Genomic DNA, 57,671 nt, shown 5'->3' with positions numbered 1-57,671 from the left:
AAGCGGGGTGAGGCCGTCAAAATGGGCCCCGTAGCCGACCGAGGTCGGTACGGCAAGGACCGGACGTTTCACAAGCCCGCAGACGACGCTTGGAAGTGCTCCTTCCATGCCGGCTACAGTAATAACGACAGATGCTTCCTGGAGAACGTCCCGATAGGAAAGCAGCCGATCAATGCCGGCTACCCCTACATCGTGAATGGTTTCGGTCTCACACCCGAGCCATTTGGCCGTCCATTCTGCTTCTTCAGCAACCGGCAGGTCTGATGTACCGGCAGATACAATCATAACTTTTCCTTTGTGTACGACAGCAGGTTCCCCGTAAATGAGAAGACGCGATGCTTCTTTATACGTACCTTCGGGATGAATGGCAAGCACTTCCCCGGCTTTTTCGGGAGACATCCGTGTAGCCATCGCCCGGCCGTGGGCCTGCAGCAGCTTTTCTATAATCGCGGCTGTCTGAACGGCCGTTTTGCTTTCCCCGTAAATGATTTCCGGATAGCCGTTCCGGGTTTCCCTGTCGTAATCGACTTTGGTATGGCCAAGATCTTCAAATGTCATCAAGCAGTCTCCTTTATATCTTTAGTCAATGGAAACAGGAGAAGATAAGGATAATGATTTATTCATGCTCCCGCTTTTGTAACCGGCAAGGTCCATTGTGACGAACTTGAATCCCAGCGATTCCAGCTTTTCGGAAATGCTGCCGTGCAGGGAGGCAAGCTTTGGCATATCGTCAGGTGTTACTTCGATACGGGCTATTTCGTCATGCGAGCGGACCCGGACCTGAGCCATGCCGAGTTCACGAATGTACTGTTCGGCCGCATCCACCCGGTTCAGCTTTTCGATCGTAATGGTCTCTTCGTAGGCAATCCGGGAAGCCAGGCAGGCATAGGACGGCTTGTTCCAGTTCGGGAGGCCCATATCCTTCGAAAGCTCCCGGATTTCGCTTTTGTATAAGTCCGCTTCCTGAAGCGGGCCGCGGACGCCGTGCTCTTTGGCTGCAATAATACCGGGCCGGTGCTCGCCCATATCATCGGCGATCAGGCCGAAGACAATGTTTTTATAGTGGCGTGTTTCCAGCAGCGGCTTCAGGTTTTCAAACAGGTTGTCCCGGCAGAGGTAGCAGCGGCTGCTTGTGTTTTCCACATAGCCTGGGATGTTCAGCTCAGACGTGGAAATAATCTCATGGGCTGCGTCCAGATGGGCGGCAAGCTCTTTCGTATCAGCCAGTTCCCGGTCCGGAAACGTTTCCGAATCGGCGGTGACCGCAAGCACATTGTCGCGTCCGAGCGTCCGGTTGGCCACGTGCAGCAGAAAGGTGCTGTCGATACCGCCGGAAAAAGCGACCACGACGCTTTTCATTTCCAGAAGAATGGATTCAAGCGTTTCCAACTTTTTTTCAATCATGTATGGATCTCTCCTTTAGTTAAAATAGAAGGTTACACGTACGGGATCGTTAACGGGCCGAGCGGGAGCACCGCGACACTCATGTCAGGTCCGTACTTCTGCTTTAAATCTGCAAGCGTCTGTTCAATGTCATTGCACGGATTAAGCATCGTCTGTTCAATCTGTTCGTTGCTCAGCTTGGAATGAACGTATACATCTGCCCATACTTGAATGACCGCCTGCTTTTGTACCTGCCACTGGTCAAACATTTTAAATTCCGGATCGTTGATCATGTCGAGCAGGCCCTGCGGACTGTCGGCCATACTGAAAATTTCCGCAAAGTTGCCATGGTCGGGGATGCCGTCCGAACATTCTGCTGCGACAATAATGGCTCCGCCTTCTTTTACTATTTTTTGGGCAGCGCTCATGCCTTTAACCGCCTGGTATAAATTCTGGTCAAGTGGATAGCCGGAGTTCGTGGTAATAACAACGTCAAAGCGCTCTTCGCACTGAATCATCGCATGTTCTTTTGTAAAAGCACAGCCTTTTTCGTGCGCCGCAAACAGCTCCCCCGCAAAGACGCCGGTAATATCTTTGTCCCCGTTGAGCGTGACGTTCAAAAGAAAGTCAGGCGGGCAGACGCGGTTAATTTCCCTCGTCATATTCTGAACCGGATTATCCTCCATATTGCCCCAGGTGGATTTAGGATCCCCGATCATCCGGGCGTTGTGGAAGGTCATAATGGTTTCAATCCCGGCTATTCCAGGCATAATGCCTTTAGGGCCGCCGGAGAAGCCGGCGAAAAAGTGCGGTTCAATAAATCCGGTATTAATACGGAAGTCTGCCTCTACGTATTCCTTGTTTAAATAAATATCACAGCCGAATGTGCTGAGTCCTAAGTTAACAAGCTCATCTTTTTCATGGCAGTGATTGTTAATGATCCGGATGTTATCAACGACCCACCGGCCAAGCATTCCGACAAGCTCTTCTTCTGTCTGGTCCCGGTGGGTGCCGGTGCCGTTGATAATAACAAACTGCTCATGGGGAATATGCGCCAGTTCCTCAATAAGAAGCGGAACGAGAATATGATTTGGTGTCGGCCGGGTAATGTCGCTGATTACAATAGCTACTTTGTCAGAGGCTTTGGCCATTGATTTCAGGGGCGGCGTGTCTATTGGGTCGCGCAGGGCATCCCGAACGCCTTGTTTCTGATCGTCCAAAGCCGGCAGGTGATTTGGTTCTATAATAAATGCATCATCCGGCACATTCACCTCAAGATGTTGTTTTCCATAAAGTAGAGAAGTCTGCATAGTAAATCCTCCTTCATTATCGTCTGAATAGTATAAGATAACGGTTACATATATAATAAAAAATAAAAATCCCTGTAGTATCTTCTATGATACCAACACGAGAGCGGAATAGTACAGGGAATATTGATCAGATGAGCAGATCACACAAAGAATAATAATAATCGTTGAAACATGCAACAAAATTTTGTATGATGAAAACACTTACAATAATAGTCATCAGATGACCATATCACTAAATATGCAGTGAGGGAGAGAAAGAAATGAAAGTATCTTTATTTATTACCTGTCTTGGTGATGTATTTTATCCCGGCGTAGGAAAAGATGTGGTGGAAATCCTGGAAAGAAACGGCTGTGAAGTGGACTTCCCGGATGCTCAGACGTGCTGTGGGCAGCCGGCATACAACAGCGGCTATCATAAAGAAGCAAAAAAAGCAGCGAAGCATATGATCAAAACCTTCGACGCAGCAGAATATGTAGTAGCCCCATCCGGCTCCTGCGCCGCTATGTTCCGGGAATACGAGCACCTGCTGGAAGACGATCCCGCCTGGAAGGAACGGGCCCGGGAACTGAGAGAAAAAACATACGAGTTTACCCAGTTCCTTGTCCGGGTGCTCAAGGTGGAAAGCACAGGAGCGGTTCTGCATGCCAATGCGACCTATCATTCTTCCTGTCACATGTCACGTCTTCTCCGGGAGACGGAAGCACCGTTCCGGCTGCTTTCCAATGTCGAAGGGCTGACGCTTCATGAACTTCCCAATAAAAGCGACTGCTGCGGATTTGGCGGCACATTTGCCGTGAAAATGGGAGCCATTTCCGAGCAGATGGTAGAAGAAAAAGTAGAACACGTAGAGGAAACAGGAGCAGAAATACTGATCGGCGCTGATTCCGGCTGTTTAATGAATATCGGCGGAAAGCTGCAGCGCGGCGGGAAACCGGTCAAAATTATGCATATCGCCCAGGTACTTAACAGCAAAGGATAAGAAAAAAATAAAGGAGGAATGCCTCATGCCGATGAAAATAGGTGAACGTTCTTTTGACAAACGAGTCCAGAAGGGAATCGACAACACATTTATGCGGGACGCTGTCAGTTCTGCGCAGGCTCGTTTTCAGTCCAACAAGGCAAAAGCGGAAGAGCAGCTCGGCCATTGGGAACAGTGGAGGGAGCTGTCCGAGGAAATTCGGGAGCATACGCTGGAAAACCTCGACTTTTATTTGGAGCAGCTGACTGAAAATGTAGTAAAAAACGGCGGCCACGTCTTTTTTGCCTCCACCGGAGAAGAAGCCAACGATTACGTGAAAAAGATTGCACAGGACAAGCAGGCTAAAAAAGTCATTAAAGCAAAATCAATGGTGACAGAAGAGATCAGTATGAACGAAGCGTTTGAAAGCGTGGGCTGTGAAGTGATTGAATCCGATCTCGGAGAATACATTCTCCAGCTCGACGATCATGATCCGCCTTCCCATATCGTGACGCCGGCACTTCATAAGAACAAAGAGCAGATTAGAGAAACGTTTGCCAATTTAAAAGGATACGATAAAACGTCCAAGCCGGAAGAACTGGCCCAGTTCGCGAGGGAACAGCTCCGCGAGGAGTTTTTGACCGCCGATATCGGCGTAACCGGCTGTAATTTCGCAGTAGCGGAATCAGGCAGTGTGGCTCTTGTTACCAATGAAGGAAATGCCCGGCTGTCGACAACCATCCCGAAAACCCATATCGCCGTAATGGGGATGGAGCGTATTGTACCGACCTGGGAAGAGCTGGAGGTTCTTGTAACAATGCTCTGCCGCAGCGCGGTCGGCCAGAAGCTGACCAGCTATGTGACTGGATTGAGCGGCCCGAGGGAAGAAGGAGACCTGGACGGTCCGGAAGAATTTCATTTAGTAATTGTGGATAACGGAAGATCCAATATCCTTGGCACCGCTTTTCAATCGGCTCTGCACTGTATCCGCTGTGCGGCCTGCATTAACGTCTGTCCGGTGTACCGCCATGTCGGCGGCCATTCCTATGGCTCCATTTATCCAGGGCCGATCGGCGCTGTGCTGACACCGCTCTTGGAAGGCTACGATGACCATAAAGATCTGCCTTATGCTTCGAGTCTTTGTGCCGCCTGTACAGACGCCTGTCCCGTGAAAATCCCGCTGCACGAGCTGTTGATTGAACACCGGAAAGTAATCACCGAACAGGAAAAAATGACGACACTGCCGGAACGATTCGCTATGAAAGGGTTCGGCATGCTTGCCAGTTCTCCGGCGCTTTTCCATATGGCAGAACAGGCCGCTCCGGCGATGATGTCCCCGTTCTCTAAAAATGGAAAAATAGAAAAGGGGCCGGGCCCGTTAAAAGACTGGACGAATGCCAGGGATTTCCCGGTACCGGAAAAAGAAACGTTTCGCAAATGGTTTAAAAACCGGGAGAAGGAGGAGTCGTAATGGCAAAAGGAACGGTACAGAACCAGGAGACTTTTCTTCAGAACATTGCAGACAAATTGGGCAGGGAACGCCGCTCTGCCGGGGTAACGCGTCCTGACTATAAACACAGCCCGCAATACGATATCCTTCGCGGGGCGACGACAAAAGAGATGGTGGACGTGTTAAAAGACCAGTGCCTTGCCATTCATACCGATGTAAAGGAAACGAATAAAGCCGGATTGGAAAAGGCACTCGAAGAAGTAATGGAAGAATATGAAGTGGATAAGGCCGTGGCCTGGGATGACCCCAGGTTTATAGAATACGGCCTGGAAACGTTCCTGCAGCGTCCTAATATGACGATCTGGGGAAGCGGACCGGATGAGGATAATATCCGTATCACCGAACAGGCAGAGGCAGGCATTACTTTTTCAGATTATACGCTGGCGGAATCCGGTACTGTCGTGTTAATGAACGGCGGAGGAAGAGGCCAGTCGGTCAGCCTGCTTCCAACGTATTATATTGCTATTATTCCCTATAGTACGATTGTACCGAGAATAACCCAGGCTGCCGGAGAAATTCACCGGCGTGTAGAAAATGGGGAACGCATCCCTTCCTGTATAAATTTCGTATCGGGACCAAGCAACAGCGCCGATATCGAAATGAATCTTGTCGTTGGCGTCCATGGACCGGTTCGTGCCTGCTATATATTGGTCGATGATATGTAGAACAGCATTTTTTCTGTGATATACTTTTGAGTAACCAACAGAAAAGGGAGTAAGGGCGGATGGCATTTAAGCAGATAGAAACGAAAAAAATATCGGAAATCGTACGGGCGCAGATTGAAGAAATGATCAAGCGCGGCGACGTGCAGCCCGGCGAAAAGCTGGATTCGGTAGTTCAGCTTGCCAGTCAGTTCCAGGTCAGCCGTTCAGCCGTCCGGGAGGCGCTGAGCGCGCTCCGGGCGGTCGGTATTGTAACAATTAAGCAGGGAGACGGCACGTTTGTAAATAAGTATGATTTCTCAGGCGTAGTCGATCCCATGAAAGCAGAGCGCATCATCTCCAAAAAAGAAATGATGGAACTGTTTGAAATTCGCAAGATCATAGAAGTAGGAGCGGCTGAGCTTGCCAGCCTGAATAGAAAAGAAGAACATCTGAAGTCGCTCGAAGCGGCATTGGATGGAATGAAGCGGGCTTCCGGCGGAGAGAATCTCGGCGAAAAAGCAGATATGGCCTTTCATCTGGCCCTTGCTTCCGGTACCGGTAATACGATTATGATAGATATGATGCACCAGCTCTCTGACACGCTTCAAAAAACAATGTTCGAAACCCGTAGAATCTGGCTGTATTCAGAGAAAAAAACATTACAGCGTCTCTATGAAGAGCATGAAAATATTTACGAGGCGGTCAAAAGCGGGGACGCGGCGGCGGCCCGCGAAAAAATGCTGGAGCATTTAACGAATGTAGAATCGACCATGATCCAGGGAATAAAAAAAGAATAAATTAAAGAGCAGGAGTTCTCAGTTGAGGCTCCTGTTTTTATTTAGTGAAATAATTACGTTTTAACGCTGATGGGAGTAGGGAAAAGGACCTGTAGTGAAGAGGTGAAAAGGGATTGTATACTGTATGGAAAGAAATGAAAAACAATGTTACCGCTGTGCTGCCGGTAACCATAGTGGTAATTATCCTGCAGCTGGTAGTATTATCGGTTGATTGGGCAGGAATGATTCAGTTCATGATTGGGGCGGCGATGGTAATCATAGGACTGGGTCTTTTTTTGGCAGGAGCAAAAATAGGCTTAATCCCGATCGGTGAAGACGTCGGAGCCATTCTGCCGGAGAAATTTTCACCGGTATGGATTGTGGTTTCCGGCTTTGTACTCGGGTTCGTTGTAACGGTGGCTGAGCCGGATGTAAGGATTTTAGCTACACAGATCGAAGATGCGGGAGCAGAATTTGTGTCCGAACCCATATTAATTGGAACGATTGCTTTAGGGGTTGGTTTTTTTGTGGCGCTTGCTTTTTTGCGTAAGCTGCTGCAGATTCCGCTGTTATACATGCTGATTCCAGCTTATATCACGGTATTTATCGTTTCGTTATTTGTACCGGAAGAGTTTATTGCAATCGCATTTGATGCCGGCGGAGTAACAACAGGACCAATTACCGTACCATTTATTATTGCGCTGAGCGTGGGTATTACTGCGGTAGCCCAGGGCGACAAAGAAGGAACAGCTTCAGACAGTTTCGGCCTGGTGGCGATGGCTTCTATAGGTCCAATTCTTTCTGTTCTGCTGTTAGGGGTATTTTTCTATGAATAAGAACATGTTGATTTTTGATGGGTTTCTGGAAGAAATAGTAACAGTATTAGGAGCATTGGCACCGCTGCTCGGTATTTTAATTTTATTTATGATTTTTCTACTAAAAACAGATTTCCAAAAAATAATTCGGGTAATGATAGGCATTTTATTAGCGGTGGTAGGCTTCAGTCTATTTCTGCAGGGCGTTTACATAGCCTTTCTCCCGGCAGGCCAGGACGTTGGTTCTGAAATGGCAGCGGGAGATTATAGATACTGGCTGATTCCAACAGGCTTTCTGCTTGGTTTTGTAGCTACTTCCGCGGAACCGGCTGTCCGAGTGCTGACGTATGAAGTAGAAGAGGAGACAGGTGGTTCCATACGTGGAAAAGTCCTCCTGCTTACGCTTTCTATTGGTGTCGGACTTCTTGTGGCAGTAGCCATGACGCAGATTCTGATAGGGTTTCCATTGTGGTGGATACTTCTGCCGGGATATATCCTTGCTTTAGGCCTCGCCTTTGTAACGGATAAACGCTTTGTATCGATTGCTTTTGATTCAGGAGGAGTTGCGACCGGACCGATGACCGTTACTTTTATTCTCGCCATGGCCATCAGCGTTGCCGGTGAACTGGGAGATGGAGAAAGTGCGGTAATGGAAGGATTTGGTTTAGTGGCGCTCGTTGCATTGGCTCCAATTCTGGCAGTTATTGTATTAGGTATCCTATTTAAACAAAAGAATGGACAGGAGGATAATGAAAATGAATCCAACTAATATGGAGCTTGTAACGGTGATTGTACCGAAAGGCAAAGCATCGAAGGTGATTAAAAGTGCCAAAAAAGCCGGTGCGGAAGGAGCGACCGTTTTTCACGGCAGAGGATCCGGCGTACATGAAGGCACAAAGAGACTCGGTATTAATATCGAGCCTGAAAAAGAAATTGTGCTTATCATCGTGCCTGAATCGATCCGCCGGGATGTGGTGGATTCGGTTACCGAGGCAGTGGATATGAATAAGAATGGTACAGGAATAGGATTTGTCGTGAACGTATCGGAGATGTTTGGGGTAAACCATAAAATTAAAGGCACGGAATAAAAAAGACGAACCCGATATAAACCGGGTTCGTCTTTTTTATTTAAGAAGCTTCAGCAATTTTGTCTTCTTTTTTCAATTTCTTGTTAGTAACAACAATTTGTTTGATGTACCAGGCCAGGACGAGAAGCGTCAGAGTGCCTCCAATCAGCATGGAAGTCTGGTAAGGCATGCCAAGCCCTTCAGGTGCGTAGAAAATGTAGGTGCAGACAACAGCGGTCATGAACATGGCCGGTATGCCGCAGATCCAGTGAAATTTCCCAGATTTAAGCAGGTACATGCAGGCTGTCCAGAGCATTACCGTAGCGACAAGCTGGTTTGTCCATCCTACGTATCTCCATAAAAAGGTGTAGTCGATCAGCGATAAAAAGATAGTAGGGATAACGACGGGAATCGTCAGCAGGATCAATGCCTTTCTGCCTTTTGTCTGGAAAAAGCGGCTTAATAACTCTGCAAGCATCATCCGCGAGGAGCGGAGTGCTGTGTCTCCTGTTGTAATCGGAAGAATGATCACTCCGAGTATGGCAAGAATACCGCCGAGTCCGCCAAGCAGAGAAATGGATATTTCGTTAACGGCCCCTGCAGGACCTCCGTTGGCAAGAGCCGCACCGAGTCCGTCGGTTCCGCCGAAGAAGGTCATACCGGCAGCCGCCCAGATAAGCGCAATAATCCCTTCGGCAATCATCGCACCGAAAAAAATCTTCCTGCCTTCTGATTCCTTTTTCATCGTTCTTGCAATAATCGGGCTCTGCGTACTGTGAAACCCGGAAATGGCGCCGCAGGAAATGGTAACCATAAGCAGCGGCCACAACGGCAGGTTATCCGGATGAAGATTGGAGAAGGTTAGATTCGGAATCGGCTGGCTGGAAAACACAAGAGCGGCGGCTATAGAAACGGCCATAAAGATAAGAATGCCGCCAAGTACAGGATAAATTTTTCCGATAATACGGTTAACCGGAAGCACAGAAGCAAAAAAGAAATAAACAAATATAATAGCAATCGCCATGCCGAATGTAAGCGGAGAAAGCTCAGCAATCAGCTGTGCGGGACCTGCAATAAAAGCAGCTGCTACTAAGATCATTAAACAGATGCTTACGATATTAATGCCCACCTGCATCGGTTTTCCGAGATACTTTCCGACGAGCGTTGGATACTGGGCGCCGTTATTCCGCATCGAAAGCATGCCTGAGAAATAGTCATGCACGGCTCCTGCGAAAATGCATCCGATTACAATCCAGATAAAGGCGACAGGGCCATACAGTGCGCCCAGCAGAGCCCCGAAAATCGGGCCGAGGCCGGCAATATTTAAAAGCTGGATTAAGCTGCCTTTCCACCAGCTGAGCGGTGCATAATCAGAATCACCGGGATTTTCGTAAGCCGGGGTCTGTTTATTATTATCGATCCCGAAGACTTTTTCGACAAATGAAGCATAAAAAATATACCCTGCGATAAGCAAGGCAATAGACACAAAGAATGTAATCATGACGACAAGCCTCCAGACAATAGAATGCACAATTCCTTTGCTTTGATAAAGGATAAAAGTGTTCGTCAAAAATTCTAACAACTTCCCTGTCTCGGCGCAAGGGTATTTTAACAAAAAAATTAGAAAATTCAGGAAAACGCTTCCTTTTTTATTTATAGAAATGCCTGAAACAGGTTTATATTGCTTTAGAATCGTGAATAAATAGTTAATTGGAAAGGCTGCCGGAGCAGACCTCAAGGAAGGAAGTTAAGCGATGGACAGTCTAGTGTTTACCATTATTTCCTGTCTTTTTTTTATGGGAGTTATTGCTGTTTATTCTTACATAAAAACTAAGAATCAGGTGAATAGTTCCGACGGTTATTTCCTGGCTGGACGAGGATTGACGGGAGGATTTATCGCAGGCTCTCTTTTATTAACTAATCTTTCGGCCGAGCAGCTGATCGGTCTGAACGGACAAGCATACAGCGCCAACATGTCCAATATGGCCTGGGAGGTAACGGCGGCATTTTCCGTAGTTATTCTTGCCCTGGTCCTGCTGCCAAGGTATTTAGGCGGGGCTTTCTCCACGCTTCCGGGTTTCCTGAGCAGCCGGTTTGACGACGGAGTCCGCCGCTACGTGGTCGTCTTATTTATGCTCGGGTACGGCTTTGTGACGATTCCTTCGGTGCTGTATTCAGGAGCAATTGCTGTGCTCCAGCTGTTTGATCTTCCTGGTTTAATGGGGATTTCCATTGAGCAGGCTGTATGGATTATGGTCTGGATGATTGGATTAATCGGGGCAGCCTATGCTATTTTTGGAGGATTAAAGGCTGTTGCCATTTCGGATACACTCAATGGCATTGGACTGCTTCTCGTTGGGTTGATCGTTCCTGTTATTGGATTAATCAGTCTCGGCAGCGGTAGTTTTTTTGATGGGATTTATACAATGACGACAACACATCCGGAAAAGCTGAACGCGATCGGCTCAAGTGATGATGCCATTCCGTTTGGGACGATCTTCACCGGGATGATATTTATGAATCTTTTTTATTGGGGGACCAATCAATACGTTATTCAAAGAACGCTTGGAGCCAAAAGCCTGGCAGAAGGGCAGAAAGGGGCGCTTTTAACCGGATTTTATAAGCTGTTGGTGCCCTTGATGATGATGATACCGGGCGTCATTGCCTTTCATTTGTACGGCGCACAGCTGGAGCCGATTGATTTAGCCTACCCGACGATTGTAGCGAACCTGCTGCCGGGCTTTCTTTCTGGCTTTTTCCTGGCGATGCTTCTTGGAGCGGTGTTTTCCAGTTTTAATTCTCTGTTAAACAGCGCCTCCACGATGTTTGCCTATGACATTTATAAAGCGGGTATTAATCCGCAGGCGACAGACACCCAGATGATCCGGGTAAGCAAATGGTTTGGAACCATACTGGCACTTGTTTCCTTTTTTGTCGCACCGATGCTCATGAATGCACCAGATGGGCTGTGGAATATCATAAGAGAATTCACCGGTTTTTTTAACATCCCTATTATTACGATTGTGCTTGTTGGCATATTTACGAAGAGGGTGCCTGCAATTGGCGCTAAAATTGTTATTATTTTTCATGTGATCGCGTATTATTTTCTTTTGTGGGGGCTGCCGACATTTTTTGGAGTGGTGGTTCCTCTCAATTTTGTTCATATATCTGCGATACTCTTTGTTATTGAAACAGGAATTATGCTGGCGGCGGGTTGGATTCGTCCGTTGGAAAAGGAACACGAATTCTATGCTAACGAAAAAGTGGATATGACTCCCTGGAAGTACAGCCTGCCTGTGACAATTATTCTTTTCAGTTTGGTTATACTAGCTTATCTTGTGTTTTCGCCGATTGGTGCAGCCTATGCAGGAGGCGTCGTATCCGGCTGGTTTTTCCCGGCGGTTGGGGGGCTGATGCTTGTAACAGTGGTTCTTTACGTGAAGGCTCTGCAGAGCTGGAGGGAAAAGTATGAAGACTTCGTCTATGTGACACACGAAAAGGCGGTCGAGCGGACGCTGGAACGTGAAAAAGAAGAGCGGTTAGGCTGACGGCTGTGATTAGGGCATCGTCAGCGCATTAGCAGCGGCAAGAAGAAAGCAGATGAAGAAAAAAAGGCTGATCTTCTTAAAAAAACGGGCTTCTTTATCCTGGCCGGCTTCTTTCATCCGGCTGGATCGAAATAAATAAGTCAGCGTGAAAAGCAGCGAAACAGAAACGGCAAGCGCCGTAAGGTCCTGTATGATCACAGCAATTAATGAAGCAGCTGCTGCGATGATCATGCCCAGCAGCCAAAGGGTTTCAAGTGATGGATTCATCGACTTTCCTCCTTTTTGAAAGTTTGTGTTTAGCATATCGGGATAGAGGGAATCTGTCTACTACGTGAATAGACTGGACAATTTCCTTTTCTTCGTGTATAATAAAAGATTCTCATATGCGAAGAAAAAATATATAATGTGAAAATATAAAGTTTTATAGATATTTGGCATTCAACCTAAGGTTTATGATAGAAACACCTTAATCACCTGGATCGGCTAAAGAGCCGTAAGAATGTAAGAGAAGGTAGGGCTTACATTGTTTAAGAAGTTTTACTGAACGATAATGGTGAATTTAACCGCGGCAGCACATTATATACAGCAAAGCAGTAATCAACAGCCTTACTGCTTGAGCAACTCTATTTTAAAATGGAAATTTTATTCTATTCGCAGCACAAAGGCGCCCCTACAGTGGATAACCACTCGGGGGCGCCTTTTCCAATGGAGCAAAGACAGGATATATAAATGTGCGGAAACGGCGCGTTTAATCAAGCCGTTTCCGCTTTTCATTGTCCAGCTGCAACGGCTGAACGCTTGGGGATTCTTCCCATTCCTCTTCGGAAGCAGGCTTCCTGCGAGAATGGTCCAGAACCCGGCGCGTTTAATCAAGCCGTTTCCGCTTTTTATTGTCCAGCTGCAACGGCTGAACGCTTGGGGATTCTTCCCATTCCTCTTCGGAAGCAGGCTTCCTGCGAGAATGGTCCAGAACCCGGCGCGTTTAATCAAGCCGTTTCCGCTTTTTATTGTCCAGCTGCAACGGCTGAACGCTTGGGGATTCTTCCCATTCCTCTTCGGAAGCAGGCTTCCTGCGAGAATGGTCCAGAACCCGGCGCGTTTAATCAAGCCGTTTCCGCTTTTATTTTAATAGTTAACGGATTCTTTTTCGGCTTCTGCGGCTGCCTGCAGAGCATCACGGTCTGTCAGGGACTGTTCGGATTCTTTGTCGAAAAAGTGTACTTTATTCATATCAATCGCGACTTTTAATCTGTCTCCAACGGATACATTGTCTCTGGAGTCGACGCGGGCGATAACTTCCTGGCCGCCCAGGTTGCTGTACAGGATCACGTCTGCTCCGTTCATTTCCGCTACTTCTACAGGAAGGTGGAACGTGGAATCCGGGAAGGAGTCCGTAAACAGAACTTCGGAATGAATGTCTTCCGGACGAATACCGAGTACAAGCTCTTTATCTATAAAGCCGCCCTGGCGGATTTTCTTCATGGTGCCTTCCGGAACCGTAAGAACCGTTTCGTCGATGTGGAATTTATTATCCACGAGCTTACCTTCAAGGAAGTTCATCGCAGGAGAGCCGATGAAGCCGGCAACAAACATATTCACCGGGTGATCGTACACGTGCTTTGGTGAACCGACCTGCTGGACAAAGCCGTCTTTCATAATAACGATACGGGTGGCCATCGTCATCGCTTCTGTCTGGTCGTGAGTTACATAAATGGTAGTGGACTGCAGGCGCTTATGAAGCTTGATGATTTCTGCTCTCATCTGTACCCGGAGCTTTGCATCGAGGTTGGAAAGCGGCTCATCCATCAAGAACACTTTCGGATCTCTTACAATGGCACGGCCCAGGGCAACACGCTGGCGCTGACCGCCTGATAACGCTTTTGGTTTTCTTTTTAAGTATTCCTGCAGCCCGAGAATGGATGCCGCGTTTTGAACGCGCTTATCGATTTCTTCTTTTTTGAATTTTTTAAGCTTCAGGCCGAATGCCATATTATCGTATACGCTCATGTGTGGATACAAGGCGTAGTTTTGGAATACCATCGCGATATCGCGGTCTTTCGGAGGCAGGTCGTTTACTTTTACGTCATCTATAACGAGGTCTCCCTCTGAAATGTCCTCAAGTCCGGCAATCATGCGGAGGGTAGTGGACTTTCCACAGCCGGAAGGACCGACAAATACAATAAATTCTTTATCCTCAATATTTAAATTAAAATCCGTTACGGCGTTTGAGTCGCCTCCGTCGTAGCTTTTATAGATATTTTTTAAGTCAATCGTAGCCATGTATATGTTCCCCTTTCGGTTATGTGTGATAGGTTTTATTGTAAGCGTTATCTTTTAGTAAATATACAGGCAACTTTCACAAAAATAAACATAAAGCCTTCGTCATTTTGACGAAGGCTCAACGGATAGCATCAGCGAACATGGTTTTGATAACGTAGTAATAGGCCGCTGCATTAGGGAAATAACGAACATCCACGCCGGTCATAGAAGTAAGTTTATCGATGCGGTACTGCAGCGTGTTGCGGTGAAGGTGCAGGGTCTTTGCAGTAAGACTTATGTTCATATTCGATAAGAAAAAATGATACAGCGTATAAATGGTTTCCGGATCGGCCTCCAACCGTGCAAATAAGTAAGTGGCTGCTATACGCTTGTAGGATTCAGACAATCCAGGAAAGACAAACATTAGATGTTCGGCCATTTTAAATCCCCGGTAGGAAGGAAAGAGGCGCTGATAGGCGGAAAATAAATGCGTTTCAAACTCGTACAGCTCGACCAGATTCTCCGTATAGTGGAGGTAGCGCCCTACATACAGCTTCATATCGGTAAGGAGGTCGCTTGTCATAATTTCTGCTAGTTCGACCGGGTGAAACCCGCTGTATTCAAACGGTTCCCGGCTCATAAGAATCACGAGGACCTGCCTGCTGCTGATTTCAAGGATAGTAAACGACTGCTGGAAATAGGAATCGACAATGATATGGATGTCCTGCCGGGACGATGCAATATCTTTTCCTTCTATATGTAGAAATTGAAAATAACTGAACGTTTCCAGATCTTTAGGGAGGCTGGTGCCGGCTCTTTTTAAATAAGATTCCCAGCTGTCTGCAGGAATATCCGGAGCTGCCGGTTCATCCGAAGCAAGAAAAAACTCCAGTATCTCAAGCTCCCGTCTTGTCAGGGAGCCGGGCTCTACCGCAACCCTGTCGCCGTCATCAAGCGTGAAAAATACATAGTCTCCTGCCTGCTCGTGGGGAATATCTGACGTGTGCTGAATGTTGGGAATGATAGATTTTAATTCTGCAAACATAATAGGACTCCTTTATATGTAATACCCTCAGTGTAGCGTATGCAGAAATAAAAGGAAAAGGGTGTCTTTGAAAAGGATGAAAGAAAAGACAAACTAAAATTTTAGTAAAATTTATTGAATTTTTACTAATGGTTCGCTATACTTAGCAAAAGAAGGTTCAAAAAGGAGCGATTACGATGAGTACAGACACTTTGGCAGTTTTTGAAAACTTATTCGGCCGCCGGGCGGAACGCAGTTTCTTTGCACCTGGACGAGTAAATGTTATTGGAGAACATACAGATTATAATGGAGGTTATGTGTTTCCTTGTGCCATTACCATTGGAACATATGTATACGCCGCTGCACGATCGGATGATACCTGTCGATTTTATTCAGGTAATTTTTTATCTGAAGGAATGATTACGTTTACATTAACAGATACTACCTATAAGAAGGAGCACAGCTGGGCTAACTATCCAAAAAGCATTATATCTATTCTGCAGAAGAATGGCTTTGGCCTTTCCCATGGGTATGATATTTATTTTATCGGCAATATACCAAATGGTGCCGGGTTATCATCTTCTGCTTCTATAGAACTCGCAGCCGCCCATTTATTTAATGAATGGGAAGAGTGGGGCCTTTCAATGAAACAGCTGGTACTCTACGCTCAGCAGGCGGAAAATGAGTATATTGGTGTGCAGAGCGGTATTATGGACCAATTTGCTATCGGGTTCGGTAAAAAAGGACACGCCATGCAGCTTGACTGCCAATCGCTGGAATATACGTATGCCCCGCTGCCGATCGATACACATACATTGCTTATTATGAATACAAATAAAGAAAGAACGCTTGCAGGTTCTGCTTATAATAAAAGGCGTAAAGAGTGTGAAGAAGCTCTTCGTATCCTGCAGAATCATATAAATATTCAAAGCCTGGGAGAAGTAACGTTAAACAAGTGGGAAGAACTGAAACAGACGATTGAAGAACCAACCTTGTTTAAACGGGCCGCGCATGTTATTTCAGAGAATGAACGGACAAAAAAAGCAGTAAGTGCCCTGCAGAATCAAGATTGGAAGTCTTTTGGAGAATTGCTGAATGCATCGCATGAGTCACTGAAAAATGATTATGAAGTAACCGGTGTAGAGCTGGATACGCTTGTGGAAGCAGCCTGGAAACAGCCTGGAGTAAATGGAGCCAGAATGACTGGAGCAGGATTTGGCGGATGCGCGATTGCTTTTGTAGAAAAAAAACATGTTGATGCGTTTATAAAAAATGTGGGAGATATGTATTTGGATAAAATCGGATACGACGCTTCTTTTTATCCGGCGGCTGCTGGAGATGGTGTCAAAGAGCTGAAAATGGAAGGGGTGCAGGGATGACAATTTTAGTTGCTGGAGGCGCCGGCTACATTGGCTCGCATGCCGTTCGTCAGCTGATAGACCGAGGGGAACGTGTTGTTGTACTTGATGCTTTGTTAACCGGTCATAAGGCGTCTATTCCGGAAAAAGCAGTTTTTTATGAAGGAGATCTTCGCAATCGTGAATTAGTTGAACGTGTGTTTACAGAAGAGGCCATTGACCACGTTATGATGTTTGCAGCTTTTTCGCTGGTAGGGGAATCGGTGGAAAAACCATTAGCTTACTACGATAACAATGTATACGGCACCCAAATACTGCTTGAAACAATGGCGGCCCACGGGGTCTCTTCTATTGTGTTCTCTTCCACTGCCGCTGTTTATGGCGAGCCGGCTCACATTCCGATAGAAGAAAGTGCAGACACGAGACCCGAAAGTCCTTATGGAGAAACAAAGCTGGCAATGGAAAAAATGATGAAATGGTGTGAAAAGGCGTATGGCATTCGATATGTGTCCCTGCGTTATTTTAATGTAGGCGGGGCCAGGGAGAACGGTGAAATTGGGGAGGATCACTATCCTGAAACGCATCTTATTCCCATCATTCTGCAGACAGCTTTAGGGCAGCGGGACCATATAACGATATTCGGTGAAGACTATCCAACCCCGGATGGTACATGTATTCGCGACTATGTTCATGTAGAGGATTTAATTGAAGCACATATTCTTGCTGTAGATTATCTAGACCGCGGCGAAAAGAGCGATGTGTTCAACCTCGGAAGCAGCGCTGGATTCAGTGTGAAACAGATGATAGAGGCAGCACGGGAAATAACCGGTTGTGCGATACCTGTTCGTACGGGTAAAAGAAGAGCGGGCGATCCGGCTCAACTGGTGGCTTCTTCAAGTAAAGCAAAAGACGTACTGGGGTGGAATCCGCAACGCACGACGATCGATAAAATTATCGAGGATGCATGGAACTGGCACCGTAATTCCCCCAATGGCTATCAGGAAAGGGTGGGAAAATGACTACGATAAACGAAGACGTTCATGCGTTGGTTCAAGCGGCAGTGAAAGCAGGCTTGATTGAAAATAGAGATGAACGCTATGCTCTTAACCAGGTTATGGACAAAATGCAGTTGTCCGCCGCTCCGGCACAAGAAAAAAAGACCGACGAGGCTGTCCCTGTATTGTTGAAGAAGCTGACTGAATATGCCGCATCTCAACACCTAATAGAAGACCTGTTGGATTTTCGTGAAAAATGGAAGGCAGATTTAATGAATATTTTTCTGCCAACCCCCTCCCAAATACAAAAAACATTTGAAGCTTTCTACGAAGAAGCTCCTGTAAAAGCAACGGATTATTTTTATCAGCTGAGCAAAGATTCCTATTATATTCCAATGGACCGTATTGAAAAAAACGTTCATTTTTTTCATGAAACGCTGTACGGCAAACTTGATATTACCATTAATCTCTCAAAACCTGAAAAGGATCCTAAAGATATTGAAGCTGAAAAACATGCCAAAGTGAAAAGTGCTTACCCGCAATGCCTGCTCTGCATGGAAAATGAAGGGTACGGCGGGCGCATAGGCCATCCGGCGCGGTCAAATCATCGATTAATAGAAATGTCTTTAGAAGGAGAAGCCTGGTATCTGCAGTATTCGCCTTATATATACTACAGTGAGCACTCGATACTATTAAGCGGTACGCATCGGGACATGGTTATAGGGCGTCCTGCTTTTCAAAGGTTGTTGGCTTTTGTAGAAAAATTCCCGCATTATTTTATGGGCTCCAATGCAGACCTTCCTATTGTAGGAGGATCGATTCTTTCCCATGATCACTACCAGGGTGGCCGATATTCTTTTGCTTTAGAAAGAGCAGAAAAAGATTTTTCTTTCAATCTGCCTGGATTTTCTGTAGAAGCCGAAACAGTAAAATGGCCAATGAGCGTGATTCGCCTGCGGTCAAGAAACATCGATTCTTTAGTGGAAGCATCTATGTATGTGCTGGAAACGTGGAAGACGTATAAAGACGAAACAAGAATGATCCTTCCCTTTACTGGAAATGTCCCGCATAATACAATTACACCAATTGCCAGGAAAAAGGACACAACGTATGAAATCGATTTAGTGCTCCGGAATAACAGGACAGATGACGTCCATCCGGATGGTATTTTTCACCCGCACCAGGATGTTCATCACATAAAAAAAGAAAACATCGGTCTGATCGAAGTAATGGGACTTGCGGTTCTTCCAAAACGTCTGATAGAAGAACTGGCTGAAATCAAACTGTTTATTCAGGGAGAAGTCAATACTGTTGCCGATAAGCACTTGAAATGGGCGGAAGAGTTAAAATGGCAGTACAAAGAAACGAACGAGCGGAACATAGAAGGTTATCTCCAAAACGCCGTTGGTGAAAAATTTCTTAAAGTGCTGCATGATGCCGGAGTATTTAAAAGAAATACTGATGGCCAGGAAGGGTTTCGCTCTTTCGTCCAGACAATGGACCGGTAGCTTTCAAGCACGGAAAGGATGACGCAGATATGACGACCATTAAGGACATCGCTGAAAAAGCAGGGGTGTCCATTGCTACTGTATCAAGAGTATTGAATTATGATGAAACTCTCTCTGTAGCAGAATCAACGAAAAAGCGGATTTTTCAGGCAGCTGAAGAGCTGAACTATAAGAAACACACCAAAAAGAAACCCCAGAACGGCTCGATTACTATTATTCACTGGTATACGGAAAAAGAAGAACTGGAGGACCTGTACTATATGTCCATCCGGCTCGGTATTGAAAATCGCTGCCAGGCCCTGCAGATAAACTACAATAAATACGTTTATGATGATTTTATTAAACAGGAGCATGACGGGATCAAGGCGATTGTTGCTGTTGGGAAGTTCAGTCCCGTTCAGGCGAAGAAGCTCGGAAGTTATACCGATGCTATCGTATTTGTAGATTCGAACCCTGCTGCGGAAACCCATGATGCCGTCATTGCCAATTTTAAAAAGGTTACCCGTAAAATCATGGACTACCTGACGGCGGGCGGGCACCGTAACATTGGCTACATAGGAGGTCGCGAAACGTACCGCCTTGAAGAACATCCCATTAAAGACCAACGTGAAACGACTTTTAAAAAGTACATGCAGGCTCATAATCTGTATGCCTCCACTATGTATACAGGTCGATTCAGCGTAGAGGATGGATACAATCTTACCAAACAGCTTCTTCAGGAGGTAGAACAAGAAAAACGTCCTACCGCATTGTTTTTGGCAAACGATACGATGGCGGTTGGCTGTATGCGTGCCCTGCATGAAGAAAATCAGCGCATTCCGGGTGACATTAGTCTTGTAAGTGTCAACGACATCAGTATTTCCAAATTTATGTATCCTCCGCTTTCTACAGTAAAGGTTTATACAGAATTAATGGGTGAGACAGCTGTAGATTTAGTTAACGAACGGCTTTCCGATCGCAGAGAAGTAAGCAAAACAGTGGAGGTAGCAACGGATTTAATTATCAGGGAAAGCAGCAGAAGTTTGAAATAGTTACCAGGAATAATGTAAGTGATCTAAAAAATTCAAAAATAAATCAGAAAAACAGCTTAGGCTTATGTCTAAGCTGTTTTTCTGATTGTCGAGAAACTGTTAAAAAAGAAGAGAAGAAAAATAAATAGGGGTTACTCCTGCAGAACAGCCATCCGTGAAGCTAAAGAGCTCTTTCTTTATATAGCATTGGAAGTAAACATTTACCTTTATAATCCTTTTTATTTACTTAGTTTTACTATTAAACTTAGTTAATTATACTTAATTTATATTCAAAAAACACTTATATAAAAGGGTTTATGCGGGGTTTCTATGTAGTAAATAAAATAAAATAAATTTTCTAAAAATATAGTTGTAAGCGTTTGCTTTATGTGATAACCTAGTAAAAACAAGTAAAAATTTACTAAAGAGGCGAGGGAGTTATGGCGACGATACGTGATATTGCAAAAAATGCTGAAGTATCCAGTTCTACGGTTTCAAGAGTCTTAAATAAAGACAGCACTCTCTCAGTAAGTGAAGAAACAAAGAGCAAAATTATTATGATTGCCGATGAATTAGGCTATCAAACAATGCGCAAGCGTAAGTATAAAGAGCAAAAAAATAAACAGACAGGAAAGATAGCCATCGTTTCATTTCAGACGCAGCTTGAAGAACAAAATGACCCTTACTTTCTTCCTATGCGCCAGGGAATTGAAGAAGAGCTCGCAGCAAGTGGATTTTATGACATTCAAACGATCAGGCTCCCGCAGGTTTTTACGGAAGCCTCTGTGGATAACATCGACGGATTTGTAGTAATGGGAAATATTCATATAGATGTGTTGAGAAAGCTCGGTGCCGAAAATAATAATATTGTTTATGTGAACTACAGTGGCAGCAGCCAGACGCAGGAATTTGATTTTGTGCATTTTGATTTTAACAAAGCAGCCCGGCAGGCACTCACACATTTAACATCGTTGGGACACAAGGATATTGGATTCATAGGGGGTGCTGAACATGAATACAGCCTTCTTGGAAGCAGGGAGTGCCGGGAACAAAGAAGAGAAGTGTACAAGAATTTCATGAAAGAAAAAGGACTGGCTGATTACATGCAAATATACTCAGGGTACTTCTCCATGGCAGAAGGCTACCGATTAATGAAAAAAATGATCAGCGAAAGCCGGATGCCGGAAGCGTTGTTTGCAGCAAGTGATTCAATGGCGATTGGAGCTGTACGGGCGCTGAGGGAAGCCTCTCTCCGTATTCCTGAAGATATAGCGGTTGTAAGTTTTAATGACGTAGAAACAGCCGCTTATATGACGCCGGCACTAACGACCATTAAGGTACACAAGAAAGAAATGGGAAAGCGGAGCGTCCAGCTTCTGCTCGAACGATTAAAAGGAAGAGAGATTCCATTAACAATCACATATCCAACGGAGTTAACTGTTCGTGAAAGCTGCGGACATCACATAAAAAAAGCTAAATAATCTGGGAGGGTTTTATGATGAAAAAGTGGATAATGCCAGTACCGTTTGTGACTGCAGCAGTTGTATTAGCCGGGTGCGGCGGAGGGTCAAGCAGTGGAGAAAATGGAGAACTTACGTTATTTTCCTCCATTACAAATGAATCAGAAAAGCAGGCCTTTGAAGAACTCGTCAGTGAATTTGAAGAAGAATCGGGAATTGCCGTAGATGTTAATCTGCCTGGTGCTGAATATGAAAGTATGCTTCGGGTACGAATGGCTTCCAATGATATGCCGGATTTATTTGACACACACGGGTGGTCCCAAACACGCTACGGCGACTATACAGAGGATTTGGCCGGCGAAGAATGGGCAGAGCGTCTGGATGAAACCATGGATGGGGTTTTGAAAGATGAAGATGGAAAATTGTATGCTTTCCCGCTTAACCAGGCGCTGGATGGTGTCAGCTACAACGCCACCTTATTAGAAGAGTATGGAATCGAGCCGCCTAATACGTTTGATGAGCTTATGGAAGCGATGCGCACGCTGAAAGAGGAAAGCGGCGGAGAGGTAACGCCAATGTTTATGGCTCAATCAGAGGCAGGCTCTATTGCCCAGTATTTTGATCAAATGGCAACTCCTCTATTAACAGTAGATGGAGAAGAAAATCAGGAAGAAGAATTAATGAATGGAACGTTTGACTGGTCAAACTATACGTTTCTTCCGGAGCAGTTAAAAGTAATGCAGGAAGAAGGACTGATGAATGAAGATGCAGTAACCGCCCGTGGAGGACAGGCTGTAGAGCTTATGGCACAAAACGAAATTGCCTTTATTTTTGCGGGAGGATCTTTTGGTGCGGATGTTACTGACTTAAACCCGGACGTCGAGGTGGGAGCTATCCCGGTACCGTCTATCCACGGTGAAGACGGACAGCGCTGGATCGGGGGAGAGCGTCATACTCTTGCGGTATGGAATGAATCGGAAGCCAAAGAAGAAGCGCTTCAGTTCCTTGATTTTATGGCCGAAGATGAAAATGCAGCGCGCATTGCAGAAGCTACCTCTATGCCATCGCCATTGGATGGAGTAGATGTAAATCACTACTACGAAGAATCGATGGAACCATATGCTGATGTGGAAGTGGAACCGTATTTTGACCGCGTATATCTTCCAAGCGGAATGTGGGACGTGATTGGAAATACGGGTGAAGAACTGCTTGCCGACTCCATGACACCCGAGCAGGTTTCAGCGCAAATGGAATCAGAGTATCAGCGTCTGCGTGAAGAAGTTGGTGTAGAAGAAGGAGAAAGTCTGGAAGAAGCAGAGGAAGAAGAATTAAGTGAAGAAGAAATCGAAGAACTAGAGCAGCAGGAATAACGAAAGAGACTAATTAACCAGAGCTCATTTATTGAGCTCTTCCTCTTTTCAGACAGCTTAGTTGTTGTATGAGCATAGAATGGGAGTGAAAAAAATGAACAAAGTAGAACCGCTTGATAAAAATTTGGCCGCTGCCAAAACTAAAAAACCGAAAGTGACAAACAAAAAAGAATCCTCCTTATGGATAATGTATCTCCCGGCTTTAGCATTTATTTTTATTTTTATTGTTTTTCCATTTATCAGCGGTCTGCGTATTTCATTTACAGACTGGGATGGTTTTTCCCAGACAATGAATTTTGTAGGACTGGATCAATATACCAGGATGTTTAGTGATCCCACTACCTGGCTTGTGGCCGGAAACACGTTATTGTACGGAGTTGGAAGTACATTCTTTCAAATGACGATTGGGTTATTATACGCCATGCTCTTGGTGCAGAGTATAAAAATGAAGGCGATTACGAGGACGATCGTATATCTGCCGGTAATTATCAGCCCCCTCATTATGGGGTACATCTGGTACTTTATGTTTGCCTACCAGGGTGGGGCCATTAACGACCTCGTTATGGCACTTGGTTTTGAACGAATGAATTTATTAAATAACCCTAACCTGAACCCATGGATCATTGTGTTCATTAATACGTATCAGTTTGTCGGTATTTCCATGATTATTTTCTTGGCAGGTCTGCAGAGTATATCCAAAGAATATTACGAAGCTGCGCGCATGGATGGCGCTTCTAAAATGGCACAGTTTAAAAACATTACTATTCCTCTCCTGATGCCTTCCATAACCATTAATGTGGTTCTTAATGTCATCGGCGGTCTGAAATTGTTTGATGTGATTATAGCATTGACAGGAGGCGGGCCGGGAAATGCTTCCCAGTCTATGTCGACCTTTATGTATACCCTGTATTTCGATAGGCAGGATGCCGGTTATGCAGCCACTCAAGGGGTTCTGATGGTCGTATTAATTCTTGTTATTACGGTCACTGCGGTTATTTACTTAAGACGTAAGGAGGTAGAAGCGTAATGAGAACCATCAGCAGAAAACAAAGATTGATTCTCAACACACTGGCCGGATTAATCTCACTCCTTCACATTATTCCATTTTATATTCTAATCACTACAGCATTTAAAGCGCCGGGAGATTTCAGTTCTATGTGGGCACTTCCGGAACAAATAAGCTTTGAAAACTTCGTAACAGCCTGGGAAAGAGCAGATTTGGGTCTTGCTTTGTTTAACTCAGCTACTATTACATTTTTTGCTGCTGTTCTGCTTATTGTATGCGGATCATTGGCAGCTTACCCTCTGGCACGCAGGCAGACAAAGTTAAATAAGTTTGTTTACATTTTCTTTATCGCGATTATGATCATACCCCCGCTTACCGTTCTCGTTCCGCTCTACCAGATGGTAGTCGACTGGGGACTGATGAATACAAGGTCGGTAGCGGTATTTAACAATGTTGCGGCATTTTTATCGATGACCATCTTTTTATATGCCGGTTTTATTCGTGCCACTATTCCAAAAGAATTAGAGGAAGCAGCAAAAATTGACGGAGCAGGCACCTTGACCATCTTCTTTAAAATTGTGTTTCCATTGCTGAAGCCTATTACAGCAACGGTGTTAATCATTTCCTGCGTATACATTTGGAACGATTTTCAATTTGCGATCTTCTTCTTGCAGGATTCAAGCGTACAGACATTAACGGTTGCGTTAAATAGCTTTTTCGGAGAGAATACCTCCAATTTGAGTCTCGTGGCAGCCGCTTCGTTAATCGCACTACTGCCCATGACGATTCTATTTCTAGTACTGCAGCGGTTCTTCATTGAAGGATTGTCACAGGGTTCCATTAAATAATATTGTTTACTGTGGGGGATTACTTATGCCAATTCATTATGCTCCGTCGACACAAACGTTTCATTTACATTCCAAACAAGTCAGCTATATATTTAGAGTGCTTCAAAATAGACAGCTGGGACATCTGTATTATGGAAAAAAACTGACTCATCGTGAAGACTACTCTCATTTACACCGGATAGAAGCAAGATCCAACACAGCTGCTGTGTATGAAGGGAATCTTGATTTTTCTCTGGAAACGATCAGGCAGGAGTTTCCTTCTTATGGCACATCTGATTTTAGAGAGCCGGCTTTCCATATCGAACAGCCGGACGGCAGCCGGGTCACCCAATTTGAATTCGCGGATTATACTATTTCCCGTGGGAAGCCAAAGCTGGAGGGACTGCCGGCAGTTTATACAGAAAGTGACGAAGAAGCATCTACATTAATTGTGAGGTTGCATGATGACAGGCTTAATATGGATATACATTTGGTTTATACCATTTTTGAAGAAACAGGTGTTATTACCAGGAGTAGTGCTTTTACCAATCGCGGAAAAAACACGGTGAAACTTTCTAAAGGAATGAGCCTGAGTGTGGACATGGCGGATTGTGATTACGAAATGGTTCATTTATCCGGAGCGTGGGCCCGGGAGCGGCACGTAAAAACGAGGCAGCTTGAAGAAGGTATTCAGCAGATTGGGAGCACCAGAGGGATAAGCAGCGCCCAGCATAATCCTTTTTTTGCGCTGAAGCGTCCTCATACTACCGAGCATACGGGAGAGGTATTTGGCTTCAGCCTGGTATACAGCGGGAATTTTAAAGCTCAGGTAGAAGTCGATCACTTTGGAACAAGCCGTGCGATGATTGGTCTGAATGATTTTGATTTTTCCTGGCAGCTGCAAGAGGGAGAGACTTTTCAGGCGCCGGAAGCAGTAATGGTTTATTCCAGTTCAGGGATGAACGGGTTGAGCCATAAGTTCCATGATTTATTTGCGAAACGTTTAGTACGTGGGAAATGGCGTGATAAAGAGCGGCCGGTGCTCATTAACAATTGGGAAGGCACTTACTTTAACTTTACAGAGGATAAAATTGTAGAAATGGCGGAGCAGGCCAAAGAGTGTGGCATTGAGCTGTTTGTGCTCGATGATGGCTGGTTTGGAAAGCGGGATGATGATACGACTTCTTTAGGTGACTGGTTCGCGGATACGCGGAAACTTCCTAATGGAGTGAAAGGCCTGGCTGATAAAGTAGCGGCCGCAGGAATGGATTTTGGGCTTTGGTTTGAGCCGGAAATGATCTCCAGGGAAAGCGAACTGTATAAAGAACATCCGGATTGGATGCTGCAGGCTGAAGGTCGACGTGCTTCTCATGGAAGAAATCAATTTGTGCTCGATTTTTCCAGAAAAGAAGTAGTAGACCATATGTACAATCAAATAGCTGCTGTGCTGCAAGACGCTCCGATAAGCTATATAAAATGGGATATGAACCGTCCGCTGACTGAAATAATGTCCGCAGGGTATCCGGCTGAAAGGCAGCAGGAAATTGCCCACCGCTATGTGCTGGGTGTTTACGATCTTTACGAACGCCTCATTTCAGAATTCCCGGATGTATTATTTGAATCCTGCGCCAGCGGAGGCTGTCGTTTTGATCCCGGCATGCTTTACTATGCTCCGCAGACATGGACAAGTGATAACACAGATGCAGTAGAACGTCTGAAAATCCAGTATGGTACTTCATTTTTATACCCGATTAAAACAATGGGGGCACACGTCTCTGATGTGCCCAACCACCAGGTGCATCGGGTAACCAGTCTGGAGACAAGAGCTCATGTGTCCTTTTTCGGGAATTTCGGCTACGAGCTTGATATTACGAAAGAAAAAGATCTAAGTGTGTTGAAAGATCAAGTGAGCTTTTACAAGAAACATCGGACAGTTCTGCAGGAAGGCCGTTTTTATCGATTAGAAAGTCCTTTCGAAGGAGATGGCAATGTCACCAGCTGGATGGTAGTAGACCAAAATCAGCAGCAGGCAGTAGCTGCCAGGTACCAGGTGCTGGAGAAGCCGAATCCCGGTTTGCCGCGTTTCTACTTTAAAGGCCTTTTGGAAGATGTACTCTATCAAGTAGAGGGCAGCGGTGAATCATTTTATGGATCGGAGCTCATGCACGCGGGGCTTCCTCTGCAGCATAAATATACATGGAAGAAACAGGGAGACTATCAAACCACATTGCTTGTGCTGAATGCAGTCAAGTAATGAAGAAAGAGATGTGGATAGAATGGCTAAATTAACTTTTGTCGGAGCAGGAAGTACAGTTTTTGTGAAAAATATACTGGGAGATTGTATGCTTACCCCGGCTTTAAAAGGGATGGAATTTGCCTTATATGATATTGATGAAAGAAGACTGGACGAATCTTATCAGCTTCTGCAGCATTTAAAAAAGCAGCTTAGAGCCGACGTGCAGATTCATAAATACATGAATCGGAAAGAAGCTTTAAAAGGGTCTTCTTATGTCATTAATGCTATTCAGGTCGGTGGTTATAAGCCATCTACGGTTGTTGACTTTGAAGTTCCTAAGAAATACGGACTACAGCAGACGATTGGAGATACCATAGGAGTAGGCGGTTTATTTCGGACTCTCCGTACAGCACCGGCTATGCTGGATATTGCAGCAGATATAGAAGAAGTATGTCCGGATGCCTGGTTATTGAATTACACAAATCCAATGGCAGCGCTGACAGGAATCATTGCAAAAGAAACGAATGTACAAACAGTGGGCCTGTGTCACAGCGTTCAGGTGTGTGTCCCTGAATTATTCGATCATTTGAATATATCCCAAAAAGATGTAAAAGCTACCATTGCAGGAATTAATCATATGGCCTGGCTTCTTGAAATATCAAGAAACGGAGAAGATCTTTATCCAGAAATAAAAAAGCGGGCGGCCGAAAAGCAAAAAAGCAGACATGAAGACATGGTCCGCTTTGAATTAATGGATAAATTCGGCTATTATGTTACAGAATCCTCAGAGCATAACGCAGAATACCATCCTTATTTTATTAAATCAGCTTATCCGGAATTAATTGACAGGTTTAATATTCCGCTGGACGAGTATCCAAGGCGCTGCGAAACACAGATTTCAGAATGGGAAGCAAGAAGAGACAGTATTATTCATGATGAGACGATGACCCATGAACGTTCAAGAGAGTATGCTTCTCACATCATCGAAGCAATGGAAACGGATCAACCAACACGTATTGCCGGGAACGTATTAAACAGCGGCGGACTGATCAGTAACCTTCCTTCTGACGCAGTAGTGGAAGTTCCCTGTCTCGTAGATCGTAATGGAGTTACTCCTACTCATGCCGGCAGGCTGCCTGAGCAGCTTGCAGCTTTAAATCGAACAAACATTAACACCCAGCTGTTAACGATGGAAGCTAATAGAACCAGAAAAAAAGAGTATGTTTATCAGGCAGCTATGCTTGATCCCCATACTTCAGCAGAATTATCTTTAGATGATATTGTTTCGCTTTGTGATGATTTATTTGAAGCGCACGGAGAGTCGCTTCCGCAGTATAAATAATTAATAGAGAAAAAGCCTGGACTTGTGTCGTCCAGGCTTTTTTATGGAGTTTTTTGAAAAAAATATTGTAAACGGTTACTTGGTGTGGTATCTTAATTATTAAGTAAAATTTTACTAAAATATTTATGCGGTACATATTAGAAAGAAGGAATAGAGATGGGTGCATTAACAATTTTATCCTTTTTATTTTTCACTTTACTTGTAGCATTAATATCTTACGTAAAAACAAGGAAAGAAGACCTCGAAACTTCCGATGGTTATTTTTTGGGAGGGAGAAGCTTAACGGCATGGGTGATAGGCGGCTCGTTAATGCTGACCAACTTATCCACGGAACAGTTAATCGGTTTAAACGCCGAAGGTTATGAGTTTAATATGTCCTCGATGGGATGGGAAGTTGGCTCGGCTGTTGCTTTAGTTATTGTAGCTTTTTACTTTCTGCCTAAGTACTTAAAAGGTGGGATTACAACAATTCCTGATTTTTTAGAGGAGCGATTTGATAGCGCTACCAAGCAGTTTGTTACGATACTTTTTCTTTTTGGATTTATATTTAACCTGCTTCCGCCTATTCTTTATTCCGGAGCTGTTGCATTGAGTACAATGTTTAATGTGCCTGACATGCTTGGGGTCAGTTCAACTACGGCATTATGGATAACAGTGTGGGTAGTTGGAACAGTAGGTTCGTTATATGCCATATTCGGCGGATTAAAGGCCGTAGCAGTATCCGATACTATAAATGGAATCGGCTTAATCTTAGGAGGGTTGTTAATTCCGCTGCTCGGATTAATGACATTAGGCGATGGTTCTCCGGTCGCCGGATTTAGAAGTGTTATGGACAATACCCCTGAGAAGTTGAATGCTGTTGGAGGGGAAAGTGATCCGGTTCCATTTGGAACAATGTTTACCGGGATGATTTTAGTAAATTTATACTACTGGGGAATGTCTCAGCATATTATGCAGCGGGCAATTGCGGCGAAGAACTTAAAAGAAGGCCAGAAAGGTCTTCTGATTGCAGCATTTTTAAAACTTGCCGGCCCGATTTTTCTAATTTTACCGGGTATTATTGCTTACAATATGTTTGGCGCGAATATGACTTCGATGGAAGCGTACCCAGCACTTGTTAATGAGGTCCTGCCTTTGCCTCTTGTTGGATTTTTCGCAGCGGTTCTATTCGGAGCGATCTTATCTTCATTTAACTCTGTTTTAAATTCGACGGTTACTTTAATTGTACTAAATATTTATAAGCCGTATTTTAAGCCCAATGCTCCAGACTCTAAGCTCATTAGAGACGGGAAGGTTATCGGCACTTTTTTAGCGATATTCGCAATGAGCGTAGCGCCTTTGATTGCACTGGTGCCGCAGGGATTTTTTCAGTATCTTCAAATGGTAAACGGTTTCTATAATGTGCCGATATTTACTGTTATATTAATCGGTTATTTAACAAAGCGGGTTCCGGCAATAGCAGCCAAAATATCTTTAGTATTGTTTATCAGTGTTTATGCGAGCACTCAGCTTTTTTGGGATACAGGTCTTCATTTTCTTCACATTCTTGCGATAATGTTTGTCGTTTGTACGGTATTGATGCTTGTTATCGGCAAAATAAAGCCTAGAGAAACAGCATATAAGCTAGAAGACAAAAAAGTAGTTGATATGACACCGTGGAGACTAGTATATCCGGTTGGCTTTGCAGCAGTGGTAGCAATGCTTATTGTATTTCTTATTTTCTCAGAAGCAGGAATTGCTGCTTAAATAATGATAAAGGGGTAAAATCATGACAAAAACACGATCCTATTTTCCACATTTACTGCACGGAGCGGACTATAATCCGGAACAGTGGCTGCACCGCCCGGATATACTTGAAGAAGATGTACGGTTAATGAAGCTGGCAAAATGTAATGTAATGTCCGTGGGAATATTTTCATGGGTTTCGCTGGAGCCGGAAGAAGATCACTACACATTCGAATGGATGCAGAACGTGTTGGACCGTCTGCATGAAAATGGTATCAGCGTATTTTTAGCGACACCGAGCGGCTCCAGACCCGCATGGATGGCAGAGAAATATCCTGAAGTACTGCGGACGAATGCCGATCGCACGAAAAACCTGCACGGGCTTCGTCATAACCATTGTTTAACTTCGCCGGTTTATCGAAAAAAAGTGAGGCAGATGGCTGATCAGCTGGCCGCGGCATTTGGAGAGCACCCTGCTGTGATAGGCTGGCATATATCCAACGAATACGGAGGGGACTGCCACTGCTCTACCTGTCAGACGGCATTCCGTCGTTGGTTGAAAACGAAATATAAAACACTGGAAGCGTTGAACAGTGCTTGGTGGACAACGTTCTGGAGCCACACATATACAAGCTGGGAGCAGATTGAATCCCCCTCTCCTCTGGGCGAGTCGCTGGTACACGGGCTTACTTTGGACTGGAAGCGGTATACGACCGATCAGACCGTGAATTTTTACCAGTGGGAAGCAGCCCCTTTAAAAGAAAAACGCCCTGATCTTCCAGCTACGACAAATTTTATGGAAGAGTATGAAGGATTGGATTATTGGAAGTTTAAAGATGTGGTGGATATCGTTTCCTGGGATGCTTATCCAACCTGGCACGATAATAAAGAAGAGGCGGTGCAGGCATCCAGGACGGCTTTCCTGCATGATATTAAACGAAGCATCAAAGGCGGGCAGCCGTTTTTACTCATGGAAAGCACACCAAGTAACACAAACTGGCAGCCGTTAAGCACGCTGAAAAAACCGGGAATGCACCATTTGTCCTCTCTGCAGGCAGTTGCCCACGGCTCCGACTCTGTCCAGTATTTTCAATGGAGAAAGAGCCAGGGGTCGAGTGAAAAATTTCATGGGGCTGTGGTGGATCATGTGGGACATGAAAATACGAGAGTGTTCAAAGAAGTCGTTCAGGTAGGAGAATCGCTGGAAAGACTTCAGGAAATTACAGGAGCTGAAAGTCACCCAAAGACGGCACTTGTGTATGATTGGGAAAACAGATGGGCAATTAACGAAGCGCAGGGGCCGAGAAATATTGGACCAGGCTATGAAGATACGGTTCAGGAATTTTACCGGCCTCTATGGGATATGGGGATCGCTGTTGATGTAATCGATTCGGAACAACGTCTGGATCAATACGACCTGGTTGTTATACCGATGCTCTATATGATAAAGCCAGGGACAGCAGAGAGAATGGAAGCCTTTGTAAAAAGAGGAGGAACCCTTGTCACGACGTACTGGTCAGGAATCGTAGATGAAAATGATCTCGTGTGGCTGGGGGGCCTTCCGGGTCCGCTGCGAAATGTTTTAGGTATTTGGTCTGAAGAAATTGACTCTCTTCATGACGGCCAGACGAATCAATTAACGTTTACTGCCGGAAGTATGAGCAGTCAATCTTATCAACTTAAAGAGCTGTGTGATTTGATTCATCTGGAATCAGCCCGTTCGCTTGCTTCCTATGATGAAGATTTCTATCAAGGGCGACCTGCTGTAACGGTCAATACTTTTGGAAAAGGAAAGGCGTATTATATCGCAGCCCGGACGGAAGAGGCCTTCTATACTGATTTTCTAAAGCAGGTAGTAGAGGAGGCAGGTATTGAAAAGAATATACAGACAGATCTTCCCCGCGGAGTGACGGTGCAGCGAAGAGTAAAGGGTGAACGCTCCTACCTGTTTTTATTAAATTTTACAAAAGAAGAAAAAGTATTTTCCCTGCATGATAAAAAAGGATGGGATTTAATTCATCAGGAATCCGTGCAGGGTATGTGTTCACTTGAACCTTATGGAGTTCGGGTAGTAAGAGAAGAATAAATGAAGAAGATAAACGAACAGCCTCGTATCTCTAGAAGGGAGACGAGGCTGTTTTTTGTTGTAGGGACATTAATTTCTATTCAAAAGAGAAGGCGGATGAACACGTGAAGATAACCAGGCCTGCCTCTTTGTTACCGCTCTTCATGCGGTACAATAACACATTTCAGCCCATCTTTTCCAAGCGCAGTCTGAAATCCAGCTTTGGTTTCAGAAAGAGGAAATGTGTGGGTGACAAACTTGTCAAAAGGAAGCCGGCGTTCGTTGATCCACTGAACCGCTTCGAAATGACAGGCCCGGGAGGCTCCGTGGGTTCCGCATACATTCAGCTCTTTATACAAAATCAGGTTGGTATTCAGCCCGCCCGATGCTCCTTTCGGAAGACCGGCAAAGAACAGCACATTGCCAAGCGTTTTCGCAATCGTGAGCGCTTCCTGCTGCACCGCAGGGGAAGGGGCCGTCACGATGACGGTATCACAGCCATAGCCGCCGGTTTCTGCATTAATTCGCTGCTCTACATCCTCAGCAGCTGGATCGAGGCAGAGGTCCGCGCCGAGATCCAGCGCGAACCGGCGTCTCGGGGCAGAGCGCTGGACCGCAATAACTTTTTCGGCTCCCATCTTTTTCAACGCCGCAATAAACATACAGCCGATGGCGCCGGCGCCGTAAACGACGACGGTCTGTCCGGCGGCAGCTTTCACTTTTTTCAGTCCGCTTAACACACAGGCGAACGGTTCGGACAAGCTGGCTTCTACGAAAGAAATGCCTGGGGCTGTCCTCTGGATCGATCCCCGCTCCACGAAAGCTCTCGGCAGAAGCATATACTCTGCAAACCCTCCGTCTATCTGGTAACCAATCGATTCCCCAAGCCGGCAGTGATGCCCTAAATCCTGAAGGCAGTACAGGCACGTTCCGCAGGGGATGTGGGCACCGAGTGTTACGGTATCTCCTTTTTTCCAGAGAGCTGCTTCGCTGCCGGTTTCTATAATTTCCCCGGCTATTTCATGGCCGGTGATACGCGGAAAGCTTACTCGTTTGTCCCCATTTTTATAAATCCGCAGATCTGATCCGCAGATTCCGACGGCACCGACTTTTAACAATACTTCATGCGGGCCGGGCCGGGGGATCTCTGTCTGTCTGTCTGTTAACGTTTCTTTGTCCGTTAAGTATACGGCATTCATCATATCCGGCTGTCCTCCTTTTTGAACTGAAGCGACTCCCGCATAAAGCGGCGTACCGTCTCGATTTCTGTCGAAGTTCTTGCCGGCTCCCAATGAAAATACCTGGCAAATACCGAAGCGGCGTCTTCCAGCGAGGAAGCTGCTTTATCAGGATCAAACAGCACGAGGCTCGTGCGGCGCTCAAAGAAATCCATAAGCGTACATGCTGATTCATGTTCAATCGTATAAGCGGCTTCCCCTTTGATCAAATGGCCATCTGCTTCCTGAATCGATTGAAGGACTTTTTCGGCGTTTCGACCGTAGCGGTAGAAGTATTCTTCCACTGTCCGGGGGGGAAGGTCTGCTGCGGCATGAGAGGATTTCAGCTCCTGCAGGCACGATTCAAAATGAAAGTCACTGCCGAAAGCGCCGCCGGTTAATGGAATATCTGCTGTGCGGGAAGACGACGCCAGCAAATTTCCCTTTTTGCAGATAAATTCAAGCACCCGTTCCGCCATTTTTCGGTATCCGGTTAGTTTGCCGCCGGCAATCGTGACAAGGCCGGAATCGGAATAAAAAATATCGTCATGACGGGATAGTTCCGCCGGCGGCATCCCTTTTTCCCCGATAAGAGGACGGACGCCCGCCCAGCTTGAAATAATATCGTCCACGGATAAAGAAAGGGAAGGAAAGGCAGTATGCAGACAGGACAGCAGATAGTCCACTTCCACCCGCTCCACTAGAATGTGTTCGATGTCCTCTTCATATAAAGATTCCGTGGAGCCGACGTAAGTGCAGCCGTCTCTTGGAATGACGGCAATCATTCGGCCTTTATGCTGAAAATAAATCGACTCTGCCACAGGAAGCCGGTCGTGGGGAAAAACAATATGAATGCCTTTGGCCAGCACCATATGTTTTCCTGTAACGGGCGCATCTTTGATTCTTACTTTATCAACCCAGGGGCCGGCAGCATTCACAATAAAATCCGCATAAATGGTATAAGAGCAGCCGGTTTCCATATCTACAGCTTTTACACCGAGCGCTTTTCCTGTTTCATCTTTTATGAGTTCTTCCATTGAAACGTAGTTAGCGGCAAGGGCTCCGTGCTCTGCAGCTGTTTTGACGACTTCCAGCGTCAGGCGGCTGTCATCTGTACGGTATTCCACATAATGGCCGCTTCCTTTCACTAATTTAGGGTTAAGGAGCGGTTCTGTTTTGAGTGTCTTTCGGCGCGGCAGCACCTCATGGCGTTCATCGTCAGATACGCCTGCCAGCTGGTCATAGACGGTAAGGCCGAGCTTCAGGGTAGGCAGCGTGAAAGACTCATTTTTAAGCAGCGGAAACAGCATCCGGATCGGGCGCACGAGATGCCTGGCGTTGCGGTACACAATATCCCGCTCCCTCCCGGTTTCTTTAATAACAGCAAAATCAAGCTGCTGCAGGTATTTTAATCCGCCGTGAATCAGCTTGCCTGACTTGCTGCTCGTTCCGGAAGCAAAGTCTTTTTTTTCGATCAGTCCGGTGCGCAGGCCCCGGGAAGCCGCGTCCAGTGCAATTCCGCTTCCTGTAATTCCTCCTCCGATAATTAAAATATTCAACGGCTTTTCAGCCATGTGCTCCAATAGGGACTGCCGGCTGAGAGCAGAAAAATCAGATGGTGTCATAACGTCCTCCTTTTACAATTGTTCTACCACTATTCATATGAAAGAAAGTTTACGCTAATAATATAGCGCTTTCATTTCAACGTCAACAATATTTATTTTTAAAAGTAACTTATTAGACAATTGAAATAAGTTTTTGTTGACAAAAAGAGAAAATCTCCTTACGATGTTTACAAACGTAACAATATAGAACAATTGTAATAAAGGAGATGGGTTCAGATGACGGATTGGGCAGCGCAGCAACCGGAAGAGGTATTAAAAGACTGGCTCAGGCAGATGCATCTTATTCGTTTTTTTGATGAAAAAGTAGATGAGTTTTTTGCCAAGGGAATGATTCACGGGACCACTCATCTATGCGTCGGACAGGAAGCGTCAGCGGTAGGGGCCTGTGCTCCGCTGCAGGAAGACGACATGATTACAAGCACGCACCGCGGCCACGGCCACTGCATTGCGAAAGGCGCAGAGCCGGACCGGATGATGGCCGAGCTGTTTGGACGGGTAACCGGCTACTGCAAAGGCAAGGGCGGATCGATGCACATTGCTGATGTGGAGAAAGGAAATCTCGGGGCAAACGGCATTGTCGGCGGAGGTATCCCGCTTGCAGTGGGTGCTGCACTGACGTCGCAGATGAAAAAACAGGGCAAGGTAGCCGTATGTTTCTTCGGGGACGGAGCGACAAATGAAGGAAGCTTTCATGAATCGTTGAATCTTGCTTCCATCTGGAAGCTGCCGGTCGTGTTTGTCTGCGAAAATAATCAGTACGGTATGTCCGGCCCGGTAAAGGACATGGTCAATATTGAAGACATTGCCGAACGCGGCGCATCCTACGGCATTCCCGGAAAAGTAGTGGACGGCAACAACCTGCTCGAAATGGCGAATGTGATGGAAGAAGCCGTCACCCAGGCGAGATCGGGAAGCGGTCCGGTACTGATTGAAGCGAAAACTTACCGCTGGAAAGGCCACTCCAAGAGTGATGCCAAAAAATACCGCACACGGGAAGAAGAAAAAGACTGGCGTACCAATAAAGATCCAATCAAACGCTTTGAAGAATGGCTTCTGGAAGAAGGCAGGCTGACGAAAGAAGAAGCAGATTCGATCAGGCAGTCCGCGCTGGAGGAGATCAACCGGGCAGTTGAATTTGCAGAAAACAGCGAAGAGCCATCCATGGATACGATTCTGGAAGATGTCTACGCTTAATTATAAGGAGGGTGTGTCGTGAGAGAGATAACGTACGCAGAAGCAGTTCGGGAAGGATTAAGCCAGCGCATGCGGGAAGACAGTGACGTCTTTGTGCTTGGAGAGGATATTGGTGTATACGGCGGAGCATTCGGCGTGACGAGGGGAATGATTGAAGAGTTTGGGCCGGAGCGGATCCGCAACACGCCGATTTCGGAGGCCGCGATTACCGGAGCGGCGGTGGGAGCGGCATTAACGGGCATGAAGCCTGTGCTGGAACTGCAGTTTTCCGATTTTATTACGATTGCGATGGATCAGCTCGTAAACCAGGCGGCGAAAGTGCGGTATATGTACGGCGGCAAAGGCCATGTGCCTATGGTCGTGCGGACGCCCTCCGGATCAGGGACAGGTGCTGCGGCCCAGCATTCCCAGAGTCTCGAAGCATGGGTGGCGCATATTCCGGGGCTGAAAGTAGTACAGCCCTCCACTGCCTACGACGCCAAAGGGTTGTTGAAAGCGGCGATGGAAGACCCGAACCCGGTCATTTTTTATGAACATAAAGTGTTGTATAAATCAAAATCGGACGTGCCGGAAGAGGAATACACGATTCCACTTGGAAAAGCGGATATCAAAAAAGAGGGCACGGATGTCACAATTATTGCGACGGCCATTATGGTCCATAAAGCGCTGGAAGCAGCCGAAGAGCTTGAGAACCGGGGAATCAGCGTGGAAGTCGTGGATCCGCGAACGCTCGTGCCGCTTGATGAAGAAACGATTGTGAATTCCGTTTCGAAAACCGGCCGGGTGATTATTGTCCACGAAGCAGTAAAGCGGGGAGGATTCGGCGGCGAAATTGCAGGAGTGATCGCAGAAAGCGAAGCGTTCGACTATCTGGATGCGCCTATCCGGCGGCTCGGAGCCCTTCCGATTCCTGTTCCCTACAATCCCGTATTGGAAAAAGCGATGATTCCTCAGGTGGAGGATATTATTAAAGCCGTGGAAGAAACGATGCGCGGAGCATAAAGGAGGGAATAAAATGGCGAAGGAAATTTTTATGCCGAAGCTGAGCAGCACGATGGAAACAGGCACGCTGCTGCAGTGGTTTAAAGAAGTAGGCGAGCAGGTGGACGTCGGAGATCCGGTATTTGAGATCATGACCGATAAGATAAATATAGAGGTAGAAGCCTATGAAGAGGGCATTCTGCTGAAAAAATATTATGGAGTGGACGACGAAATCCCGGTAAACGGTATTGTCGGCTATATTGGAAAGGCAGGCGAAGAAGTGCCTGAACAGCCCGACGGCCCGGCAGAAGAGGCGGAGCCGGCAGAAACGAATTCAGAGGAAGCCCCTATGGAGGCAGTGATGCCTGGTGAAGCTGAAGCTTCCTCCGGCAGCCGCGTGCGGGCAACCCCTGCGGCACGAAAAGCGGCTTTGGAAACGGGCGTGGATCTATCAACGCTTAAGGGGAGCGGTCCGAATGGACGTATTCATAAAAAGGACGCAGCGGCTGCAAAACAACGGACGAAACGAATCACTCCGCTCGCAGAAAAGACAGCCGCCGATACGGGAGTCGATCTGGAAACAATCCAGGGAAGCGGTCCGAACGGGAAAATCTACCGCAAAGATGTAGAACGGCCCGAAGAGCCGGCGCCCGCTGCGGCTTCCGAAGCATACGAAGGCACCCGTCGGTTTATCGGAGAGCGCATGCACCAGAGCAGCAGCGAAATACCCCACGTCACGCTTAATACAGAAATAGATGCTTCTGCTTTAAAGAAAATGAGGCTGGAGCTGCTGCCGGTAATCGAAAAGAAAACCGGGAAACGTCTGTCCTATAACGATATTCTTGTTAAAGCGCTCGGCGAGGTGCTGATTTCGCATCCGCAGATTAATGCGACATTTGAACAGAACAGTATTACCCGGCATCAAGAGGCGCACATCGGCATAGCGGTTGCAGCTGATATTGGACTGATGGTCCCTGTACTGCGTAATGTAGAAAAGAAAAGCCTGTCGGTTATCGTTCAGGAAAGCAAGGAGCTTGCGGCGAAAGCAAGAGACGGCCGTACCAAGCCGGATGACATGAAACAAGGTACCTTTACGATCAGTAACCTGGGCATGTATGCCGTCGATACTTTTAATCCAATCATTAATCAGCCCCAGGCAGCGATTCTCGGGGTAGGAAGAATGCAGGACAAAGTCATTGCGGTAAACGGCGCAGCGGAAGTGCGGCCGGTTCTCTCCCTAAGCCTTTCGTTTGATCACCGTATTGTGGACGGGGCGCCGGCGGCTGCGTTTTTAACGGAGCTGAAAGAAAAGCTCGAATCCCCGTATGAGCTTTTAATATAGGAGGCAGAAACAAATGCAGACATACGATATTGTGATTGTTGGAGGAGGACCCGGCGGCTACACAGCTGCGTCCCGGGCGGCTGCCCTTGGGCAGAGAACCGCGTTGGTGGAAGCGGCGGACCTTGGCGGTACATGCCTGAACAGGGGGTGTATCCCTTCGAAGACGTACCTTCGTCATGCAGAAGCTTACAGGGAAGTGCTCCACGCCGGGCAGTTCGGGATTGAAACAGGTGATGTTCAGTTTTCCTATGCCTCCATGCTGGAGCGGAAAAATAACGTTATTAATACGCTTCGTAAAGGCGTGGCCTCGCTGATGAAAGCCGGAAAAATTGATGTGATTCGGGGCAGGGGCACAATTCACCCGGACTTAACCGTCAGCGTGGATGATGGCGGCACAGAAACAGTCATTCAGGGAAAGAAAATTGTTGCCGCTATGGGTTCTACTCCAGCTGTACCCCCAATTAAAGGCATCGAGCAGTCTGCTTATCATACGAGTGACACGATTTTTGAAATGGACCGCATGCCGGAGCGCCTGACGATTATCGGGGCGGGTTATATTGGTGTGGAATTTGCCAGTATTTATGCTGCATTTGGCGTTGAAGTTACGCTCGTTGAGATGGCCGACCGGATTATTCCGCTCGAAGACAGCGATGCCGGTGATGAGTTAAAGCGGACGCTGTTGGAGCAGAACGTAACGATCCTCACAAATACGGCAGTAGAAGAAATTAAAGACGGAAGCCGCACAGTGATCAATAAAGACGGCAGCCGGTCCTTGCTCGAAGCAGACGTACTGCTCGTTTCCACGGGGAGGCGCGCCAATCTGGAGGCACTGGCCGAATTGAATCTAAAAAAAGACGGCCCCTATATCCATACCAATAAAATGATGCAGACGAGCCATCCGGATATTTATGCGATTGGCGATCTGGCAGGAGGGTGGCAGCTGGCGCATGCAGCAAGTGCAGAAGGCACGATTGCAGCCGAGCACGCCTCCGGTGAAACCCCGAATATTAATATGCAGCTTATACCGAGATGTATTTATACGTATCCGGAAGTCGCTTCAGTCGGATTCAGCGAAGCGGAACTGCAAAAAGACGGACGTGTCTACAAAACGAGCAAAACACCGCTGCGAATCAATGGGAAATCGTTGACGGCCGGCAATACAAAAGGATTTATGAAGCTTTTTTCCGATGAAAAATATGGGGAGATTCTGGGTGCCGTGTTAGTTGGGCCGCACGTGACGGAAATGATTGCCGAGCCGGAAGCTTTTATGCAGCTGGAAGGAACGCTTGAAGAATGGAAAGCGATGGTTCATCCGCACCCTACACTATCAGAAAGTCTGCACGAGACGGCAGTTTCTCTGCTGAATAAACGATAAATAGAGACCAGAGTTTATTTTTGTTTTTTATTGGAACATATGTAACCAAGATGCCCAGGCTAATGATATACTGGGAAAAAGTTTGATATGTCTAATGAAAAAAGGAAGAACAACATGCTGAATTGGGAAGAACGCAGAATGATCGTGAAAGCAGCAAAGCTTTACTACGCAGAGGGGTGGACACAGGCCCAGATTGCCAAAAAAAACGGCGTGTCCCGGCCGGTCATATCAAAATTGTTGAACCGGGCAAAAGAAGAAGGAATTGTGGAAGTCTATATTAAAGATAAAACCGTACAGACAGTAGAGCTTGAGCAGAAGCTTGAAAAAAAATACGGACTGAAAGAAGTCATTGTTACAGCCGGCGCGGGATATACGCCGGAAATGGTGCTGCGCCAGCTCGGCAAAGCCGGCGCTTCCTACTTATCAAAACGTTTAACAGGTAACAAAAAAATCGGTATCTCCTGGGGGGCTTCCGTTCATGCGCTGATTTCGGAATATCCTTACGAGCGCAGGGAGCAGACGCATGTCGTACCGCTTATTGGAGGCATGGGAAGTAATTTTGTACACCTGCACTCCAATCAGCTGAGCTTTCATTTCGCACAGAAGCTGAACACGAGCTGTTCGTATTTATACGCCCCGGCGATGGTGGAGTCCGATGACCTGAAGAACCGCCTCACCGCTTCAAAAGACATAGCAGAAGTATTGGAAGAAGGAAGAAATGTTGATATAGCAGTAGTTGGGATTGGAAATCCGGTCGTGCAGTCGACGATGGAAAAGATGGGCTACATTCACGAAAATGATATTGCCTCGTTGAAAAAATCACAGGCGGTAGGCGATATTAACTCCAGTTTTTTCGATTCACTCGGCCATAAAGTCGACCACCCGTTAAATGATCGTGTGATCGGTTTGAATTTAGAAGAAATTAAACAGATTCCTGAAGTAGTGGCCATCGTCGAAGGGGCGCATAAAATCAACAGTGTCCATGCGGCTTTAACAGGCGGCTATATTGACGTATTAATCATTGACGACAGTATGGCACAAGCTCTGGCGGAAGAATAATAAACGTCCGGTGCCTGTGGCACGGAGATTATTTTTTTAATTTTCAAAAAACCACTTGACTTAAAATTGAAAGCGCTTTATTATATTTACAAACGTAACTAACCATTACAAATGTAAATGAGGTGGCAGTATGTGGGGAACATTTATTTTCATTTTTGCCGGCATGTGGACGCTGCAGTTTTTAATGACGCAATGGCAGGTGAAGCAGTACAAGGCGAAGGTAAATAGACTGAGCGGTAAAAAAACAGGATTTCTTGGCACGGGCTACTACAAAAAGCGTTTCGGTTTTGGAGCGGTAGCCATTTTAATCAGTGATACAGAAGGGTTCATCAAAGAAGCCCACGTAATGAGAGGATTAACTATTTTTGCAAAATTCAAAGAAAAGCCGGAATGGGAAGGGCTGTCACTGGAAGAATGCCGCTTTTACCAGGGTGGAAAAGAAAAAGAACGCTTTGCCATCCAGAATGCACTTGAACTGATTATTAAAGAAAAAGCAAACAGAGACAAGGAGGAGAGAGTATGGATTTCTTAATTGCAGCAGCAGAGGGTTTTATCGGCATGTTTCAGGCCGGCGGGGATACATTTATCGGACTCGTTACAGGGATTATACCGCTTCTGATCTGCTTAATTACCGCCGTTAATGCCCTTATCAAATTTATCGGGGAAGAAAGGGTGTTCTCTTTCGCACAGAAGTGTACGAAAAATATCATCCTTCGCTACACGATCTTTCCACTGATGGCTGTATTCTTTTTAACAAACCCGATGTGCTACACATTCGGACGCTTTCTCCCGGAGCGCCAGAAGCCGGCTTTCTACGACTCATCGGTTTCCTTCGTTCATCCGATTACCGGACTCTTTCCTCACGCCAATCCAGCTGAACTGTTTGTTTATACAGGAATTGCTGCCGGCATTACGCAGCTTGGATTGTCGCTTGGGCCGCTCGCGATTCGTTTTTTCATCGTTGGGATCATTGTAATGCTGCTTCGCGGCATTGTAACGGAAATTATTTCAAACAGAATGTTTAAAAACAAAGAGCGGGAAGCGGCAGAAGCACAAGCCGCCTCTTCATAATCGGAGGGATAAATCATGGCAGAATATAAAGCAGTTAAAGTATCCAAAGGACCTACAGGATGGGGAAAAGGCCTGATTATTCATCCCTCGGATGAAAAGAAATATGTTATTTCCGTTACCGGCGGCGGCATTCACCCTGTTGCCCAGGAAATAGCGGACAGAACAGGAGCAACACCGATAGACAGTTTTGCTACTTCTGTTCCAAAAGAAGAAATCGCCTGCGCCGTTATTGACTGCGGCGGTACGGCCCGAAGCGGCGTTTATCCAAGAATGGGAGTTAAAACCGTTAACACCTACGGGAACTCTCCTTCCGGCCCGCTGATGAAATTCATTAATGAAGACAATTTTGTATCGGGTGTCGGAATAAAAAACATATCCGACCTGGAAGGCTCTGAAGAAGACGCAGTTGAAGCAGATAATGAAAGAATAGAAGAGAAAGAGTCGCTTCTTAATAAAGACGTAGCAAAAAAGATAAAAGAAGAAGCAAAACAGAAGGCGGCGGTCGAACACCCGCGGAAACAAAACAAAATCAATTCCATGATTCAAAAGCTCGGCGGCGCGATGGGGAATGTAATCAGTATTTTTTATCAGGCCGGCCGGGACACGATCGACACCGTTATCAAAAATATTCTACCCTTCATGGCTTTTGTCAGTACATTAATCGGAATTATTACATTCACAGGTATTGGTGATCTGATCGCGAACTTTGTAACGCCTCTGGCCAGCAGCTTGACCGGTATGCTGATTCTATCGCTTTTGTGCTCGATTCCGCTCATTTCGCCGATGCTTGCGCCAGGGGCCGTTATTGCCCAGGTTGTTGGTGTGTTAATCGGTGTGGAAATCGGACGCGGCAATATTCCACCGGAAATGGCACTGCCTGCACTATTTGCCATTAATCCGCAGGTTGGTACAGACTTTGTTCCCGTTGGTTTAACGCTCGGAGAAGCAGAAACCGAAACAATCGAAGTCGGAGTGCCGGCTGTACTATTCTCCCGCTTAATTACGGGTCCGATTGCTGTAGTAATTGCTTACTTCTTTAGTATTGGAATGTATTGATCGAAAATAGAGGAGGAATTTAAATGAAGGAGACGGTTACGATGTCTGATTATTTTAAAGTGAAAGTAGAATATGTAGGAGAAGAAGCAGACATGATGTGGGAGGAGAAAATGGTCATTCTCTTTAACAATACCGTTCCGCAGGATTTGAAGGATATTGCCATTGTACACGATGGAGGCAGCCTGGCTGCCCCAATTGAAGAAGGCGATGTGATGATGATCGGCGACACCTCCTTTACCCTTTTGTTTGTAGGAGACAAAGCGAACGAAACGATGACCGATCTTGGTCACGCCACGTTTCATTTCAATGGTGCTGATTCTGCCGACCAGCCGGGGACCATCTGCCTGGAAGACAAAGAAATTCCTGCAATTGAGCCTGGAATGATCATTTCATTTCGAAAAAAATAAATAGAACATAAGGAGTGGACAGCAATGCTCGGAACGAATAGAAAGCTGATTGCATTAGAGCAGCAGGGGAAATCCATACGCGTAGGATTGGTCGGGGCCGGCCAGATGGGACGGGGAATGATCGCCCAGATTGAAAAAATGAAAGGCATGAAAGTAGTAATCACGGCTGATATTGCTGTCGAAAATGTTGTCAACGCCTACGAAAATGCCGGTATTAAAAAGACGAGCCTGATTGTAACCGATAACAAAAGCGAGGCAGCGGAAGCTATCCGTTCCGGACTTGTAGTGGCTACAGCGGATGCTTCGCTTGTGAGCGGGCTCGCCGACGTGGATGTCGTCGTCGATGCGACCGGCGTACCGAACGTAGGCGCGGAAATTGCCTGGAAATCGATCACAAACAAAAAGCACATTGTCATGCTGAACGTAGAAGCAGATATTACGGTAGGGCCTATCTTAAAGCAGATGGCAGATGCCGCAGGGGTAGTGTACACCGGGTCGGCAGGAGATGAACCCGGCGCGATCATGGAGCTGTTTGATTTCTCGGAAGCGCTCGGTTTTGAAACCGTCGCCCTCGGCAAAGGCAAGAACAACCCATTAAACGTGGAAGCTAATCCGGATACGGCTGCCAAAGAAGCGGCCGAGAAGAAGTCGAGCCCGAAAATGCTCGCCTCGTTCCAGGACGGCACGAAAACGATGGTGGAAATGAACGCGGTAGCCAACGCGACCGGATTTCTTCCGGATAAGCCGGGAATGCACGGCTTTCAGGGAGAAGTGAAGGACCTGCCGGCGTTTTTTGAAACAAAAGAAAACGGCGGAAAAGTATCAAAAGAAAAAGTAGTGGAATACATTAATGGCATTGCGCCCGGCGTGTTTGCAATCATCCGCTCCGAGCAGGAGGAAGTAAACGCAGAGCTGACCTATTTAAAAATGGGAGACGGCCCGAACTACGTATTGTACCGGCCGTATCACCTGACGAGCCTGGAGACACCGCTTTCGATTGCGAAAGCCTATCTCGATCACGTACCGACGATTGCTCCTTACAAAGGACGGATCGCAGAGACGGCAACCGTGGCGAAAAAAGATCTGGCGGAAGGCGATTACCTGGACTCCATTGGAGGATTTACCGTGTACGGCACGATATTGGCAGCAGATGAGTCTGATGCCATGGAAGCCCTTCCGATCGGCCTGGTGGATCGACACATAAAAATGAGAAAAGCGGTAAAAAAAGGCGAAATTATCCGTATGAGTGACATCATCCATGAAAAAGACACGACAATCTGGAAACTTCGCGAACTGCAGAATACGTTCGGCACGGTTTCTGCAGAAGAAGATGGTATAATCAAAGAAGCACCGGTAGTATAAATAAAGAGGGGATCGTCATGAAAAAGAATGTTATGATTGGTGATCTATTTTGTGAAAGCTGTAAAGAAGAAGTGCCTCACAGAATTGAATATGTGAACAATGAAATTTCGACCATAACGTGCGAAGTCTGCGACCGCAATATTCAAATTAACCGGGACATGATGAAAGAATTTTACGAAGAAATTTATGAGCGTGTGTCTTCCAAGCCTCATCGGATCACAGAAGAATACAAAGAAGACTTAAATCATTTCATTACAAGCTTTCCATTCCGCGTAGTCAGCAAACCGTACCGTTTGATTAAAGATATGAACCAGACGCACCAGATTTTAAAAGAGCACCGGGACAAGCATCCCCGCCACTGATAAAATGGGAAGCCTTTTTTCTATTATAGAAAAGAAGGCTTTTTCTTTTTGGAGAAAATGGGAACAGCATTCACATACAGCCCTGGATAGGTATATAATAAAATAGTGAAATCAAGCAGAGGAGACGATAACGCATGAGTATGCAGAAAAACGAGGAACGCCTCGAATCGCTTCAAAAAAGCTATGAACAATACAAAAGCGAAAACCTGAATTTAAATATGGCCCGGGGCAAGCCATGTCCGGAGCAGCTCGACTTGTCCAATGGCATGATGGACATTCTTTCTGCCGGCAGCAGTCTGAAAAGTACCGATGGAACAGATCTTCGAAACTATGGGGGCATTGACGGCCTGCCGGAAGCCAAAGAACTGTTCTCGCAGATTCTCGAAGTTGGGACAGATGAAATAGTAATCGGCGGCAACTCGAGTCTTGCACTGATGCATGACTCGATTGCACAGGCGATGCTGCACGGCGTGCCGGGAGGAAACGGACCCTGGTCAAAGCAGGAAAAGGTAAAATTCCTCTGTCCGAGTCCGGGGTATGACCGGCACTTTGCCATTTGTGAGCTATTTAATATAGAAATGATTATTGTTGATATGAAAGAAGACGGCCCGGATATGGACCAGGTGGAAAAACTTGTCCGTGAAGATGAGGCAGTAAAAGGAATCTGGTGCGTGCCGAAATACAGCAACCCGACCGGTATTGTCTATTCAGATGAAGTGGTGGATCGTTTGGCTTCGATGGAAACAAAAGCCGCAGACTTCCGGATTTTCTGGGACAACGCGTATGCGATTCATCATTTAACCGATGAGCCGAAAGAAATTAAAAATCTGCTCGATGAGTGTAAAAAGCAGGGCAGCCCGAACCGGGTGCTGATGTTCAGCTCGACATCGAAAGTCACGTTTCCGGGCTCAGGCGTAGCGATGCTTGCAGCAAGCGGAGAGAATTTGGACAAGTTCCGGAAGAATATTTCTTTTCAGACGATTGGTCCGGACAAATTGAACCAAAAGCGCCATGTAGAATTCTTTAAAAACATGGATGGCCTGAAAGAGCACATGAAAAAACATGCAGCGATTATTGAGCCGAAGTTTCGCGCGGTTATAGAAATTCTCGATCAGCAGCTGGGTGGCAAAGGCATTGCATCATGGGATCGTCCGGACGGAGGTTACTTCATCAGCCTGGATACGCCGGAAGGCTGTGCAAAAGAAGTGGTAGGAATGGCTTCCGACCTTGGTGTGACGCTTACCGGAGCGGGCGCTACGTTCCCTTATAATAACGACCCGAAGGACCGGAACATCCGCATTGCACCGACGTTTCCTTCCGAAGCGGAGCTGCGTAAAGCGATTGAAGTTCTCTGCGTATGTATTGAACTGGCCAGCCTGAAAAAAACCGGTCAGGCATCGTAACTAAACCTTTTTTCCTGTTTCCAAGAGAGCGGTTGCTTTCAGTGTATGTTTACGTTACGATAATAAATATACATGAGCGGTACATCTTTTTAAACTTAATAATAGGCAGCAATAAATAGACTACAGAGCTATTTTATGAGCCGGAAAACGAGTAAATCCTACCCGTTTTCTGGCTTTTTTTCGTCTTAATGCAGAAAAGAACCCGGCTCATATTGAGGCAGCCGGGCTTCACCGCTTTTTCAGAACATAGAGGAGGAGGCAGGGACAGGATGAATTACATGATTGACCATAAGAACCAAATGATTCATAACGGCCGTTTTGCAGGGGATTACTGCGGCCTGTCGCAGATTGAAGAGGGCGACAAGGAGCATGTGAATAATCAAAAAGTAGTGGACATGCTTGTAGACGATAAAGGCTACGAGAAATGCTCGTACTGCTGTGGTTCTTTTATTCCGGGATTTATCCAGCATTCAATCGAGTCAAAAACAGAATAAAAGCATTCTGCCGGCCGTCGAGGCTGGTTTTTTTATGGAGAAAAACCAAGTTGGGATTTGCTATAATGAAAGAAAAGGAGACGGAGACATGCTCACAAACCAGCGGATACAGGAATATTTAAAAGCGTATATGCTTGATGACAGGCGCTGGATCCATCAGTGGCAGGAGCTGCCAGAAACCGAAACCGTTCCTTCCTTATTTGTTCAGAGCTTTGCGCCGGCTTCTTATGAGCGAACCGTACTGATGATCCACGGTTATTTTGACCATAGTGCGACGAACCGGCTATTTCTTTTTTATCTGCTGAAAAAGGGATACCGTGTCCTTCTTTTCGATCTGCCGGGGCACGGCCTTTCCGGAGGAAAACGGCACGAGGTGGAGAGCTTTTCTGTCTATCAGGCTGCTTTAAGCCGGGTAATTGATACCGAAAGTGCACCTTTGTATGCCCTCGGACACAGTACAGGAGGTGGGCTGCTGGCCGAATATGTGCTGAGAGGAGGGCGGAAGCTGGAGCGGGCAGCGCTTGTGGCACCGCTCCTCCGCTCCAGTCCCTGGTGGCCGAGCCGGGCCGGTGCGCTTGTACTGGGTCCCTTTAAACAAACACATCCCCGTAGGTTTAGAATGCACGTAGGATTTCCGGGGTTTATGGAAGAACTGGCGCAGGATCCGCTCCAGGGGGCGGCGGTCTCGTTTACGTGGGCGAGAGCATTAGTTCAATGGGAACGATATATGCGAAGCCTTACTCCTCTGTTAAGTGAAAATGTGCAGATACTGCAGGGCAATAAGGACGAAACGATCGACTGGACGTTTAATATGCAGGCCTATCACCGGCTGTTTCCGCAGGCGGAAAAGATATTTATAGAAAAGGGAAGCCATGCTCTTTTAAATGAGCGGGAGCATATCCGTCCGATCGTCTTTCACCTGCTGCTTCGTTTTTTCGGACGGACTGTTTAATATAGTTGACTATCTGCTTTTATATAGCAATAGATACAAAGAGGAGGCCGAACAGAATGCAGGAACCAGTAGGGAGCTGCTGTCAGTGCGGACGGACCGTCTATTGTATGGATGGGTTTTTAAATGGTGTTTATATAGATAACGACCTATACTGCTTTACATGCAAAAAAGAACAACCTCTCTAATGAGAAGTTGTTTAGGCTGTTGAAAAAAACAAAAAATACGTATTTTTATACAAAAACCTGGACAGGGGTGCTTTCCGCAGGCCATGCCTCAGCTAAAGAGGAAAAGAACGACCTCTTTATCTTCACCTATGGCTGTTCTGCAGGAGTCACCCCTGTTTATTTTTTCTTCTCTCCTTCTCAACAAAGTATTAACAGAATTCGAGATCATGTATAGGTATACAAGGTGAAATAGTTTCTCGATAATCTGAACAACCTCTCTAATGAGAAGTTGTTTTTTTTTGCTATGCGTTGGCGAGCTCACTTGTTTTGCCGGCTTTCATTACCATGCCGTCGAGTGTTTTCCCCATCCAGTATTCCACCTGACGGGCGAGGGCAATCATTTTATCCAAATCCACTCCGGTCGTTACTCCCATTTCTTCAAACATATGAATCATATCTTCCGAGGAGACATTTCCGACCGCTTTCGGTGCAAACGGACAGCCCCCGAGGCCGCCGACAGATGCATCAAACCGGGTGATCCCGGCTTCGTATCCGGCCAGGACATTGGCGAGGCCGAGACCGCGTGTATTATGAAAATGAAGGCCGAGCGGAATATCCTGTCCTACCGCCTTCTGAACGGAAGCGACGCGTTCTTTAACGGAAACCGGGTTAGCCATGCCGGTCGTGTCGGCAAGCACTACGCTGTCCGCGCCGGCCTTCACAAACGTCTGGGCGGCCTGAATTACCTGTTTCTCCGGTACTTCTCCTTCATAGGGACATCCAAATGAAGTGGCCAGCACGGCTGTGAAAGGACGTTCTCCCTGTATCGCTTGAAGCGCTTGGGTAAGCTCTGTTATCCCCTCTTTTGTCGTGCGTCTGGCATTTTTTTTGTTAAACGTATCGCTGACGGCAAGCGTTGCATGCAGTCGGTCAATAGACGTCTCCATAGCCCGGTCGATGCCGGAGGAGCTGAGAACCAGCCCCGCAATTTCCGTTCCTTCGCGTTTTTCCAGCTGATCGACCACCGTTTCAGCATCGGCCATCTGCGGAACCACTTTGGGATTTACAAAAGAAACAGCTTCTACCTTTCTTACACCGGCTCCGATAGCCCGTTCAATCATCTCCACTTTCTGCCCGGTAGTGAGCAGCACTTTTTCGTTTTGAATGCCGTCCCGGGGTCCGACTTCGCATAATTCAATCATCTGATCCGCCTCCTTCATAGTAGTGAAGCACGTAGTCCCTGCCGCGGAAAATGTGCTCGGTCATCGCCGCCTTTGCCCGCTCGACGTCACCGGATTCCACCGCCCGCAGGATTGTATGATGATTCTGCAGGGAGAAAAAAAGATTTTCCTCATCAAACCAGTAAAACGAACGGAACACAAGGGGCAGCACAACCACTTTGGAAATCAGCTCCCGGACGTGGTCGTTGCGGCTTGCTTCAAAAACAGCATCGTGGAATACGTGATTGGCTTTCACGATAGCATCAATCCGTGCCACGTGCTCCTGCCCTTGTTTTTCCAACGCCTTTTCATAAGCATCATTGGCCTGTTTCATTTTCTCCAGGTGGTCGTTCGTCCGGTGAATCGATGCCTGGCCGGCCGCGTAGCTTTCCAGCATGGCCCGCAGGTCATATACCTGGCGGACATCCTCTTTGGAAAACACTCTTACGCTGAAACCGCGCTTTAAAGGAGTGATCAGACCGTCAAACTCGAGCTGCTTTAACGCCTCCCGTATCGGGGTCCGGCTTACGTCCCAATCCTTTGTTAAACTTTCTTCGGTCAGCCTGTGTCCCGGCTCATACACCCCGGTCACGACAGCCTGCTTTATTTTTTCATAGACGTTCATACGCAGCACCTCTATTCCCATTGTATACAAGCGGGTAGAGAAAACCAAATATCGGCTTATTGTATACAGTGATAATAAAAAACCCTGATGCTTTATTTATACCAGTAAATAAAAGCTTGTCAATATAGGATAAATGTATTGATTTTAAATAGTTTGACAATTTAACTTGCTAGTTTGTATACAAAATGCTAGTTTATAAGAAAGAAAGCGGCTTTTGCTTGTTGTTTTTTGTAAAGGTTTACATTAAAAAAGAAGGCGGGTGCGCAGCATGGCGCAAATAGATGAAAAGACAAAATCAGAACCGCGCGGCAGTGAAGAAGCAGTACTTCCTCTGGAGGGAATCCGCGTACTGGAAATGGGAACACTGCTGGCAGGACCGTTTGCCGGCCGGCTGCTTGCCGATTTTGGCGCAGAAGTGATTAAGATTGAGCCGCCGGACAAAGCAGATCCTATGCGCAGCTGGGGAAAGAGCAAAGATGGGACAGGGCTGTGGTGGCCGATTCAGTCACGAAACAAAAAATCGATTACGCTAAATATGAGAGAAGAGGAAGGACAGAAGCTGTTCCGGCAGCTGGCAGCAGAGTCGGACATTGTAATAGAAAACTTCCGGCCCGGTACGATGGAAAAGTGGGGTGCCTCCTACGAAGAGCTGTCGGCTGAGAATCCCGGATTGATTATGATGAGAACGTCCGGATTTGGACAGACCGGTCCTTATAAAAAACGGGCAGGATTTGGCAGCGTCGGCGAAGCGATGGGAGGTCTCCGCCATGTAACCGGGTTTGAAGACCGGCCGCCTTCCCGTATCGGAATATCGATCGGTGATACGCTCGCAGCCCTTTTTGCAACAATTGGCTGCCTGACAGCGGTTCATGAGCGCCATACATCCGGTAAAGGCCAGGTGATTGATACGGCTATTTATGAGTCGGTTTTTTCTGTGATGGAGAGTATTATCCCGGATTATCTGCTGGCCGATTATGTGCGGGAGCGGATGGGTAATATTCTGCCGGGGGTAGCCCCGTCCAACATTTATTTTACAAAAGATGATACCTACATTGTCATCGGAGCGAATGCGGACGGCGTCTTCCGGCGTCTCTGTGAAGCCATGGGGGAGCCGGAACTGGCGGACCATCCCGATTATCATACACATGACGGGCGCGGCAGAAATATGAAAGCGCTGGATCTTCGGATCGAAGAGTGGACCAAGTCGCTTCCGGCGGAAGAGGCGCTGGCGGTACTTGAAGAAAAAGGCGTGCCTTCCGGAAAAATATTTTCGGCTGAAGATATTGTAGAAGATCCGCATTACAAGGCAAGAGAGATGATCGTGCCGGTGGAGCATCCGGAGCTGGGAAGCTTTCCGATGCCGGGTGTGGTTCCGAAATTAAGCCGTACCCCGGGCAAAATAAAAAAGCCCGGCGCCAGCACAATGGGAGCCGACAACGAGGAAGTATACGGCACGATTCTGGAAATAAACGAAGAAAAGCTCAAGCAGTTAAAAGACAACCGCATTATTTAATCAGCCGGGAACCGCATCCGGCTTTTGTTTTCCATATGCATGTAAGCGCTTTTATATGAGAGGAGTTAAAGACGATGCAAAAAAAGGTGAAAGAGCCGATCCGCAAGCCGTGGATCTGGATTACGATGGGACTGCTTGTCGTGTTTAATGCGCCGTGGTATCTGCCGGTAGGAAGCATGGAACCATATATACTGGGCGTCCCTTACTGGGTGCTGATTTCCACCGCCCTTTCCCTGATACTCTGCGGCTTTTTGAGCTGGCTCTGTCTGCATGAGTGGGACATTGTCGAAGATTTGGAGGAGGAAGGCAGAGAGAGGAGCGGGCATAAATGAATCTGACGTTTTCAGGCGCGGATGGGATTATCATTCTTGTTGTCTATGCTGTGATCATGCTTTTGGTCGGCTACCTTGCCGGGCGGGGAAAGAAGCTGAATGAATCGCTCAATGATTATTATCTGGCCGGTAAAAATCTTGGAATTATCGCTCTATTTTTCACCTTGTATGCTACGCAGTACAGTGGCAACACCGTTGTTGGGTACGCGCCGAATGCGTACCGGGAAGGATTTTCCTGGCTGCAGTCGATTCCTTTTATGACGATTATTGTCGGGGTCTACCTGATGTTTGCGCCGCGGCTGTACGCAATCTCCAAACGGGCTAACTTTATTACACCGACTGATTGGGTCACATACCGTTTCCGCAATAAGGCGGTAACGATTCTTGCTATTATTCTTATGCTCTGGGGATTGGGAAACTACTTACTCGAACAGCTTGTCGCCATTGGGCAGGCCGTGGCCGGGCTTACCGGAGGTACGATTCCCTATGAATATGCTGTTATCGGCTTTGTGTTTGTCATGCTCACGTACGAATGGCTGGGTGGAATGAAAGCCGTGGCCTTTACTGACGTTATGCAGGGCATTGTATTAATGATCGGCATTATTGTGCTGCTGGTAGGGGCGCTGACGCTTACAGGAGGCGGCTTTACGAATCTTACATCAGATATTGCGACAACAGCGCCGGAGAAAATAGGTGTCCCTGATACGATTACTTCGGTAAACTGGCTCAGCATGATTCTGCTCGTTGGATTTGGGGCCGCTATTTATCCGCACGCGGTACAGCGGATTTATTCCTCGCAGAGCGAGCGGACGCTGAAGCGTTCTTTGTCCCGAATTGCATTAATGCCGCCAATTACGACAGGATTTGTGCTGATTATCGGTATTATTGGCATTCAGCTGTTTCCAAACCTGGATACTGCGGCGTCGGAACAGCTTATCGGTCTCATGGCCAATGAAGTGGCGGCTATTAACGGCTTTTACTACTGGACGATGGTTATCTTATTCGGCGGTATTGTTGCCGCCATTGTCTCCACCGCTGACTCGGCGCTGTTAAGTTTTTCATCAATGGTATCCAACGATATTTATGGCAAATACATTAACCCGGATGCGCCGGAAAAGAAAAAAGTAAAAGTCGGAAAATTAGCAGGAATAGGCGTCATTGCCCTGCTCTTATGGATTGCCTGGAATCCGCCCGGCACATTGTACCAGATTTTTGTATTGAAATTCGAACTGCTGGTGCAGGTATTCCCGGCTTTTGTGCTGGGGCTTTACTGGAAAAGGCTCGCCGCTGTTCCGGTTTTCTGGGGCATGCTCACAGGCGCCATTATTGCGGCAGCCATGACGCTGACAGGAAACAGTACCTTTATAGGGGTGCACGGCGGCGTCATTGGACTTGCAGCTAACTTCTTTATCTGCACGGTCGGTTCCCTTCTTATACCGGCTAATCAGGCGAAACAGGATGAAGCAGAAGAAAGAAGCTCGATGAAACTGGAGGAAATCAAGTATAATGAAAAAACAGGTTCATTAGGATAGAGCCTTTCTGCTTTTAAACTGCTGTAAAGAAGGTCCTGTTTATGACATTATCACCGCTTACCGACACATCAAATGAACTCATAGGAAAAAAACCATGGATCATGCTTGGCTGGCTGCTGTTCGCGCAGATATTGGTTGCTTTTGTAGGGAGAAGTTTGTCCCCGCTCGGTGTGTTTATAGGCGAAAGCTTGTCGCTTACGAATGCCCAGATCGGTATGCTGCCGGCCGCCTTGTTTTTCGGGCAGTTTGCGGCCGCTATTCCTGCGGGAATCTATGTGGACCGGATCGGCACGAGGCCGCTTCTCCTCGCGCTGTCGCTATGCCTGGGCATCAGCCTGTTTTTAGCCTCGATGACAACGAACTTTACGATGCTGCTGCTTCTTATTGTGATCGGCGGCTTTGGCTATGGTGCGATGCACCCGACGTCCAACCGCGGCATTATTTACTGGTTTGAGCATAAAAGCCGCGGCACCGCGATGGGCATTAAGCAGATGGGGGTAACGGCAGGCTCAGGGCTGGCCGCACTTCTGCTTGTGCCGCTGGCCGGCTGGTACGGCTGGCGTCCGGTCGTTATGCTTGCGGCCCTGCTTTTGATTGGGGCCGGCCTGCTCAGCTTCTGGAAGTATCGTGATACGAAAGAAGCAACAGAGATTCGAAGTAGCCCGCCGGAAAAAGGAGCAACCTTCAAGCGGCTGAAAGCGATGGGACGCAACCGCCCGCTGCTGCTCATGAGCGGAGGGGCGATGGGCATTAACGGCGCCCAGATGTGCCTGAATACGTATATGATTATTTATGCGATTCAAGTGATCGGGCTTCCGATTTACCAGGCGGGGCTGCTGCTTGTTGTCTCGGAGATTGCAGGATCGATTGGACGCATCGGTTGGGGAACGGTCAGCGACCGTTTGTTCAACGGCAACCGCCTGATCATTTTAAGTATTATTGCGGTAGTGTCTGCCGTCTGCTCGATTATTATGGCAGGATTTTCTCCCGGCACGTCGTTTTTTGCGATGGCGGTTCTTGCCTTTTTCTTTGGCAGCTGCGTATCCGGCTTTAACGGCTTATGGATGAACGCCGCCACAGAGCTTGTGCCTGCCAAAGAAGCAGGGCTTGCCAGCGGCTTCAGCATCAGCGTCGGTTCGTGGGGCGTGATTATCGGTCCGCCGCTGTTTGGACTTGTAACGGATATTACCGGCGCTTTCACGGCCGGGTGGTACAGCCTGGCCGGCCTGCTTGGATTAATAGGATGCTTGTTTATATACCTTCATATTTCAACAAGAAAGGACGAAGCCCATGCCCAGTCATGATGCGTTATCGTTTGTACCGGAAGAATTAAAGGACAAAGATATGTATAAGCTGCTAATCGGTTCCATTGTGCCAAGGCCCATTGCCTGGATCAGCTCAAAAGATAAAGACGGAGTACTTAATCTGGCGCCGTTCAGCTTTTTTACCGTTGCTTCCAGAAAGCCGCCGACCCTGCTTGTATCCATCGGTCCCGGCGTGAAAGAACGGGAAGGAACCGTGAAAGATACGCTGGAGAATATACGGGCCACAGAAGAATATGTCATTAACATTGTGCCGGAACGCCTGGGCAGCAAAATGCATCATTCATCGGAGAGTGTGGCATCATCGGTCGATGAATTTGAGTTGACCGGATTAACAAAAGAGCCGTCCCGGGTAATCGATGTGCCGTCTGTGAAAGAATCCCCGATCGCGTTTGAATGCCGGCTGTCGCAGATTATTCCTGTAGGCGGGGACCATCTGGTGCTGGGGGAAGTGAAGCATGTCCGTATGGAAAAAGATGTGTATTTAGGCAACTACAAAACAAATATTGATTATTGGAAGCCGCTCGGACGCCTGGCTGGAGATTATGCCGGCCTGACCGATTCCTATCCGCTTCCGCAGGATGACTGATCCGGGTGTTTTATAAAAAGCGCCATCCGGTAATATAAATAGGAAATAAGACAAAGCATGCAGTGGAAGCAAAAGTTGTCAGGTGGAAGACTCCGGCAGAACAGCCATCGGTGAAGATGAAGAGGGATTTTCTCTTCAGCTGAGGCATGGCCTGCGGAAAGCGCCGCCTGAAAATATAACACCCCGGCCCCTCTACTTGAGGGGTCTTTTTGTGCACTTGTGAAATTTTATTGACAATTTTTTACTGGAGCACTGGAAAAACAGGATACCCTGCCGATATTAAGAAAGACAATTCGAGACGTTTATTATATAGAAAAAGGGGCCAACTATGCTAAGTCAACTAATCACCTCTAAAACGAGGCTTCGTCTGCTTCTCAAGTTCTTCGTCAGAACTGAAAATGAAGCATATCTCCGCCAGCTGGCGAAAGAATTCAATGACTCCGCCAATGCAGTACGCGTGGAATTAATGCGTTTAACGAACGAAGAACTCCTGCTTACAAGAGATGCCGGCAATACAATAATGTACCGGGCGAATACGGAGCATGAATATTTCGGAGACCTCCAGCGCCTTGTATGGCGGTTCACGAAATGGGAAGAAATGAAACACATCTGTGAATCACCGGCTGTAAAAGAAATATACCTTGGAGAAGTGAATGAAGCCAAATCTTTTGAATACATAATTGTTCATGATCTTGATAATGCAGGGGCCCAGCATTTGTTTTTTCCGAAAGAGGGGACGCCGGTAACCATCATGAATCCCGACCAGTTTGCGGAACAAAAAAAAAGCAGGAAATCCTGCTTTAAAATCTGGGACTATTCTTATCTCAGCCAGTTAATAAAATGAATAATCTGCACAGCTGTAAAAGCAATAAATAGAGTAAACGCTGCAGCAGAAGAATTTAGAATTACATCGCTTACAGCAGCACTGCGTCCGTCTATGAAAAATTGGTGAACTTCATCGAGCAGCCCTACAAAGCTTGCCCCAACCCAGCCAATCACATACGACCATTTTGATTTAGAAAAAGTGCGCCATAAAATAAGAGCGATTATACTGAAAACCATAACGTGAGCCGTTTTTCGAACAGCGAAATTCAGTGGTTCTGCCGGAATAAGCGGAACGATCGAAAGGATGCGTTCGGTGTTCTGTCCGGTAGCCACCGAAGAAGATGTCAGTGCGTATAATGCTATTACAAGAGCTGCACCAATCAACAGCCAGTGCCATCGTACCATGGCCATAATAAGTGCCTCCCTTTTTGTTTGCTGCAGAATCAATCAGTATATAATTCTTTTTACCGAAAGTCCACTTCCTCTTATACCCTGTCATATGTTTCCACTAACGGCTGTTACGTAAACAGCCGTTTTTTGCTTCGTTTGCGGGTGAAAAACAATAACCCCCATACAGCCAGCAGCGCTGCGGCAGCTCCGGCAGCATTAATCAGGACATCGGTAAACAAGGCGCTCCGTTCCGGTACAAAGGACTGATGCCATTCATCCACCAGCCCGTACCCGGAAGCGAGAGCCCACGCTTTAACAAAGCGAAGCGATGCCCCGCGCAGCGTCAGCCAGAACAAAACGGCAAGCAGACCGAACGCCGCCAGATGCACGGACTTTCTAAGAAAAAAATTCACGACAGCTGCATCGAGAAACGGATTGGTAAACATCCGTTCCGTAGAGCTGCCGGTAAAAATAGTCAAGCGGGTGGCTATTGCGATCATAAGACACCAGCTGATCGCTGCCATTCCCCAAATATATCGTGTATCCAACATGTCTGCATCACCTGTAGAGAAGTATAAAGCAGGGAAAAAAGAAAGTCACGAAAATCCGGGCAGATAGGATAGGGTGATGGACAATAGGGAAAGCAGCAAAAAAGCAGGAGGAGCCGCTGGCTGCGGCATTCTCCTGCTTTTTTATTTATTATTTAACGGAATCTCCGCTGTAAATACCATGCTCCCGCGGATACTCATCCAATGAAGGGTCATAGCACGATACCTGTTCACTGTTGTCTTCGAGAGCCATGGACTGACTCGAAGGCGGGGTGGTTTCTCCTTCCGCGTCCCGGCCTTCCGGACTTCTGATGCCATATTCACTGCGCGTTTCTTCTTCCACACGGTCGGTCAGCTCCATGCCAAGATCCAGGCTTTCCAGCAGCCGCTGGTTTACATAACTAGTAACAAACTCCCCAGCTTCTTCCGTCTCCCCAGCGTCAAGCATCCGGGCTGCTTCATGCTCCAGGCTTGCCTGGCCGTCGAGCATCTTTTTTTCAAACTGCTCGATTTC

Annotated in this window: 55 protein-coding genes (2 of these 55 only partly in view); 41 read left to right on the top strand and 14 right to left on the bottom strand. The window is 46.7% G+C overall.

What is annotated here, in order from left to right:
* The 3 genes in view from larB to larA are tightly spaced (at most 32 nt apart) and all read right to left on the bottom strand, a layout consistent with a single transcriptional unit that may run on beyond the window.
* Positions 1-558, bottom strand: the 5' portion of a protein-coding gene (larB, locus tag AC5W2J_RS02165) for a nickel pincer cofactor biosynthesis protein LarB (protein WP_496057839.1). Its footprint begins 120 nt before the window's first position; the window shows 558 of its 678 coding nt (coding positions 1-558); the start codon lies at positions 556-558; the stop codon falls past the left edge of the window.
* A gap of 21 nt (positions 559-579) precedes the next feature.
* The gene (gene larE, locus AC5W2J_RS02160; RefSeq protein WP_496057838.1) at positions 580-1,404 is read right to left on the bottom strand and encodes an ATP-dependent sacrificial sulfur transferase LarE; all 825 of its coding nucleotides are present in this window, start codon (positions 1,402-1,404) and stop codon (positions 580-582) included.
* Positions 1,405-1,436: 32 nt separating this feature from the next.
* Positions 1,437-2,693 (bottom strand): nickel-dependent lactate racemase, encoded by a 1,257-nt coding sequence (larA, locus tag AC5W2J_RS02155; protein WP_496057837.1) that lies wholly within the window; start codon positions 2,691-2,693, stop codon positions 1,437-1,439.
* A gap of 260 nt (positions 2,694-2,953) precedes the next feature.
* Between larA and AC5W2J_RS02150 the strand changes: the two genes are divergently transcribed.
* The 7 genes from AC5W2J_RS02150 (at position 2,954) to AC5W2J_RS02120 (ending at position 8,485) form a co-directional block, all read left to right on the top strand.
* Positions 2,954-3,673, top strand: coding sequence for a (Fe-S)-binding protein (locus AC5W2J_RS02150; protein WP_496057836.1), 720 nt, complete (start codon positions 2,954-2,956; stop codon positions 3,671-3,673).
* A 25-nt stretch (positions 3,674-3,698) separates the two neighbouring features.
* On the top strand, positions 3,699-5,123 hold the full coding sequence (locus tag AC5W2J_RS02145; protein WP_496057835.1) for a LutB/LldF family L-lactate oxidation iron-sulfur protein: 1,425 nt from the start codon (positions 3,699-3,701) through the stop codon (positions 5,121-5,123).
* Positions 5,123-5,827, top strand: a complete 705-nt coding sequence (locus AC5W2J_RS02140; protein ID WP_496057834.1) for a LutC/YkgG family protein — start codon at positions 5,123-5,125, stop codon at positions 5,825-5,827. The genes AC5W2J_RS02145 and AC5W2J_RS02140 overlap by 1 nt, the downstream gene beginning before the upstream one ends.
* A gap of 59 nt (positions 5,828-5,886) precedes the next feature.
* On the top strand, positions 5,887-6,603 hold the full coding sequence (locus tag AC5W2J_RS02135; RefSeq protein WP_496057833.1) for a FadR/GntR family transcriptional regulator: 717 nt from the start codon (positions 5,887-5,889) through the stop codon (positions 6,601-6,603).
* Positions 6,604-6,737: 134 nt separating this feature from the next.
* On the top strand, positions 6,738-7,418 hold the full coding sequence (locus AC5W2J_RS02130; RefSeq protein WP_496057832.1) for a DUF1538 domain-containing protein: 681 nt from the start codon (positions 6,738-6,740) through the stop codon (positions 7,416-7,418).
* Positions 7,411-8,166 carry a DUF1538 domain-containing protein gene (locus AC5W2J_RS02125; protein WP_496057831.1) on the top strand — a complete coding sequence of 252 codons (756 nt, stop codon included), beginning with the start codon at positions 7,411-7,413 and terminating at the stop codon, positions 8,164-8,166. The genes AC5W2J_RS02130 and AC5W2J_RS02125 overlap by 8 nt, the downstream gene beginning before the upstream one ends.
* Complete coding sequence (locus tag AC5W2J_RS02120) at positions 8,153-8,485, top strand: P-II family nitrogen regulator (RefSeq protein WP_496057830.1); 333 nt, start codon at positions 8,153-8,155, stop codon at positions 8,483-8,485. The genes AC5W2J_RS02125 and AC5W2J_RS02120 overlap by 14 nt, the downstream gene beginning before the upstream one ends.
* 40 nt (positions 8,486-8,525) lie before the next feature.
* Here the strand turns inward: AC5W2J_RS02120 and AC5W2J_RS02115 are convergent, their stop codons facing one another.
* On the bottom strand, positions 8,526-9,965 hold the full coding sequence (locus AC5W2J_RS02115; protein ID WP_496057829.1) for a carbon starvation CstA family protein: 1,440 nt from the start codon (positions 9,963-9,965) through the stop codon (positions 8,526-8,528).
* Positions 9,966-10,218: 253 nt separating this feature from the next.
* Between AC5W2J_RS02115 and AC5W2J_RS02110 the strand changes: the two genes are divergently transcribed.
* The gene (locus AC5W2J_RS02110; RefSeq protein ID WP_496057828.1) at positions 10,219-12,012 is read left to right on the top strand and encodes a solute:sodium symporter family transporter; all 1,794 of its coding nucleotides are present in this window, start codon (positions 10,219-10,221) and stop codon (positions 12,010-12,012) included.
* A gap of 9 nt (positions 12,013-12,021) precedes the next feature.
* Here AC5W2J_RS02110 and AC5W2J_RS02105 read toward each other — a convergent pair whose 3' ends face one another.
* Positions 12,022-12,279: a hypothetical protein gene (locus AC5W2J_RS02105; RefSeq protein ID WP_496057827.1), complete on the bottom strand. Its 258-nt coding sequence runs from the start codon at positions 12,277-12,279 to the stop codon at positions 12,022-12,024.
* A 283-nt stretch (positions 12,280-12,562) separates the two neighbouring features.
* On the opposite strand from AC5W2J_RS02105, the gene AC5W2J_RS02100 reads away from it, so the two are divergent.
* Complete coding sequence (locus AC5W2J_RS02100; RefSeq protein WP_496057826.1) at positions 12,563-13,141, top strand: hypothetical protein; 579 nt, start codon at positions 12,563-12,565, stop codon at positions 13,139-13,141.
* Here the strand turns inward: AC5W2J_RS02100 and AC5W2J_RS02095 are convergent.
* Complete coding sequence (locus AC5W2J_RS02095; RefSeq protein WP_496057825.1) at positions 13,138-14,292, bottom strand: ABC transporter ATP-binding protein; 1,155 nt, start codon at positions 14,290-14,292, stop codon at positions 13,138-13,140. The two genes, AC5W2J_RS02100 and AC5W2J_RS02095, sit on opposite strands and share 4 nt — an antisense overlap.
* 118 nt (positions 14,293-14,410) lie before the next feature.
* Positions 14,411-15,316, bottom strand: coding sequence for a helix-turn-helix domain-containing protein (locus AC5W2J_RS02090; protein ID WP_496057824.1), 906 nt, complete (start codon positions 15,314-15,316; stop codon positions 14,411-14,413).
* Positions 15,317-15,492: 176 nt separating this feature from the next.
* Here AC5W2J_RS02090 and AC5W2J_RS02085 point away from each other — a divergent pair, with 176 nt between their 5' ends.
* The 12 genes from AC5W2J_RS02085 (at position 15,493) to AC5W2J_RS02030 (ending at position 32,218) form a co-directional block, all read left to right on the top strand.
* Positions 15,493-16,674, top strand: coding sequence for a galactokinase (locus AC5W2J_RS02085; RefSeq protein ID WP_496057823.1), 1,182 nt, complete (start codon positions 15,493-15,495; stop codon positions 16,672-16,674).
* Positions 16,671-17,672, top strand: coding sequence for a UDP-glucose 4-epimerase GalE (gene galE / locus AC5W2J_RS02080; protein ID WP_496057822.1), 1,002 nt, complete (start codon positions 16,671-16,673; stop codon positions 17,670-17,672). The genes AC5W2J_RS02085 and galE overlap by 4 nt, the downstream gene beginning before the upstream one ends.
* Positions 17,669-19,156: a UDP-glucose--hexose-1-phosphate uridylyltransferase gene (locus AC5W2J_RS02075; protein WP_496057821.1), complete on the top strand. Its 1,488-nt coding sequence runs from the start codon at positions 17,669-17,671 to the stop codon at positions 19,154-19,156. The genes galE and AC5W2J_RS02075 overlap by 4 nt, the downstream gene beginning before the upstream one ends.
* A gap of 29 nt (positions 19,157-19,185) precedes the next feature.
* Positions 19,186-20,187 (top strand): LacI family DNA-binding transcriptional regulator, encoded by a 1,002-nt coding sequence (locus AC5W2J_RS02070; RefSeq protein ID WP_496057820.1) that lies wholly within the window; start codon positions 19,186-19,188, stop codon positions 20,185-20,187.
* Between the two features lie 419 nt (positions 20,188-20,606).
* Complete coding sequence (locus AC5W2J_RS02065) at positions 20,607-21,647, top strand: LacI family DNA-binding transcriptional regulator (RefSeq protein WP_496057819.1); 1,041 nt, start codon at positions 20,607-20,609, stop codon at positions 21,645-21,647.
* Positions 21,648-21,661: 14 nt separating this feature from the next.
* A complete protein-coding gene (locus AC5W2J_RS02060) occupies positions 21,662-22,996 on the top strand; it encodes an ABC transporter substrate-binding protein (RefSeq protein ID WP_496057818.1) in 1,335 nt (444 codons plus the stop codon).
* Positions 22,997-23,183: 187 nt separating this feature from the next.
* Positions 23,184-24,023: a carbohydrate ABC transporter permease gene (locus AC5W2J_RS02055; protein ID WP_496058216.1), complete on the top strand. Its 840-nt coding sequence runs from the start codon at positions 23,184-23,186 to the stop codon at positions 24,021-24,023.
* Positions 24,023-24,850 carry a carbohydrate ABC transporter permease gene (locus AC5W2J_RS02050; RefSeq protein ID WP_496057817.1) on the top strand — a complete coding sequence of 276 codons (828 nt, stop codon included), beginning with the start codon at positions 24,023-24,025 and terminating at the stop codon, positions 24,848-24,850. Before AC5W2J_RS02055 ends, AC5W2J_RS02050 begins: the two co-directional genes overlap by 1 nt.
* A gap of 25 nt (positions 24,851-24,875) precedes the next feature.
* Complete coding sequence (locus tag AC5W2J_RS02045; protein WP_496057816.1) at positions 24,876-27,083, top strand: alpha-galactosidase; 2,208 nt, start codon at positions 24,876-24,878, stop codon at positions 27,081-27,083.
* Between the two features lie 22 nt (positions 27,084-27,105).
* Positions 27,106-28,407: an alpha-glucosidase/alpha-galactosidase gene (locus tag AC5W2J_RS02040; protein WP_496058215.1), complete on the top strand. Its 1,302-nt coding sequence runs from the start codon at positions 27,106-27,108 to the stop codon at positions 28,405-28,407.
* Positions 28,408-28,563: 156 nt separating this feature from the next.
* Entirely contained in the window at positions 28,564-30,153 is a 1,590-nt protein-coding gene (locus AC5W2J_RS02035) for a solute:sodium symporter family transporter (RefSeq protein WP_496057815.1), read from the top strand.
* A gap of 22 nt (positions 30,154-30,175) precedes the next feature.
* The gene (locus tag AC5W2J_RS02030) at positions 30,176-32,218 is read left to right on the top strand and encodes a beta-galactosidase (protein WP_496057814.1); all 2,043 of its coding nucleotides are present in this window, start codon (positions 30,176-30,178) and stop codon (positions 32,216-32,218) included.
* 131 nt (positions 32,219-32,349) lie between these two features.
* Here AC5W2J_RS02030 and AC5W2J_RS02025 read toward each other — a convergent pair whose 3' ends face one another.
* Entirely contained in the window at positions 32,350-33,399 is a 1,050-nt protein-coding gene (locus tag AC5W2J_RS02025) for an alcohol dehydrogenase catalytic domain-containing protein (RefSeq protein ID WP_496057813.1), read from the bottom strand.
* Entirely contained in the window at positions 33,396-35,039 is a 1,644-nt protein-coding gene (locus tag AC5W2J_RS02020) for a glycerol-3-phosphate dehydrogenase/oxidase (RefSeq protein WP_496057812.1), read from the bottom strand. Before AC5W2J_RS02020 ends, AC5W2J_RS02025 begins: the two co-directional genes overlap by 4 nt.
* Positions 35,040-35,255: 216 nt before the next feature.
* Here AC5W2J_RS02020 and AC5W2J_RS02015 point away from each other — a divergent pair, with 216 nt between their 5' ends.
* From AC5W2J_RS02015 to AC5W2J_RS01950, 14 genes are all read left to right on the top strand, one after another.
* On the top strand, positions 35,256-36,233 hold the full coding sequence (locus tag AC5W2J_RS02015) for a thiamine pyrophosphate-dependent dehydrogenase E1 component subunit alpha (protein WP_496057811.1): 978 nt from the start codon (positions 35,256-35,258) through the stop codon (positions 36,231-36,233).
* A gap of 18 nt (positions 36,234-36,251) precedes the next feature.
* Positions 36,252-37,235: an alpha-ketoacid dehydrogenase subunit beta gene (locus AC5W2J_RS02010; RefSeq protein ID WP_496057810.1), complete on the top strand. Its 984-nt coding sequence runs from the start codon at positions 36,252-36,254 to the stop codon at positions 37,233-37,235.
* 13 nt (positions 37,236-37,248) lie between these two features.
* A complete protein-coding gene (locus AC5W2J_RS02005; protein ID WP_496057809.1) occupies positions 37,249-38,556 on the top strand; it encodes a dihydrolipoamide acetyltransferase family protein in 1,308 nt (435 codons plus the stop codon).
* Between the two features lie 13 nt (positions 38,557-38,569).
* Positions 38,570-39,931 (top strand): dihydrolipoyl dehydrogenase, encoded by a 1,362-nt coding sequence (gene lpdA / locus AC5W2J_RS02000; RefSeq protein WP_496057808.1) that lies wholly within the window; start codon positions 38,570-38,572, stop codon positions 39,929-39,931.
* 114 nt (positions 39,932-40,045) lie between these two features.
* Positions 40,046-40,990: a sugar-binding transcriptional regulator gene (locus AC5W2J_RS01995; protein WP_496057807.1), complete on the top strand. Its 945-nt coding sequence runs from the start codon at positions 40,046-40,048 to the stop codon at positions 40,988-40,990.
* Between the two features lie 130 nt (positions 40,991-41,120).
* Positions 41,121-41,522, top strand: coding sequence for a transcriptional regulator GutM (locus AC5W2J_RS01990; protein WP_496057806.1), 402 nt, complete (start codon positions 41,121-41,123; stop codon positions 41,520-41,522).
* Entirely contained in the window at positions 41,510-42,061 is a 552-nt protein-coding gene (gene srlA / locus AC5W2J_RS01985; RefSeq protein WP_496057805.1) for a PTS glucitol/sorbitol transporter subunit IIC, read from the top strand. The genes AC5W2J_RS01990 and srlA overlap by 13 nt, the downstream gene beginning before the upstream one ends.
* A 15-nt stretch (positions 42,062-42,076) precedes the next feature.
* Entirely contained in the window at positions 42,077-43,117 is a 1,041-nt protein-coding gene (gene srlE, locus AC5W2J_RS01980; RefSeq protein WP_496057804.1) for a PTS glucitol/sorbitol transporter subunit IIB, read from the top strand.
* A 23-nt stretch (positions 43,118-43,140) separates the two neighbouring features.
* Positions 43,141-43,524, top strand: coding sequence for a PTS glucitol/sorbitol transporter subunit IIA (locus AC5W2J_RS01975; RefSeq protein ID WP_496057803.1), 384 nt, complete (start codon positions 43,141-43,143; stop codon positions 43,522-43,524).
* A gap of 24 nt (positions 43,525-43,548) precedes the next feature.
* A complete protein-coding gene (locus AC5W2J_RS01970) occupies positions 43,549-44,886 on the top strand; it encodes an NAD(P)H-dependent oxidoreductase (protein WP_496057802.1) in 1,338 nt (445 codons plus the stop codon).
* Between the two features lie 17 nt (positions 44,887-44,903).
* The gene (locus tag AC5W2J_RS01965) at positions 44,904-45,248 is read left to right on the top strand and encodes a bh protein (RefSeq protein ID WP_496057801.1); all 345 of its coding nucleotides are present in this window, start codon (positions 44,904-44,906) and stop codon (positions 45,246-45,248) included.
* Positions 45,249-45,382: 134 nt separating this feature from the next.
* The gene (locus AC5W2J_RS01960) at positions 45,383-46,651 is read left to right on the top strand and encodes an aspartate aminotransferase type Ic (RefSeq protein WP_496057800.1); all 1,269 of its coding nucleotides are present in this window, start codon (positions 45,383-45,385) and stop codon (positions 46,649-46,651) included.
* Positions 46,652-46,920: 269 nt separating this feature from the next.
* On the top strand, positions 46,921-47,145 hold the full coding sequence (locus tag AC5W2J_RS01955; RefSeq protein WP_496057799.1) for a hypothetical protein: 225 nt from the start codon (positions 46,921-46,923) through the stop codon (positions 47,143-47,145).
* An 88-nt stretch (positions 47,146-47,233) separates the two neighbouring features.
* Positions 47,234-48,097 carry an alpha/beta hydrolase gene (locus AC5W2J_RS01950; protein ID WP_496057798.1) on the top strand — a complete coding sequence of 288 codons (864 nt, stop codon included), beginning with the start codon at positions 47,234-47,236 and terminating at the stop codon, positions 48,095-48,097.
* Between the two features lie 466 nt (positions 48,098-48,563).
* Here the strand turns inward: AC5W2J_RS01950 and AC5W2J_RS01945 are convergent, their stop codons facing one another.
* Positions 48,564-49,463 (bottom strand): hydroxymethylglutaryl-CoA lyase, encoded by a 900-nt coding sequence (locus AC5W2J_RS01945; protein ID WP_496057797.1) that lies wholly within the window; start codon positions 49,461-49,463, stop codon positions 48,564-48,566.
* Positions 49,456-50,127 carry a GntR family transcriptional regulator gene (locus AC5W2J_RS01940; protein ID WP_496057796.1) on the bottom strand — a complete coding sequence of 224 codons (672 nt, stop codon included), beginning with the start codon at positions 50,125-50,127 and terminating at the stop codon, positions 49,456-49,458. The genes AC5W2J_RS01945 and AC5W2J_RS01940 overlap by 8 nt, the downstream gene beginning before the upstream one ends.
* 247 nt (positions 50,128-50,374) lie before the next feature.
* On the opposite strand from AC5W2J_RS01940, the gene AC5W2J_RS01935 reads away from it, so the two are divergent.
* From AC5W2J_RS01935 to AC5W2J_RS01910, 6 genes are all read left to right on the top strand, one after another.
* Complete coding sequence (locus AC5W2J_RS01935) at positions 50,375-51,619, top strand: CaiB/BaiF CoA transferase family protein (protein ID WP_496057795.1); 1,245 nt, start codon at positions 50,375-50,377, stop codon at positions 51,617-51,619.
* Positions 51,620-51,693: 74 nt separating this feature from the next.
* Positions 51,694-51,951, top strand: a complete 258-nt coding sequence (locus AC5W2J_RS01930; RefSeq protein WP_496057794.1) for a hypothetical protein — start codon at positions 51,694-51,696, stop codon at positions 51,949-51,951.
* On the top strand, positions 51,948-53,483 hold the full coding sequence (locus AC5W2J_RS01925; protein WP_496057793.1) for a sodium:solute symporter family protein: 1,536 nt from the start codon (positions 51,948-51,950) through the stop codon (positions 53,481-53,483). The genes AC5W2J_RS01930 and AC5W2J_RS01925 overlap by 4 nt, the downstream gene beginning before the upstream one ends.
* A gap of 41 nt (positions 53,484-53,524) precedes the next feature.
* Positions 53,525-54,787, top strand: coding sequence for an MFS transporter (locus AC5W2J_RS01920; protein WP_496057792.1), 1,263 nt, complete (start codon positions 53,525-53,527; stop codon positions 54,785-54,787).
* Positions 54,774-55,394, top strand: coding sequence for a flavin reductase family protein (locus tag AC5W2J_RS01915; protein ID WP_496057791.1), 621 nt, complete (start codon positions 54,774-54,776; stop codon positions 55,392-55,394). The genes AC5W2J_RS01920 and AC5W2J_RS01915 overlap by 14 nt, the downstream gene beginning before the upstream one ends.
* A 328-nt stretch (positions 55,395-55,722) precedes the next feature.
* The gene (locus AC5W2J_RS01910) at positions 55,723-56,238 is read left to right on the top strand and encodes a hypothetical protein (protein ID WP_496057790.1); all 516 of its coding nucleotides are present in this window, start codon (positions 55,723-55,725) and stop codon (positions 56,236-56,238) included.
* Here the strand turns inward: AC5W2J_RS01910 and AC5W2J_RS01905 are convergent.
* The 3 genes from AC5W2J_RS01905 to AC5W2J_RS01895 form a co-directional block, all read right to left on the bottom strand.
* The gene (locus AC5W2J_RS01905) at positions 56,214-56,630 is read right to left on the bottom strand and encodes a VanZ family protein (RefSeq protein ID WP_496057789.1); all 417 of its coding nucleotides are present in this window, start codon (positions 56,628-56,630) and stop codon (positions 56,214-56,216) included. The two genes, AC5W2J_RS01910 and AC5W2J_RS01905, sit on opposite strands and share 25 nt — an antisense overlap.
* Positions 56,631-56,737: 107 nt before the next feature.
* Entirely contained in the window at positions 56,738-57,160 is a 423-nt protein-coding gene (locus AC5W2J_RS01900; RefSeq protein ID WP_496057788.1) for a VanZ family protein, read from the bottom strand.
* 148 nt (positions 57,161-57,308) lie between these two features.
* Positions 57,309-57,671: the 3' end of a C69 family dipeptidase gene (locus tag AC5W2J_RS01895; RefSeq protein WP_496057787.1), read on the bottom strand. 1,332 nt of this gene lie beyond the right edge of the window; the window shows 363 of its 1,695 coding nt (coding positions 1,333-1,695); the start codon falls outside the window, past its right edge — the gene reads right to left on this strand; it ends in the stop codon at positions 57,309-57,311.

The organism is Sinobaca sp. SA16-1 (assembly GCF_059510515.1).
The sequence above is the reverse complement of the archived record's forward strand: the minus strand, read 5'-3'. Positions and strand labels throughout refer to the sequence as shown.

Excerpts from the sequence above, each read along its gene's own strand:
- larA (WP_496057837.1), bottom strand. The coding sequence starts at position 2,693 with ATGCAGACTTCTCTACTTTATGGAAAACAACATCTTGAGGTGAATGTG.
- AC5W2J_RS02095 (WP_496057825.1), bottom strand. The coding sequence starts at position 14,292 with ATGGCTACGATTGACTTAAAAAATATCTATAAAAGCTACGACGGAGGC.
- AC5W2J_RS02030 (WP_496057814.1), top strand. The coding sequence starts at position 30,176 with ATGACAAAAACACGATCCTATTTTCCACATTTACTGCACGGAGCGGAC.
- AC5W2J_RS02015 (WP_496057811.1), top strand. The coding sequence starts at position 35,256 with ATGACGGATTGGGCAGCGCAGCAACCGGAAGAGGTATTAAAAGACTGG.
- AC5W2J_RS02055 (WP_496058216.1), top strand. The coding sequence starts at position 23,184 with ATGTATCTCCCGGCTTTAGCATTTATTTTTATTTTTATTGTTTTTCCA.
- AC5W2J_RS01920 (WP_496057792.1), top strand. The coding sequence starts at position 53,525 with ATGACATTATCACCGCTTACCGACACATCAAATGAACTCATAGGAAAA.
- AC5W2J_RS02075 (WP_496057821.1), top strand. The coding sequence starts at position 17,669 with ATGACTACGATAAACGAAGACGTTCATGCGTTGGTTCAAGCGGCAGTG.
- AC5W2J_RS01935 (WP_496057795.1), top strand. The coding sequence starts at position 50,375 with ATGGCGCAAATAGATGAAAAGACAAAATCAGAACCGCGCGGCAGTGAA.
- AC5W2J_RS01960 (WP_496057800.1), top strand. The coding sequence starts at position 45,383 with ATGAGTATGCAGAAAAACGAGGAACGCCTCGAATCGCTTCAAAAAAGC.
- AC5W2J_RS02150 (WP_496057836.1), top strand. The coding sequence starts at position 2,954 with ATGAAAGTATCTTTATTTATTACCTGTCTTGGTGATGTATTTTATCCC.
- AC5W2J_RS02090 (WP_496057824.1), bottom strand. The coding sequence starts at position 15,316 with ATGTTTGCAGAATTAAAATCTATCATTCCCAACATTCAGCACACGTCA.
- AC5W2J_RS01900 (WP_496057788.1), bottom strand. The coding sequence starts at position 57,160 with ATGTTGGATACACGATATATTTGGGGAATGGCAGCGATCAGCTGGTGT.
- AC5W2J_RS01945 (WP_496057797.1), bottom strand. The coding sequence starts at position 49,463 with ATGATTGAATTATGCGAAGTCGGACCCCGGGACGGCATTCAAAACGAA.
- AC5W2J_RS02145 (WP_496057835.1), top strand. The coding sequence starts at position 3,699 with ATGCCGATGAAAATAGGTGAACGTTCTTTTGACAAACGAGTCCAGAAG.
- AC5W2J_RS02065 (WP_496057819.1), top strand. The coding sequence starts at position 20,607 with ATGGCGACGATACGTGATATTGCAAAAAATGCTGAAGTATCCAGTTCT.
- AC5W2J_RS02100 (WP_496057826.1), top strand. The coding sequence starts at position 12,563 with ATGGTGAATTTAACCGCGGCAGCACATTATATACAGCAAAGCAGTAAT.
- AC5W2J_RS02115 (WP_496057829.1), bottom strand. The coding sequence starts at position 9,965 with ATGATTACATTCTTTGTGTCTATTGCCTTGCTTATCGCAGGGTATATT.
- AC5W2J_RS02110 (WP_496057828.1), top strand. The coding sequence starts at position 10,219 with ATGGACAGTCTAGTGTTTACCATTATTTCCTGTCTTTTTTTTATGGGA.
- AC5W2J_RS02140 (WP_496057834.1), top strand. The coding sequence starts at position 5,123 with ATGGCAAAAGGAACGGTACAGAACCAGGAGACTTTTCTTCAGAACATT.
- larE (WP_496057838.1), bottom strand. The coding sequence starts at position 1,404 with ATGATTGAAAAAAAGTTGGAAACGCTTGAATCCATTCTTCTGGAAATG.
- AC5W2J_RS02135 (WP_496057833.1), top strand. The coding sequence starts at position 5,887 with ATGGCATTTAAGCAGATAGAAACGAAAAAAATATCGGAAATCGTACGG.
- lpdA (WP_496057808.1), top strand. The coding sequence starts at position 38,570 with ATGCAGACATACGATATTGTGATTGTTGGAGGAGGACCCGGCGGCTAC.
- AC5W2J_RS02040 (WP_496058215.1), top strand. The coding sequence starts at position 27,106 with ATGGCTAAATTAACTTTTGTCGGAGCAGGAAGTACAGTTTTTGTGAAA.
- AC5W2J_RS02120 (WP_496057830.1), top strand. The coding sequence starts at position 8,153 with ATGAATCCAACTAATATGGAGCTTGTAACGGTGATTGTACCGAAAGGC.
- galE (WP_496057822.1), top strand. The coding sequence starts at position 16,671 with ATGACAATTTTAGTTGCTGGAGGCGCCGGCTACATTGGCTCGCATGCC.
- AC5W2J_RS02050 (WP_496057817.1), top strand. The coding sequence starts at position 24,023 with ATGAGAACCATCAGCAGAAAACAAAGATTGATTCTCAACACACTGGCC.
- AC5W2J_RS01925 (WP_496057793.1), top strand. The coding sequence starts at position 51,948 with ATGAATCTGACGTTTTCAGGCGCGGATGGGATTATCATTCTTGTTGTC.
- AC5W2J_RS01905 (WP_496057789.1), bottom strand. The coding sequence starts at position 56,630 with ATGGCCATGGTACGATGGCACTGGCTGTTGATTGGTGCAGCTCTTGTA.
- AC5W2J_RS01990 (WP_496057806.1), top strand. The coding sequence starts at position 41,121 with ATGTGGGGAACATTTATTTTCATTTTTGCCGGCATGTGGACGCTGCAG.
- AC5W2J_RS02085 (WP_496057823.1), top strand. The coding sequence starts at position 15,493 with ATGAGTACAGACACTTTGGCAGTTTTTGAAAACTTATTCGGCCGCCGG.
- AC5W2J_RS02045 (WP_496057816.1), top strand. The coding sequence starts at position 24,876 with ATGCCAATTCATTATGCTCCGTCGACACAAACGTTTCATTTACATTCC.
- AC5W2J_RS02005 (WP_496057809.1), top strand. The coding sequence starts at position 37,249 with ATGGCGAAGGAAATTTTTATGCCGAAGCTGAGCAGCACGATGGAAACA.
- AC5W2J_RS02125 (WP_496057831.1), top strand. The coding sequence starts at position 7,411 with ATGAATAAGAACATGTTGATTTTTGATGGGTTTCTGGAAGAAATAGTA.
- AC5W2J_RS02130 (WP_496057832.1), top strand. The coding sequence starts at position 6,738 with ATGAAAAACAATGTTACCGCTGTGCTGCCGGTAACCATAGTGGTAATT.
- AC5W2J_RS02035 (WP_496057815.1), top strand. The coding sequence starts at position 28,564 with ATGGGTGCATTAACAATTTTATCCTTTTTATTTTTCACTTTACTTGTA.
- AC5W2J_RS02070 (WP_496057820.1), top strand. The coding sequence starts at position 19,186 with ATGACGACCATTAAGGACATCGCTGAAAAAGCAGGGGTGTCCATTGCT.
- srlE (WP_496057804.1), top strand. The coding sequence starts at position 42,077 with ATGGCAGAATATAAAGCAGTTAAAGTATCCAAAGGACCTACAGGATGG.
- AC5W2J_RS02025 (WP_496057813.1), bottom strand. The coding sequence starts at position 33,399 with ATGATGAATGCCGTATACTTAACGGACAAAGAAACGTTAACAGACAGA.
- AC5W2J_RS01995 (WP_496057807.1), top strand. The coding sequence starts at position 40,046 with ATGCTGAATTGGGAAGAACGCAGAATGATCGTGAAAGCAGCAAAGCTT.
- AC5W2J_RS01915 (WP_496057791.1), top strand. The coding sequence starts at position 54,774 with ATGCCCAGTCATGATGCGTTATCGTTTGTACCGGAAGAATTAAAGGAC.
- AC5W2J_RS01930 (WP_496057794.1), top strand. The coding sequence starts at position 51,694 with ATGCAAAAAAAGGTGAAAGAGCCGATCCGCAAGCCGTGGATCTGGATT.
- AC5W2J_RS02105 (WP_496057827.1), bottom strand. The coding sequence starts at position 12,279 with ATGAATCCATCACTTGAAACCCTTTGGCTGCTGGGCATGATCATCGCA.
- AC5W2J_RS01965 (WP_496057801.1), top strand. The coding sequence starts at position 44,904 with ATGAAAAAGAATGTTATGATTGGTGATCTATTTTGTGAAAGCTGTAAA.
- AC5W2J_RS01975 (WP_496057803.1), top strand. The coding sequence starts at position 43,141 with ATGAAGGAGACGGTTACGATGTCTGATTATTTTAAAGTGAAAGTAGAA.
- AC5W2J_RS01940 (WP_496057796.1), bottom strand. The coding sequence starts at position 50,127 with ATGGGAATAGAGGTGCTGCGTATGAACGTCTATGAAAAAATAAAGCAG.
- AC5W2J_RS02060 (WP_496057818.1), top strand. The coding sequence starts at position 21,662 with ATGATGAAAAAGTGGATAATGCCAGTACCGTTTGTGACTGCAGCAGTT.
- AC5W2J_RS01955 (WP_496057799.1), top strand. The coding sequence starts at position 46,921 with ATGAATTACATGATTGACCATAAGAACCAAATGATTCATAACGGCCGT.
- srlA (WP_496057805.1), top strand. The coding sequence starts at position 41,510 with ATGGATTTCTTAATTGCAGCAGCAGAGGGTTTTATCGGCATGTTTCAG.
- AC5W2J_RS01950 (WP_496057798.1), top strand. The coding sequence starts at position 47,234 with ATGCTCACAAACCAGCGGATACAGGAATATTTAAAAGCGTATATGCTT.
- AC5W2J_RS02020 (WP_496057812.1), bottom strand. The coding sequence starts at position 35,039 with ATGACACCATCTGATTTTTCTGCTCTCAGCCGGCAGTCCCTATTGGAG.
- AC5W2J_RS01910 (WP_496057790.1), top strand. The coding sequence starts at position 55,723 with ATGCTAAGTCAACTAATCACCTCTAAAACGAGGCTTCGTCTGCTTCTC.
- AC5W2J_RS01970 (WP_496057802.1), top strand. The coding sequence starts at position 43,549 with ATGCTCGGAACGAATAGAAAGCTGATTGCATTAGAGCAGCAGGGGAAA.